The 56,390-nt window shown below is 40.3% G+C and carries 64 protein-coding genes (1 of these 64 running past the window's edge); 29 read left to right on the top strand and 35 right to left on the bottom strand.

What is annotated here, in order from left to right; genetic code table 11:
* Positions 1–89: the beginning of an outer membrane protein assembly factor BamC gene (gene bamC, locus HMPREF3279_RS06540; protein ID WP_070868606.1), read on the bottom strand. It extends 913 nt beyond the left edge of the window; the window shows 89 of its 1,002 coding nt (coding positions 1–89); it begins with the start codon at positions 87–89; the stop codon falls past the left edge of the window.
* A gap of 100 nt (positions 90–189) precedes the next feature.
* On the bottom strand, positions 190–1,086 hold the full coding sequence (gene dapA / locus HMPREF3279_RS06535; protein ID WP_070868605.1) for a 4-hydroxy-tetrahydrodipicolinate synthase: 897 nt from the start codon (positions 1,084–1,086) through the stop codon (positions 190–192).
* Positions 1,087–1,203: 117 nt separating this feature from the next.
* Between dapA and bcp the strand changes: the two genes are divergently transcribed.
* The 4 genes from bcp (at position 1,204) to HMPREF3279_RS06515 (ending at position 3,537) form a co-directional block, all read left to right on the top strand.
* Positions 1,204–1,671, top strand: a complete 468-nt coding sequence (gene bcp, locus HMPREF3279_RS06530) for a thioredoxin-dependent thiol peroxidase (RefSeq protein WP_049365294.1) — start codon at positions 1,204–1,206, stop codon at positions 1,669–1,671.
* Positions 1,672–1,847: 176 nt separating this feature from the next.
* Positions 1,848–2,300 carry a TonB-system energizer ExbB gene (gene exbB, locus HMPREF3279_RS06525; RefSeq protein WP_070868604.1) on the top strand — a complete coding sequence of 151 codons (453 nt, stop codon included), beginning with the start codon at positions 1,848–1,850 and terminating at the stop codon, positions 2,298–2,300.
* Between the two features lie 2 nt (positions 2,301–2,302).
* Positions 2,303–2,740 carry a TonB system transport protein ExbD gene (gene exbD, locus HMPREF3279_RS06520; RefSeq protein WP_049373578.1) on the top strand — a complete coding sequence of 146 codons (438 nt, stop codon included), beginning with the start codon at positions 2,303–2,305 and terminating at the stop codon, positions 2,738–2,740.
* Positions 2,737–3,537 (top strand): energy transducer TonB, encoded by an 801-nt coding sequence (locus HMPREF3279_RS06515; RefSeq protein ID WP_070868602.1) that lies wholly within the window; start codon positions 2,737–2,739, stop codon positions 3,535–3,537. Before exbD ends, HMPREF3279_RS06515 begins: the two co-directional genes overlap by 4 nt.
* 50 nt (positions 3,538–3,587) lie before the next feature.
* On the opposite strand, the gene fis is transcribed toward HMPREF3279_RS06515, so the two are convergent.
* The 11 genes from fis to menB all read right to left on the bottom strand — a co-directional run bounded on the left by fis (position 3,588) and on the right by menB (position 13,034).
* Entirely contained in the window at positions 3,588–3,887 is a 300-nt protein-coding gene (gene fis, locus HMPREF3279_RS06510; protein WP_005696908.1) for a DNA-binding transcriptional regulator Fis, read from the bottom strand.
* Complete coding sequence (gene dusB, locus HMPREF3279_RS06505; RefSeq protein WP_049368236.1) at positions 3,881–4,861, bottom strand: tRNA dihydrouridine synthase DusB; 981 nt, start codon at positions 4,859–4,861, stop codon at positions 3,881–3,883. Before dusB ends, fis begins: the two co-directional genes overlap by 7 nt.
* Positions 4,862–5,008: 147 nt before the next feature.
* Entirely contained in the window at positions 5,009–5,896 is an 888-nt protein-coding gene (gene prmA, locus HMPREF3279_RS06500; protein ID WP_070868600.1) for a 50S ribosomal protein L11 methyltransferase, read from the bottom strand.
* Positions 5,897–5,908: 12 nt separating this feature from the next.
* On the bottom strand, positions 5,909–6,784 hold the full coding sequence (locus HMPREF3279_RS06495; protein WP_070868598.1) for a DMT family transporter: 876 nt from the start codon (positions 6,782–6,784) through the stop codon (positions 5,909–5,911).
* 16 nt (positions 6,785–6,800) lie between these two features.
* Entirely contained in the window at positions 6,801–8,225 is a 1,425-nt protein-coding gene (panF, locus tag HMPREF3279_RS06490) for a sodium/pantothenate symporter (RefSeq protein ID WP_070868596.1), read from the bottom strand.
* Positions 8,225–8,479: a YhdT family protein gene (locus HMPREF3279_RS06485; RefSeq protein WP_070868594.1), complete on the bottom strand. Its 255-nt coding sequence runs from the start codon at positions 8,477–8,479 to the stop codon at positions 8,225–8,227. The genes panF and HMPREF3279_RS06485 overlap by 1 nt, the downstream gene beginning before the upstream one ends.
* A 93-nt stretch (positions 8,480–8,572) precedes the next feature.
* Positions 8,573–9,919, bottom strand: coding sequence for an acetyl-CoA carboxylase biotin carboxylase subunit (gene accC, locus HMPREF3279_RS06480; RefSeq protein ID WP_070868590.1), 1,347 nt, complete (start codon positions 9,917–9,919; stop codon positions 8,573–8,575).
* Between the two features lie 60 nt (positions 9,920–9,979).
* Positions 9,980–10,444, bottom strand: coding sequence for an acetyl-CoA carboxylase biotin carboxyl carrier protein (gene accB / locus HMPREF3279_RS06475; protein WP_005698314.1), 465 nt, complete (start codon positions 10,442–10,444; stop codon positions 9,980–9,982).
* Positions 10,445–10,604: 160 nt separating this feature from the next.
* Positions 10,605–11,057, bottom strand: coding sequence for a type II 3-dehydroquinate dehydratase (aroQ, locus tag HMPREF3279_RS06470; RefSeq protein WP_065285857.1), 453 nt, complete (start codon positions 11,055–11,057; stop codon positions 10,605–10,607).
* A gap of 60 nt (positions 11,058–11,117) precedes the next feature.
* A complete protein-coding gene (gene menC, locus HMPREF3279_RS06465) occupies positions 11,118–12,107 on the bottom strand; it encodes an o-succinylbenzoate synthase (RefSeq protein ID WP_070868587.1) in 990 nt (329 codons plus the stop codon).
* A gap of 69 nt (positions 12,108–12,176) precedes the next feature.
* Entirely contained in the window at positions 12,177–13,034 is an 858-nt protein-coding gene (gene menB / locus HMPREF3279_RS06460; protein ID WP_005698319.1) for a 1,4-dihydroxy-2-naphthoyl-CoA synthase, read from the bottom strand.
* A 182-nt stretch (positions 13,035–13,216) separates the two neighbouring features.
* On the opposite strand from menB, the gene HMPREF3279_RS06455 reads away from it, so the two are divergent.
* Together HMPREF3279_RS06455 and HMPREF3279_RS06450 are read left to right on the top strand one after the other, a co-directional pair.
* Positions 13,217–13,756 (top strand): DUF5358 domain-containing protein, encoded by a 540-nt coding sequence (locus tag HMPREF3279_RS06455; RefSeq protein WP_049384165.1) that lies wholly within the window; start codon positions 13,217–13,219, stop codon positions 13,754–13,756.
* 190 nt (positions 13,757–13,946) lie between these two features.
* Entirely contained in the window at positions 13,947–15,605 is a 1,659-nt protein-coding gene (locus HMPREF3279_RS06450; RefSeq protein ID WP_070868584.1) for a phospho-sugar mutase, read from the top strand.
* A gap of 60 nt (positions 15,606–15,665) precedes the next feature.
* Here the strand turns inward: HMPREF3279_RS06450 and murQ are convergent, their stop codons facing one another.
* The 4 genes from murQ to HMPREF3279_RS06430 form a co-directional block, all read right to left on the bottom strand.
* Entirely contained in the window at positions 15,666–16,574 is a 909-nt protein-coding gene (murQ, locus tag HMPREF3279_RS06445) for an N-acetylmuramic acid 6-phosphate etherase (RefSeq protein WP_070868581.1), read from the bottom strand.
* Between the two features lie 3 nt (positions 16,575–16,577).
* Complete coding sequence (locus HMPREF3279_RS06440; protein ID WP_070868579.1) at positions 16,578–17,696, bottom strand: anhydro-N-acetylmuramic acid kinase; 1,119 nt, start codon at positions 17,694–17,696, stop codon at positions 16,578–16,580.
* A gap of 123 nt (positions 17,697–17,819) precedes the next feature.
* A complete protein-coding gene (locus tag HMPREF3279_RS06435; protein WP_070868576.1) occupies positions 17,820–18,659 on the bottom strand; it encodes a CAF17-like 4Fe-4S cluster assembly/insertion protein YgfZ in 840 nt (279 codons plus the stop codon).
* A gap of 8 nt (positions 18,660–18,667) precedes the next feature.
* Positions 18,668–19,531 carry a YicC/YloC family endoribonuclease gene (locus tag HMPREF3279_RS06430; RefSeq protein WP_070868573.1) on the bottom strand — a complete coding sequence of 288 codons (864 nt, stop codon included), beginning with the start codon at positions 19,529–19,531 and terminating at the stop codon, positions 18,668–18,670.
* 176 nt (positions 19,532–19,707) lie between these two features.
* Between HMPREF3279_RS06430 and HMPREF3279_RS06425 the strand changes: the two genes are divergently transcribed.
* Positions 19,708–20,922 carry an aromatic amino acid transporter gene (locus HMPREF3279_RS06425; RefSeq protein WP_070868570.1) on the top strand — a complete coding sequence of 405 codons (1,215 nt, stop codon included), beginning with the start codon at positions 19,708–19,710 and terminating at the stop codon, positions 20,920–20,922.
* A 42-nt stretch (positions 20,923–20,964) separates the two neighbouring features.
* Here the strand turns inward: HMPREF3279_RS06425 and HMPREF3279_RS06420 are convergent, their stop codons facing one another.
* Both HMPREF3279_RS06420 and HMPREF3279_RS06415 read right to left on the bottom strand, forming a co-directional pair.
* Entirely contained in the window at positions 20,965–21,600 is a 636-nt protein-coding gene (locus HMPREF3279_RS06420) for a DUF421 domain-containing protein (protein WP_070591886.1), read from the bottom strand.
* Positions 21,600–22,055 (bottom strand): DUF3290 family protein, encoded by a 456-nt coding sequence (locus tag HMPREF3279_RS06415; protein WP_070591889.1) that lies wholly within the window; start codon positions 22,053–22,055, stop codon positions 21,600–21,602. The genes HMPREF3279_RS06420 and HMPREF3279_RS06415 overlap by 1 nt, the downstream gene beginning before the upstream one ends.
* A 147-nt stretch (positions 22,056–22,202) precedes the next feature.
* Here HMPREF3279_RS06415 and nudC point away from each other — a divergent pair, with 147 nt between their 5' ends.
* The 6 genes from nudC (at position 22,203) to glmS (ending at position 27,877) form a co-directional block, all read left to right on the top strand.
* Positions 22,203–22,994: an NAD(+) diphosphatase gene (gene nudC, locus HMPREF3279_RS06410; RefSeq protein WP_070868567.1), complete on the top strand. Its 792-nt coding sequence runs from the start codon at positions 22,203–22,205 to the stop codon at positions 22,992–22,994.
* 14 nt (positions 22,995–23,008) lie between these two features.
* Entirely contained in the window at positions 23,009–24,073 is a 1,065-nt protein-coding gene (hemE, locus tag HMPREF3279_RS06405; RefSeq protein WP_070868564.1) for a uroporphyrinogen decarboxylase, read from the top strand.
* 11 nt (positions 24,074–24,084) lie between these two features.
* A complete protein-coding gene (locus HMPREF3279_RS06400; RefSeq protein ID WP_070868561.1) occupies positions 24,085–24,675 on the top strand; it encodes a YjaG family protein in 591 nt (196 codons plus the stop codon).
* A gap of 137 nt (positions 24,676–24,812) precedes the next feature.
* Positions 24,813–25,085 (top strand): HU family DNA-binding protein, encoded by a 273-nt coding sequence (locus HMPREF3279_RS06395; protein ID WP_005696943.1) that lies wholly within the window; start codon positions 24,813–24,815, stop codon positions 25,083–25,085.
* A gap of 126 nt (positions 25,086–25,211) precedes the next feature.
* On the top strand, positions 25,212–25,994 hold the full coding sequence (locus HMPREF3279_RS06390; RefSeq protein ID WP_070868558.1) for a DeoR/GlpR family DNA-binding transcription regulator: 783 nt from the start codon (positions 25,212–25,214) through the stop codon (positions 25,992–25,994).
* 50 nt (positions 25,995–26,044) lie between these two features.
* Positions 26,045–27,877 (top strand): glutamine--fructose-6-phosphate transaminase (isomerizing), encoded by a 1,833-nt coding sequence (gene glmS / locus HMPREF3279_RS06385; protein ID WP_014064713.1) that lies wholly within the window; start codon positions 26,045–26,047, stop codon positions 27,875–27,877.
* 64 nt (positions 27,878–27,941) lie between these two features.
* Here glmS and lpxH read toward each other — a convergent pair whose 3' ends face one another.
* Positions 27,942–28,646: a UDP-2,3-diacylglucosamine diphosphatase gene (lpxH, locus tag HMPREF3279_RS06380; protein WP_070868555.1), complete on the bottom strand. Its 705-nt coding sequence runs from the start codon at positions 28,644–28,646 to the stop codon at positions 27,942–27,944.
* 87 nt (positions 28,647–28,733) lie between these two features.
* Here lpxH and HMPREF3279_RS06375 point away from each other — a divergent pair, with 87 nt between their 5' ends.
* The 7 genes from HMPREF3279_RS06375 (at position 28,734) to HMPREF3279_RS06345 (ending at position 35,137) form a co-directional block, all read left to right on the top strand.
* A complete protein-coding gene (locus HMPREF3279_RS06375; protein ID WP_070868552.1) occupies positions 28,734–29,456 on the top strand; it encodes a 1-acylglycerol-3-phosphate O-acyltransferase in 723 nt (240 codons plus the stop codon).
* Position 29,457: 1 nt separating this feature from the next.
* A complete protein-coding gene (locus HMPREF3279_RS06370) occupies positions 29,458–30,867 on the top strand; it encodes a multicopper oxidase domain-containing protein (protein ID WP_070868549.1) in 1,410 nt (469 codons plus the stop codon).
* 26 nt (positions 30,868–30,893) lie between these two features.
* Positions 30,894–31,379, top strand: a complete 486-nt coding sequence (locus HMPREF3279_RS06365) for a hypothetical protein (RefSeq protein WP_070868547.1) — start codon at positions 30,894–30,896, stop codon at positions 31,377–31,379.
* A gap of 179 nt (positions 31,380–31,558) precedes the next feature.
* Positions 31,559–32,536, top strand: coding sequence for an ABC transporter substrate-binding protein (locus HMPREF3279_RS06360; RefSeq protein ID WP_070868544.1), 978 nt, complete (start codon positions 31,559–31,561; stop codon positions 32,534–32,536).
* A 21-nt stretch (positions 32,537–32,557) separates the two neighbouring features.
* Positions 32,558–33,355, top strand: a complete 798-nt coding sequence (locus HMPREF3279_RS06355; RefSeq protein WP_070868541.1) for an ABC transporter permease — start codon at positions 32,558–32,560, stop codon at positions 33,353–33,355.
* Complete coding sequence (locus HMPREF3279_RS06350; RefSeq protein ID WP_180365031.1) at positions 33,355–34,047, top strand: ATP-binding cassette domain-containing protein; 693 nt, start codon at positions 33,355–33,357, stop codon at positions 34,045–34,047. Before HMPREF3279_RS06355 ends, HMPREF3279_RS06350 begins: the two co-directional genes overlap by 1 nt.
* Positions 34,040–35,137: an NnrS family protein gene (locus tag HMPREF3279_RS06345; protein WP_070868538.1), complete on the top strand. Its 1,098-nt coding sequence runs from the start codon at positions 34,040–34,042 to the stop codon at positions 35,135–35,137. The genes HMPREF3279_RS06350 and HMPREF3279_RS06345 overlap by 8 nt, the downstream gene beginning before the upstream one ends.
* 51 nt (positions 35,138–35,188) lie before the next feature.
* Here the strand turns inward: HMPREF3279_RS06345 and HMPREF3279_RS06340 are convergent, their stop codons facing one another.
* Entirely contained in the window at positions 35,189–35,572 is a 384-nt protein-coding gene (locus HMPREF3279_RS06340; protein WP_070868535.1) for a MerR family transcriptional regulator, read from the bottom strand.
* Between the two features lie 85 nt (positions 35,573–35,657).
* On the opposite strand from HMPREF3279_RS06340, the gene HMPREF3279_RS06335 reads away from it, so the two are divergent.
* On the top strand, positions 35,658–36,269 hold the full coding sequence (locus HMPREF3279_RS06335) for a cation diffusion facilitator family transporter (RefSeq protein ID WP_070868532.1): 612 nt from the start codon (positions 35,658–35,660) through the stop codon (positions 36,267–36,269).
* 54 nt (positions 36,270–36,323) lie between these two features.
* On the opposite strand, the gene folB is transcribed toward HMPREF3279_RS06335, so the two are convergent.
* Entirely contained in the window at positions 36,324–36,680 is a 357-nt protein-coding gene (folB, locus tag HMPREF3279_RS06330; RefSeq protein ID WP_049356175.1) for a dihydroneopterin aldolase, read from the bottom strand.
* 97 nt (positions 36,681–36,777) lie between these two features.
* Here folB and plsY point away from each other — a divergent pair, with 97 nt between their 5' ends.
* Positions 36,778–37,377: a glycerol-3-phosphate 1-O-acyltransferase PlsY gene (gene plsY / locus HMPREF3279_RS06325; protein WP_014064698.1), complete on the top strand. Its 600-nt coding sequence runs from the start codon at positions 36,778–36,780 to the stop codon at positions 37,375–37,377.
* A 49-nt stretch (positions 37,378–37,426) separates the two neighbouring features.
* Here the strand turns inward: plsY and rpoH are convergent, their stop codons facing one another.
* The 7 genes from rpoH to HMPREF3279_RS06290 form a co-directional block, all read right to left on the bottom strand.
* Positions 37,427–38,269 (bottom strand): RNA polymerase sigma factor RpoH, encoded by an 843-nt coding sequence (gene rpoH / locus HMPREF3279_RS06320; protein ID WP_070868530.1) that lies wholly within the window; start codon positions 38,267–38,269, stop codon positions 37,427–37,429.
* 145 nt (positions 38,270–38,414) lie between these two features.
* Positions 38,415–38,726, bottom strand: coding sequence for a DUF2322 family protein (locus HMPREF3279_RS06315; protein WP_070868527.1), 312 nt, complete (start codon positions 38,724–38,726; stop codon positions 38,415–38,417).
* A 19-nt stretch (positions 38,727–38,745) separates the two neighbouring features.
* Complete coding sequence (gene murB, locus HMPREF3279_RS06310; RefSeq protein WP_070868524.1) at positions 38,746–39,771, bottom strand: UDP-N-acetylmuramate dehydrogenase; 1,026 nt, start codon at positions 39,769–39,771, stop codon at positions 38,746–38,748.
* A gap of 9 nt (positions 39,772–39,780) precedes the next feature.
* The gene (narQ, locus tag HMPREF3279_RS06305; protein WP_070868521.1) at positions 39,781–41,484 is read right to left on the bottom strand and encodes a nitrate/nitrite two-component system sensor histidine kinase NarQ; all 1,704 of its coding nucleotides are present in this window, start codon (positions 41,482–41,484) and stop codon (positions 39,781–39,783) included.
* Between the two features lie 134 nt (positions 41,485–41,618).
* Positions 41,619–42,833 (bottom strand): MFS transporter, encoded by a 1,215-nt coding sequence (locus HMPREF3279_RS06300; RefSeq protein WP_070868518.1) that lies wholly within the window; start codon positions 42,831–42,833, stop codon positions 41,619–41,621.
* A 142-nt stretch (positions 42,834–42,975) separates the two neighbouring features.
* Positions 42,976–43,128, bottom strand: coding sequence for a DUF1232 domain-containing protein (locus tag HMPREF3279_RS06295; protein ID WP_005696968.1), 153 nt, complete (start codon positions 43,126–43,128; stop codon positions 42,976–42,978).
* Between the two features lie 35 nt (positions 43,129–43,163).
* Positions 43,164–43,424: a YfhL family 4Fe-4S dicluster ferredoxin gene (locus HMPREF3279_RS06290; protein WP_014064693.1), complete on the bottom strand. Its 261-nt coding sequence runs from the start codon at positions 43,422–43,424 to the stop codon at positions 43,164–43,166.
* 75 nt (positions 43,425–43,499) lie between these two features.
* On the opposite strand from HMPREF3279_RS06290, the gene HMPREF3279_RS06285 reads away from it, so the two are divergent.
* The 4 genes from HMPREF3279_RS06285 (at position 43,500) to HMPREF3279_RS06270 (ending at position 47,742) form a co-directional block, all read left to right on the top strand.
* On the top strand, positions 43,500–44,213 hold the full coding sequence (locus HMPREF3279_RS06285) for a ribonuclease T2 family protein (protein WP_070868515.1): 714 nt from the start codon (positions 43,500–43,502) through the stop codon (positions 44,211–44,213).
* A 98-nt stretch (positions 44,214–44,311) separates the two neighbouring features.
* Positions 44,312–45,472 carry a phosphoglycerate kinase gene (pgk, locus tag HMPREF3279_RS06280; RefSeq protein WP_070868513.1) on the top strand — a complete coding sequence of 387 codons (1,161 nt, stop codon included), beginning with the start codon at positions 44,312–44,314 and terminating at the stop codon, positions 45,470–45,472.
* A 92-nt stretch (positions 45,473–45,564) separates the two neighbouring features.
* Positions 45,565–46,644 carry a class II fructose-bisphosphate aldolase gene (gene fbaA / locus HMPREF3279_RS06275; protein ID WP_005699675.1) on the top strand — a complete coding sequence of 360 codons (1,080 nt, stop codon included), beginning with the start codon at positions 45,565–45,567 and terminating at the stop codon, positions 46,642–46,644.
* A 66-nt stretch (positions 46,645–46,710) separates the two neighbouring features.
* Positions 46,711–47,742 (top strand): glycosyltransferase family 9 protein, encoded by a 1,032-nt coding sequence (locus HMPREF3279_RS06270; protein WP_070868511.1) that lies wholly within the window; start codon positions 46,711–46,713, stop codon positions 47,740–47,742.
* Here the strand turns inward: HMPREF3279_RS06270 and HMPREF3279_RS06265 are convergent.
* Positions 47,692–48,357 carry a membrane protein YczE gene (locus HMPREF3279_RS06265; protein ID WP_070868508.1) on the bottom strand — a complete coding sequence of 222 codons (666 nt, stop codon included), beginning with the start codon at positions 48,355–48,357 and terminating at the stop codon, positions 47,692–47,694. The two genes, HMPREF3279_RS06270 and HMPREF3279_RS06265, sit on opposite strands and share 51 nt — an antisense overlap.
* A 190-nt stretch (positions 48,358–48,547) precedes the next feature.
* On the opposite strand from HMPREF3279_RS06265, the gene HMPREF3279_RS06260 reads away from it, so the two are divergent.
* Positions 48,548–50,089 (top strand): YjjI family glycine radical enzyme, encoded by a 1,542-nt coding sequence (locus HMPREF3279_RS06260; RefSeq protein WP_070868505.1) that lies wholly within the window; start codon positions 48,548–48,550, stop codon positions 50,087–50,089.
* 41 nt (positions 50,090–50,130) lie between these two features.
* Here the strand turns inward: HMPREF3279_RS06260 and recQ are convergent, their stop codons facing one another.
* Both recQ and cyaY read right to left on the bottom strand, forming a co-directional pair.
* Entirely contained in the window at positions 50,131–51,996 is a 1,866-nt protein-coding gene (gene recQ / locus HMPREF3279_RS06255; protein ID WP_070868503.1) for a DNA helicase RecQ, read from the bottom strand.
* Positions 51,996–52,301: an iron donor protein CyaY gene (gene cyaY, locus HMPREF3279_RS06250; RefSeq protein WP_070868500.1), complete on the bottom strand. Its 306-nt coding sequence runs from the start codon at positions 52,299–52,301 to the stop codon at positions 51,996–51,998. Before cyaY ends, recQ begins: the two co-directional genes overlap by 1 nt.
* Positions 52,302–52,396: 95 nt before the next feature.
* Between cyaY and HMPREF3279_RS10035 the strand changes: the two genes are divergently transcribed.
* Both HMPREF3279_RS10035 and lysA read left to right on the top strand, forming a co-directional pair.
* Complete coding sequence (locus tag HMPREF3279_RS10035; protein WP_083327177.1) at positions 52,397–52,528, top strand: LPS translocon maturation chaperone LptM; 132 nt, start codon at positions 52,397–52,399, stop codon at positions 52,526–52,528.
* A 20-nt stretch (positions 52,529–52,548) separates the two neighbouring features.
* Entirely contained in the window at positions 52,549–53,799 is a 1,251-nt protein-coding gene (lysA, locus tag HMPREF3279_RS06245) for a diaminopimelate decarboxylase (RefSeq protein WP_070868498.1), read from the top strand.
* Positions 53,800–53,847: 48 nt separating this feature from the next.
* On the opposite strand, the gene hemN is transcribed toward lysA, so the two are convergent.
* The 3 genes from hemN to yihI are packed head-to-tail and all read right to left on the bottom strand — an operon-like array spanning position 53,848 to position 56,221.
* Positions 53,848–55,215, bottom strand: coding sequence for an oxygen-independent coproporphyrinogen III oxidase (hemN, locus tag HMPREF3279_RS06240; RefSeq protein ID WP_070868495.1), 1,368 nt, complete (start codon positions 55,213–55,215; stop codon positions 53,848–53,850).
* The gene (locus tag HMPREF3279_RS06235; RefSeq protein WP_070868492.1) at positions 55,215–55,658 is read right to left on the bottom strand and encodes a DUF2489 domain-containing protein; all 444 of its coding nucleotides are present in this window, start codon (positions 55,656–55,658) and stop codon (positions 55,215–55,217) included. Before HMPREF3279_RS06235 ends, hemN begins: the two co-directional genes overlap by 1 nt.
* 5 nt (positions 55,659–55,663) lie before the next feature.
* On the bottom strand, positions 55,664–56,221 hold the full coding sequence (gene yihI / locus HMPREF3279_RS06230; RefSeq protein WP_070868488.1) for a Der GTPase-activating protein YihI: 558 nt from the start codon (positions 56,219–56,221) through the stop codon (positions 55,664–55,666).
* Positions 56,222–56,390: the final 169 nt, after the last annotated feature.

Genomic DNA, 56,390 nt, shown 5'->3' with positions numbered 1-56,390 from the left:
GTGTCATTAGCCGTCTGCATTTTTTCTACGCTGTTTGAACACGCCGATAACAATGCTGCTGCGACTAAACTCAGTACGATTTTTTTCATTCCTTAAATCCTTCAATAAAAATAATTAAAATAATGACCGCTCTTTGACAAATAAAAAAGTCGAAAGTTTAAAGGGCTGTAAAAACAACCCTTTAATTCATTAAATTAAGCCAGCAATTTTTAATGCTTCTTCCACTTTTACTTGCGCGCTTTCGCTTAACACAGTAAGTGGTAAACGTAAATGTGGAGTCTTAATTAAACCTAAACGATATGCTGCCCATTTAACTGGAATTGGGTTTGATTCAATAAATAAATCTTGATGTAAAGGCATTAAACGTGCATTAATTTCTTCCGCTTTCGCAAAATCGCCTGCTAAAGCATGGCGACACATCGCGGCCATATTTTTTGCAGCAAGGTTATTTGTCACAGAAATAACACCCTCTGCGCCTAATTTCATCGCTTCTAACCCTGTGGCATCATCTCCACTTAATACAATGAAATCTTTACCGGTTAATTCTTTAATCGCAGTAATGCGAGTTAAATCGCCTGTTGCTTCTTTAATCCCTACAATATTCTCAATTTGAGACAAACGTGCGACGGTTTCAGGTTTCATATCACTACCGGTACGACCTGGAACGTTATAAAGAAGTTGTGGTAAATCCGTGCATTCTGCAATCGCTTTAAAATGTTGGAACATGCCTTCTTGAGTTGGTTTATTGTAGTAAGGAACAACAGATAAACAACCTGCAACACCGCTATCACGTAATAATTTTGTCATCACAATGGCTTCACTCGTTGCATTAGCACCGGTGCCAGCAATGATTGGAATACGTCCTTTTGCTAACTCAACCGTCTTTTCAATCACTTTCACATTTTCTTCAATACTTAATGTGGCGGACTCTCCCGTTGTACCCACAGATACAATCGAATCTGTACCCGCATTGATATGAAACTCAATAAGTTTTTCTAATGTTTCAAAATCAATGTTTCCGTGGTTATCCATCGGGGTTACTAAAGCAACAATACTGCCTGAAAATAAGGGGGTTTGCGTAGTCATAAGGCACTCCATTTACATCTATTTTGCGTTTTAACAATAACATTTGAAAATATCTGGTTATAATCGCTAAAATAGCTTGAATTTACAAATCATTTTTTACATTTTTAAGGATTTTTTATGAAAACATTACAAGCGGGTGACTTAGCACCGCAATTCACCCTTTTAAATCAAGACAATCAGCCAATTTCGCTTAGCGACTTTAAAGGCAAAAAAGTACTTGTGTATTTTTATCCCAAAGCCTTAACACCAGGCTGTACAACTCAAGCCTGCGGTTTACGTGATGCTAAAAGTGAGTTAGAAAAATTAGGTGTGGTTATTTTAGGCATCAGCACAGATGCGCCCAAAAAACTGGCTCAATTTGTTGAGAAAAAGTCACTCAATTTCACCTTGCTTTCTGATGAAGATCACCAGGTTGCCGAGCAATTTGGTGTATGGGGAGAAAAGAAATTTATGGGACGCACCTATGACGGCATTCACCGTATTAGCTTCCTCATTGATGAACAAGGCAAAATTCAACACGTTTTTGATAAATTCAAAACAGGCGAACATCATCAGGTTGTCTTAGATTACCTGCAATCCCTTTAAATCCCCTCTCAAAACAACCGCACTTTCTATGATTTACCTCAAAGTGCGGTCAAAAAAATAGCCATTTTTCTAATTTATATTTACGCTCTATTTTCCATTTGATAGAATCACCAACCTAATTGAAATTCATTATCAATTCATTTTGTATTCTTTATTACACATAAAAGGACTATCAGATGCCAAAACTTTTTGAGTTTTTAGAACAATATAGTGATTACATTATTATCGGGCTTTTACTTCTTATGAGCGTAATTATGCTTGCAACTGTAATTGAGCGCTTTATCTTTTTAAGCCGTATCAATGTGGCTAAATATACCAATATCCATTCGCTTGAAATTGATTTAAATCGCAATATGACGATCATTTCAACAGTTGGTGCAAACGCACCTTATGTGGGCTTGTTAGGAACAGTAATTGGTATTTTGTTAACCTTCTATCAAATTGGTCAAGCTGGCGGTGATGTCGATGCTGGCGCAATCATGATGCACCTCTCTCTTGCATTAAAAGCAACCGCACTAGGTATTTTAGTCGCAATTCCATCTATGATGTTCTATAACGGCTTAGGTCGTAAAGTAGAAGTTAACTTATTGAAATGGAAAGTATTAAACGCTCAAAAAGATAAGGAATAATCGTGAAAAAATTTGATGAAATCAATATTATTCCTTTCATCGACATTATGTTGGTGCTATTAGCGATAGTGTTGATCACCGCATCCTTTATTTCTCAAGGAAAAATTCAAGTCAATGTGCCAAAAGCCAGTTCAACGGTTGCATTCAAATCAGATGAATTAGCCAAATTATTGACTGTGACGGCAGATAAACAACTTTATTTTAATGACAAACCTATCTCGCAAGAAGCACTTGAAAAAGAGATTGCAGGTTGGAATAAAGATCAGAAAGTGACATTAAAAATTGATGCAGAAGCCTCTTTCCAAGATTTTGTGACTATTACTGACATGTTATCGAAAAACGAAATTAAAAATGTCGCGATTGTTTCGATGAAAGATAAAGGCGCTTCGAGCAAAAATTCGCCAGCAGTGGGAGGCGTCGGAGTAGGGCATAAACAATGAACAGCCAACAAGCTAAACGATCACTATTAGGCTTGCTTATTTCTCTATTAATTCATGGTGCCATTGTAGGCGCATTGCTTTGGAACTGGCATAAGCCAAGTGAAGCCGCAAGTAATGCTACAGGTGAAATATCTACAACGATTTCGATGGAAATGATTCAAGGAATGCGAGTAGAAGAACAGGCTCCAGAGCCGGAACCTGAACCTCAACAGGCAGAACCGGAACCTGAAAAACAGGAAGTCGTTGCGGATCCAACGAAAAAACCAGAACCCGAGAAGAAAAAAGAACCTGAGAAAAAGCCAGAAAAACCAATAGAAAAACCGAAACCAAAACCGAAAGAGAAGCCAAAGGAAAAACCTAAAAATGAGGTAAAAGCAGAGAAAGCGGTAGAAATGCCGAAGAGCTTACCGATTGGCGATAAGAATATTAATTCAACGGCTACGGCAAATTCTAAAGCAACGACCACAGGTCAACCTGGTACAAATGGCGTTCAAGGTGGCTCAGGTACCAATACGGATGAACTAAATGCTTATCGTGCGGCTATTCGACGTGAAATTGAACGGCACAAACGCTATCCTGCTCGTGCGAAGATGATGCGTAAACAAGGTGTTGTGAGCGTGAGTTTTAGCGTAGGGGCAGATGGCTCCTTATCAGGAGAACGAGTAACGAATTCCTCTGGAGATGAAAGCTTAGACAACGCAGCACTGGAAGCGGTGAGAAGTGCGAGACCTGTTGGTCCAAAACCAGCTGGATTTACCTCTTCAGTCAGTGTACCAATTAGCTTCACCATTCAATAGATAAATAAAAAGGCGAACATCATGTTCGCCTTTTCTTTTGCTAATCTTAATTAGCCCATACCGTATTTTTTCAATTTCTTACGCAATGTACCACGGTTAATGCCGAGCATGTTTGCTGCACGGGTTTGGTTACCGCGGGTGTATTGCATAATCATATCTAACATCGGGTGTTCAACTTCCGCTAATACTAATTCGTAAAGATCATTCACATCTTGACCATCTAATTGTGATAAGTAATTGCGTAAAGCTTGTTTTACTGAATCACGTAATGGTTTGTTTGTTACTTGTGATTGAGAGTTTAAAACTGAAACGGTTAACGCTTCAGACGGACTACGTTGTTGTTCTAACATTTTTCTTTATCCAAAATTGAATTTAAAAAATCTTCCAGCACAATTAACTGCTCTTTCGGTTCATTAATTGCGTTAAAAGTCTGTCTAAAAACGGAATCGGGTTGAATTCCCTGTAAATACCAAGCCACGTGCTTACGGGCTATTCGATAGCCTTTTTGCTCACCATAGAACTGATGAAGCTCCTGAATATGACGCAAAATATGACCGCACTTTTCACGTAAACTTGGAGTTTGAATTATCGAATCATGTTCAACTAAAGCCTCGACGGCTTGAAAAAGCCATGGATTGCCTAGTGCGGCACGACCGATCATTATTGCATCAGCACCTGTATACTCAAGTACCTTTTTCGCTTTCGAGGCAGAATCAATATCACCATTCGCAATAACAGGAATTGAAATTGATTGTTTGACTGCTCGAATATTGTCGTATTCCGCTTCCCCTTCAAATAAGCATTCTTTCGTCCGCCCGTGAATGGTTAAAGCTTGAATACCAGATTGTTCTGCAATTTTGCCGATTTGCACACAGTTTCGGTTTGCCTTATCCCAACCTGTGCGAATTTTTAACGTCACAGGCACATCAACGGCATTCACCACTTCTTTTAAAATTTTTTCCACTAAATCAGGAAATTGGAGCAGTGCAGAGCCCGCTAATTTTCGATTTACTTTCTTTGCGGGACAGCCCATATTGATGTCGATAATTTCAGCACCATAGGCTACATTAATTGCTGCAGCTTGGGCCATTTCTAAAGGATCAGAACCTGCGATTTGCACCGCATTTAATCCCAACTCTTCACTATGTGCTAAACGAAGTTTCGATTTCTCTGTATGCCAAACTTGTGGATTAGTAGACATCATCTCTGAAAACGTTAATCCTGCACCATAATGGGCACATAAACGTCGAAAGGGCTGATCCGTGATACCTGCCATGGGTGCCAATAAAATACGATTTTTTAATTCGTAAGAACCAATTCGCATTTTATGTTATCCCCAATTACAAGTCCTATCTCCAGCAAGTCAGGCCACAATAGCAACCGACAAGGGGTGCTATATTACGCATTTTTCTTTTTTTTGCAAAGTGAATTTTGTTCAAAAAATGCACTTTTTTTAATTGACAAAAAGAAATTAAGCCGATTTTAATTTACCTGTAATACGGCACCATTCCTCTTTCACTGCAACAGGATCTAAATCAAATGATTGTGTATAAGCATCACATACCGATTGTGCTTGTGTTTCTAAAATGCCAGATAGTCCTAGATCCCCGCCCTCTTTCACTAATTGAGAAATAATCGGGTAAAGTTCTTTTAATGGACCCGCAAGAATATTCGCCACAACGACATCCGATTTTAAATCGGCAGGTTTATCATCGGATAAGAAAAGCTGAAGACGATCTGCCACACCATTTTGTTCTGCATTATTACGACTGGCAAGAATCGCTTGTGGATCGATATCAATACCAATCGCATTTTTTGCGCCTAATTTAAGGGCGGCAATAGCAAGAATCCCTGAACCGCAACCAAAATCGATGACGGTTTTGCCTGTTAAATCCAAACCATCTAACCACTCCAAACAAAGTGCGGTTGTCGGATGGGTCCCTGTCCCGAAAGCTAAACCAGGATCAAGCATTACATTAACCGCATTTTGATCCGGCACTTCACGCCAGCTTGGGCAAATCCATAAACGTTTGCCAAATTGCATTGGGTGGAAGTTATCCATCCATTCACGTTCCCAGTCTTTATCCTCGATTTGCTCGATTTTGTAAGCGGTATTTTCATCTAAATGATGCGCTTGTTTAAGCAAACTCACAATCTCATTCATATCGGTTTCTGCATCAAACAATGCAATCACATCGGTATTTCCCCACAGACGCGTTTCGCCTGGAAGTGGTTCAAAAATCGGCGTATCCTGGCTATCCATAAATGTCACCGAAACAGAGCCAATTTCTTCTAAAAAATCGCTAATTTTCTCAGCTTTTTCATTTGTACTATTTAAGCGAATTTGAATCCACGCCATCTTCTTTTCCTTTTAATTAATTTCTTTATGTAACCATTTCGGTAATAAACTTACGCCTAGGGCTGAAGCCACAATAATGATAATCCCAAGCGCTGAAACAAGTGAAACCTCTTCGTTAAGTAATAATACCGCTAAAAAGACACCGAAAATCGGCTCAAGTGCGGTCAAAATCCCCGAGATTTTTGCATCTACTGAATTTAAGCCTTTATTCCACAACCAAAAGGCAAACCAACTGCATGCTACGCCGAGATAAATCAAACCGAAGAAACCAAGCCAGTTAAAATGGATATCCCAGCTTTCCGTCAGTAATAAAGTAAATGGCAGCATGGTGATGGTCGCTAATACGATAGAAATCGATGTATAGGCTTGAGCAGAAACCGTTGCTACCACTTTTTTCGTCCAACGTAAACAACAAGCAAATACAATACTTGCCGCAACCACTAATGAGCAGCCCAATAAGCTAATTTCACTTGAGCCTTCATTGCCCTGCCCACCTAGAATTAAAATGGCCACGCCTAAAAAGGCAAAAGCGCCACACAACCAGTGATACCATTTCGCACGATCTTGAAAGGAAAAATGCCCAATAAAAATCACACATAACGGCTCTAATCCAATCATGGTTGTTGCGCTCGCCGCACTCGTATATTTTAAACCAATAAATTGCAGCAAAAAGGTCGCGGTATAATTAAAAAAACCTAACCACCAAAGCTGTTTTCGCATCGGTTTTGAAACACCTTTCCAACGACGAAAAAAAAGTGGCATCACAATAATCGCCGCCATTAATAAACGGGCTTGGATCATTAAAATAGTATCCATCATTGTGAAGGTGTATTTAGCGGCAACAAAGGCACTACTCCAAATAAACAATGCTAGGATCTGGTAAATCATAAAGTGCGGTCCATTTTTACTGTTTTTTTGCGCCGAATTGGTTACCCAAGATGAAAGCAATCAAACCAAATACAAGTGCAGGCACAATCGCATTAAAACCAAATAGTTTGATACCAAATTGAGTCAGCAGCACATAACTACTTAATCCCACCACCATTGAGCTTATTGCCCCTGCCGCATTTGCTTTATCCCAATAAATGCCTAATACAATCACCCAAAGGAATGCTGCTTCTAATCCCCCGAAAGCAAATAAATTCAACCAAATAATCATATCTGGTGGATTCAGTGCCGCGAGAATTAACAACGCAGATAAAATCAGTGTAATGACTGATGAAATACGGCTAATTCGTTTTTCATTCTTCGCGGCTTCAGGTTTGCTTGCAAGATATAAGTCTTTCACAAAAATTGAGGAGGATTGAATGAGTTGCGCATCAACTGTGGACATAATCGCCGACATCGGTGCAGCTAAGAAAATCCCTGCAACAATAGGAGGAAGCACTTCCAACATTAATGTTGGAATGACTTTATCTGACACCGTTAAATCTGGCACAACGGCACGTCCTAAAGCGCCTGCCAAGTGCATACCAAACATAATGACTGAAAGGACAATCGTACCAATTAGCATGCCTCGATGTAAGGCTTTACTATCTTTGAAAGCCATACAACGCACAGCTGTATGTGGTAAGCCAACCACACCGAAACAAACTAAAATCCAAAATGACGCCATAAATTGAAAATCTAGCATCTCATTCGGGCCGTAAGGACTCACTAAACTCGGATCAATTTCAGTTAATTTATTGACCGCACTTTCTACGCCACCGAGATGGTAAATAACGCCCACCAATAACACGATTGTGCCCAAGATCATTACCGTACCTTGAATTGTATCGGTTAATACGACCGCTCGGAAACCACCAATAAATGTATAAATGCCAACCGTTAAGGCAAAAATAAGTAACGCATGAGTATAAGGAATTCCTATCGTGGTTTCGAGCAATCTCGCCCCACCAATAAATTGCACAACCATGGCGGCAAAAAAGGCAAGCAATAATGCTAGACTGGAAATCCAAACGAGATATTTGTTTTTATAACGATAGAGAAATAAATCATTAATAGTGAGCGCATTAGTTTCGCGAGAGAGTAGTGCAAACTTTTTACCTAATGCACCTAAGGCTAACCAAACAGCCGGTACTTGGATCATGGCGAGTAATACCCAACCTAGCCCATATTTATAAGCTGCCCCTGGTCCACCAACAAAAGAACTGGCACTGGCATAAGTGGAAGCCGTTGTCATCGCAAGGACAAAGCCCGTCATGGAGCGATTTCCTACATAATATTCCGTAAGGAAATCACCTTTACTGCGTTTTACATAAGCAAATAATGCCGCGCCAAAGATGAAGACTAAATAGATAGCTAATGGGAGAATAATACCTAAATTCATTATTTATTCTCCTTTGACTCAACATCTAGCGGGATATCTAAAAAGACAATTTTGACAATCCAATACCCAATAACTACAAACAAAATAGGTAAATAAATGCAGGATAATTCAAACCACAACGGAAAACCTATCGGTCCGGGTGAATCTTTCGGGAGATAAGCACACACACACCACCCAATCACATAAAAAATAGCTAAACTTAATGCCCAGCGAGCTTCCTTAGCCGCTTGCTTATACCGTTGTGAAAGTTCCATTTTGAGTTCCTATTAAAAAATTTTACCGTCAGATAATTATTCAATGATAAACAAAAAGGCAGAAATATTCTGCCTTTACCTTAAAATTATGAATTAATCATACATCCCTAATTTCTTCTCTAAATAGTGGATATTCGCACCACCTTTTTGGAAGTTTTCATCTTCAAGAATGAGTTCATGAAGTGGGATATTTGTTTTGATACCATCAATGATCGTCTCTGATAATGCATTTTGCATACGACGGATTGCGACATCACGAGTATCACCGTATGTGATTAATTTTGCGATCATAGAATCGTAGTGTGGTGGAACGGTATAACCAGCATATACATGAGAATCCCAACGAACCCCTAAACCACCTGGTGAGTGCAAGTGTGCAACTTTACCTGGAGATGGTAAGAATGTTTTTGGATCTTCTGCATTGATACGACATTCCATCGCATGGCCTTTCACTTTGATATCTTCTTGTTTATAAGAAAGTGGTAAACCAGCTGCAATGCGCAATTGTTCTTTCACCAAATCTACACCGGTAATCATTTCTGTTACTGGATGCTCTACTTGAATACGGGTATTCATTTCAATGAAATAGAATTCACCATTTTCATACAAGAATTCAAACGTACCTGCACCGCGATAGCCAATTTCAACACAAGCCTTCGCACAGCGAGAACCGATGTCACGACGAACTTCTTCGGTAATACCTGGCGCAGGTGCTTCTTCTACGACTTTTTGGTGGCGACGCTGCATAGAACAATCACGCTCAGCAAGATAAATTGCATTACCGTGTGTATCCGCTAAAACTTGAATTTCAATATGGCGTGGATTTTCTAAATATTTTTCCATGTAAACCATATCATTGTTAAACGCGGCTTTTGCCTCTGCTTTTGTCATCGCAATGGATTCTTCAAGTGCATCTTCGCTACGAACAACTCGCATACCACGACCACCGCCGCCGCCAGATGCTTTGATAATAATTGGATAACCAATACGTTTTGCAATTTCTTTGTTTTTCGCGATATCGCTGCCTACAGGACCATCAGAACCCGGTACACAAGGCACGCCCGCTTTTTTCATTGCTTTAATTGCAGAAACTTTATCCCCCATCAAACGAATAACGTCTGCAGTTGGACCAATAAAGATAAAACCAGAACGCTCAACTTGCTCTGCAAAATCCGCGTTTTCAGAAAGGAAACCATAACCAGGGTGAATCGCATCCGCACCGGTTACTTCTGCTGCAGCAATAATCGCAGGAATATTTAAATAACTTTTTACAGATGGCGCAGGTCCGATACAAACTGTTTCATCTGCAAGTAATACGTGTTTTAAATCACGGTCAGCGGTAGAGTGAACCGCCACAGTTTTAATGCCTAATTCTTTACAGGCACGCAAAATACGCAGTGCAATTTCACCACGGTTAGCAATCACAACTTTTTCTAACATAACAATTTCCACTTGGGTGAAAAAATGGCGAGAAAGCTCGCCATTTCAGATTGATAGGGATTATTCGATAACGATCAATGGTTGATCAAATTCAACCGCTTCGCCATCATTTACTAAGATTGCTTTAACCACACCAGCTTTATCAGCTTCAATACGGTTCATCATTTTCATTGCTTCAACGATACAAAGCGCATCGCCTACTTTGACAGTTTGTCCCACTTCCACGAAAGCTTTCGCTTCTGGACTTGGGCTACGATAGAATGTACCCACCATTGGTGAACGTACTTGGTGACCAGACACTTCAGCGGCTGGTGCTTCCGCAGGTGCAGCCGCTGCAGGTGCTGGCGCAGCAGCAGGAGCCGCAACCGGTGCGACAGGGGCTGCTGCATATTGAATTGCAGCAGGTGCAACAGCTGGTGCCGCACGACTAATACGTACTGTACCTTCTTCTTCTTGCACTTCTAATTCAGTGATGCCCGATTCTTCTACTAATTCAATCAGTTTTTTGATTTTACGAATGTCCATACGTTCTTCCTAAAAATAATAATGAATTGTTAACCGCACTTTCAGAATTGATTTCCAAAGTGCGGTCATTTTGAAACATGTTTTTTGTGTCGGCAAGATTACCGCAAAATCATGAACTTTGCGATAAATTTCTGCGAAAATCTGTAAATTTTGTGAAATTTTATGCTTTTTTATTTAAAAAATCTAACGCAAATTGGAGAGCAAACTCATAGCCTTTTGCACCTAAGCCACAAATCACACCTTCAGCCACATCACTAAAGTAAGAATGATGACGGAATGGCTCGCGTTTATGTACATTAGACAAATGAATTTCGACAAAAGGAATTGACACTGCAAGCAACGCATCGCGCAATGCAACACTGGTATGCGTATAAGCTGCCGGGTTAATTAAAATAAAATCCACTTTCTGAAAACTTTGATGAATCTTATTAATTAACTTTTCTTCGCTATTTGCTTGGAAACACTCCAAATTCACACCATGCTGCTCAGCAAGTTTACCCACATTTTCTTCAATGGCAGATAATGAAAGTGAACCATAATGTTTTGGTTCCCTTGCGCCCAACATATTCAAGTTCGGGCCATTTAACAGCAAAATATTGAATTTTTTTGACATTTTCACATCCTTTAACTTGTGCGAATTATAGCGATTTTTTGTGTAATGGTGGTCGTATCTCTATACAATTTTGGTAATAAATTCTGAATTTAAATCAATTAGCGGTAAATCTGAGCCCGGCCACGCACGTAATACTTGATGTTGCATCAAATTCAAGGTATCCAATCCAGGTGTTACATTGGGGGTATATTGTGCTGCAATACGAGCGAGTTGCGTCAATCCAAGGCTACTTTCAATACTTGAGCTAATCACTGCTTTTATGCCCAAACTATGCGCTTGCGCAATCAGCTTTTGACAATCTTGTAGCGAACCAACCAATGTTGGTTTAATCACAATGGCACTTAAGTGCGGTTCATTTTCTACAAGAAAATCTGGCTCACGCACACTTTCATCCCAAGCAATATTAATGCCCGTTTGAGCTGCAAACTGACGACTTTCTTCACGGGTTTTACAAGGTTCTTCCAGAAATTGAATACGTGAACGATGTTGCGTTTTCACTTTCTCCGCAAATTTTAACGCCTTTTCCAAGGTCCATTGGCGATTCGCATCTAGACGTAATTGCAAATCAGGAATAGCTTCAAGAAACATATCCGTAATCAAGCCATCACGATTCGCTTCATACATACCGACCTTAATTTTAGCCACTTTGTCACCTGGCATTTGATTCAGTTCTGCATATAACTCATCAGGATCGCCATAGCACAACGGTGCCGTATGATAGTTACCTTCCTCATTTAAATAACGTTTCATCTCATCCATCGCCGCGCTAATACCAAAAGCAACGGAAGGATAACAACCATCAAGGGGGACTCTTGGCGCTTCGCAACTTGCATGACACCAATTCGTCAGCCATTCAATAGCTTGCTCTTGCGCTTGTTCGATAGTTTCTTCGCTAAACCCAGGTAAAGGTGCAATTTCCCCCCAGCCATCACGGCTGCAAGCAACACGTACAATCAAACCTTCACGACGTTTTAAAAAACGTCCACGTAAAATCAATTGGCTGTCGACTGGAATAGAATAACGATAAAGATTAAATGATTTGCTTTCCATCTTATTCTCCTTGATGACAAAAGTGCGGTTAAAAACACACAGATTTCTAACCGCACTTTTATGTTCAAATTAAGGATTACGTCTGAATTTGCTGAAATCTGGTGCGCGTTTTTCGTTAAACGCGTTACGACCTTCTTGACCTTCTTCAGTCATATAGAACAACATGGTTGCATTACCTGCGAGCTCTTGTAAACCTGATTGACCATCACAGTCTGCATTTAATGCGGCTTTTAAGCAACGTAATGCAATTGGGCTGTTACGTAACATTTCACGGCACCAACGCACAGTTTCTTTTTCTAAATCTGCATAAGGTACTACGGTATTCACTAAGCCCATATCTAATGCTTCTTGCGCATTATATTGGCGGCATAAGAACCAAATTTCGCGGGCTTTTTTCTGCCCCACTAAACGCGCCATATAGCTTGCGCCCCAACCACCATCAAATGAACCTACTTTAGGACCAGTTTGACCAAAAATCGCATTGTCTGCCGCAATAGTTAAATCACATAACATATGAAGTACGTGACCACCACCAATCGCATAACCTGCGACCATTGCCACCACTGGTTTTGGACAAGTACGAATATCACGTTGGAAATCCAATACATTTAAGTGATGTACACCGCTTTCATCTTTGTAACCGCCGTAGTCACCACGAATTTTTTGGTCACCACCAGAACAGAATGCTTTTTCGCCTTCACCGGTTAACACAATTACGCCGATTTTTTCATCGAAACGCGCGTTAGAAAATGCATGGATCATTTCTTTAACTGTTTGCGGACGAAATGCGTTACGCACTTCTGGACGGTTAATGGTGATTTTTGCAATACCATCAGTCGATTTGTGGAAACGGATATCAGTATAACCTTCGCTATGATCAACCCACTCAACTGGTGCATATAAAACATCATCTTTTGGATTTTGCATTGTTCTTTCCTTTATAAGTGTAAAAAGTGCGGTCATTATAGCGGAAGTTTTTTAGTTCGGGAAAGAAAATCACTTCTCAATTAGAGAATCACTTTACAATCAGATTGTTGTTGCTAAAATTTTGCCATTCTAGATGTTATAAGGAAATTTAAGTGAAAAAATTTATTTTTTTAAGCAGCATTATGTTATTGAATGCTTGTAGTTTATTCGGTTCATCACAATCAACTATTCCTGCTGAATTCGCACAAGCTGATTATCTCCTTTCAGATGAGAATGCGAAAGCATGGGCTACAGCGAGTAAACAAGCTGAACAATGTATCTATCCAAATTTAACTCGCATTCAGCAACAACATTTTGCCAAAGAAGATAGCTATATTCATTCCCAATATGTCTTTTTCTATCCGTTAGAAAAAATTATCGGTGAAGATTATGTAAAAATGATTCAAAAAGATGAAAAATCGATGAATTATGCGACCTATCAATTTAAGAAATTCCGCGCAGAACTTGGTGATGTTGATGCATTAGAGCCAAAAGCTTGCCAAATCTTACGTACTCAGGCAAAAGAAGACTTAGATGTGGTGAAAGGCCAGTATGTAAATGGCATGGTAGATGAAACGAAAAATGATGACGGCACATTGAAGAAAACGGGTGATGGTATTGCAACCAATCAAAACAAATTCTTCTTTGATATTATTAAATGGGGTTCTGCCCTTCTTCTCTAATTTTTATTATTTTATATAAATTTATATCACTCTCACGGCGTAAATATTTTTTACGCCGTTTTTATATCAAGAGAAAACGGTTGCGATCAAAAAAAGCTTAAATTTTCAGTAAAAAAGCAAAATAGTCATTTAAATTAAAGTCATTTTCAGCTAGTCTAACAAGAATTAGTTTTTACAAGGAGAAAACATCATGACAACGCTTTTTGATATTGCACAAAACTGGTTAAACCAAGATCCTGATGCAGAAACTCATGCAGAATTAACCGCACTTTTAACGGCGGCGAAAAACGGTGATGAAAAAGCAAAATCTGAATTACAAGCTCGCTTTAGTGGCCGTTTACAATTTGGTACGGCGGGACTTCGTGGACCATTACAAGCTGGCCCTATGGGGATGAACCGTGTATTAGTAGCACAAGCTGCGGGCGGTTTAGCGGACTATTTAAAAGATTACGACAAACAACCTTCTATCGTGATTGGTTATGATGGTCGTAAAAACTCTGATGTTTTCGCACGTGATACCGCTGAGATCATGGCAGGTGCAGGCGTGAAAGCTTATTTACTTCCACGTAAATTACCAACGCCAGTATTAGCTTACGCAATTCAATATTTTGATACCACAGCAGGTGTGATGGTGACAGCAAGCCACAACCCACCTGAAGATAACGGTTATAAAGTGTATTTGGGTAAAGCGAATGGCGGTGGCCAAATCGTTTCTCCGGCAGATAAAGATATCGCGGCATTAATCGACAAAGTGGCCGCAGGCAATGTAAAAGATTTACCACGTAGCCAAGATTATGTGGTGTTAGATGATGAAGTGGTTAACGCTTATATTGAAAAAACAGCATCTCTTGCTAAAGAACCAGAAGCAGACATAAACTACGTTTATACTGCAATGCACGGTGTAGGCTATGAAGTATTAAGTAAAACCTTAACCAAAGCCGGTCTTCCACAACCTCATATTGTGGCGGAACAAGTATGGCCAGACGGCACATTCCCAACAGTAAACTTCCCTAACCCGGAAGAAAAAGGTGCATTAGATTTAGCGATTAAAGTAGCAAAAGAACACAATGCAGAATTCATTATTGCTAATGACCCAGATGCAGACCGTTTAGCGGTAGCTGTTCCAGATGCACAAGGTAACTGGAAATCTTTACACGGCAACGTAGTAGGCTGTTTCTTAGGTTGGTATTTAGCAAAACAATATCATGCAAAAGGTGAAAAAGGCGTATTAGCGTGCTCTTTAGTATCTTCTCCAGCGCTTGCTGAAATTGCGAAAAAATACGGTTTCCAATCAGAAGAAACCTTAACCGGTTTCAAATACATCGGTAAAGTTCAAGGCTTATTATTCGGTTTTGAAGAAGCACTTGGCTACTTAGTTGACCCAGATAAAGTACGTGATAAAGATGGTATTTCTGCCGCGATCGTATTCTTAGATTTAGTGCGTCACTTGAAAGCTCAAGGCAAAACCTTAGCGGATTACGCCAATGACTTCACGCAAGAATTCGGTGCTTATGTAAGTGGTCAAATTTCTATTCGTGTAAGCGATTTATCTGAAATTGGTAAATTAATGGCCGCACTTCGTAACACGCCTCCAGCTGAAGTAGGTGGCGTTAAAGTGGCACAATTCATCGACCACACTAAAACAGATCGTCAAAGCGACATCCTTGTATTCGTATTAGAAAACGGTAGCCGCTTAATCGTTCGTCCATCTGGTACTGAGCCGAAAATCAAGTTCTATCTTGATGCTCGCGGTAAAGATCCAAAAGACGCAGATCACGTTTTAGCACAATTTGATGAAGGTGTTCGTCAAATCCTTCGTCAAGATGCTTACGGCAAACAAGATTGCTAATTGAGCAAACTATTAAATGATAAAAACGCTAGGTTTGATGCCTAGCGTTTTTATTTTTACTTATTTCAATGCAAGTTGTAACTTGCCGTGATGTTTTTCTAATAAAGCCTCTGCTTGGGCACGATCTAATCCACTCAGGATCATCATAATCGCTAATTTCGCATTTTGATCAGCCTGCTTTAATGTCTCTTCTGCGAGTGCCTTATCGCAATCCGTGGCTTGCATCACGATGCGAATGGCGCGGGCTTTCAGCTTTTCATTACTCGCCTGCACATCCACCATTAAGTTTTGATAGCATTTGCCCATTAAGATCATGGAAGCCGTAGTAAGCATATTCAGTACTAATTTTTGTGCTGTACCCGATTTTAAACGGCTCGAGCCAGTTAGCACTTCTGGTCCCACTACCGTATCAATAGCAATATCCACAATATTTGCCATCGCTGAATTCGGATTACTTGCAATTGAAACGGTCACTGAACCTAAACTTTTCGCATATTCCAATGCACCAATCACATAAGGTGTTCGTCCACTGGCGGCAATGCCCACCAATACGTCTTTTGAGGAAAATTGAATGGTTTGTAAATCAACCACGGCTTGTGCTTTACTGTCTTCCGCCCCTTCAATAGGATGACGTAATGCGCGCTCACCGCCTGCAATAATACCTTTTACCATTTCAGGTGATACACCAAATGTTGGTGGGCATTCAGAAGCATCGAGTACCCCCAATCGACCACTGGTTCCCGCGCCAATATAGACTAATCGACCACCTTGTTGAAATGCTGCAACAGTACGCTCAACCGCTTGGGCAATTTGAGGTAAACATTTTTCAATTGCCAAAGGCACTTGTTTATCTTCCTCATTCATTAACTGCACAATTTCCAATGCAGACAAACTATCCACATGCATGGAATTGGGATTCCGTTGTTCAGTAATTAAAGTTGAAAGGGTTTGTAATAAATTCTCTGCCATGGTTTATTCCTTTGGAAAAATTGCCCCTAAACTAACCGCACTTGTAGCGCCTGTTACACTCGGTAAATTAGCGGGCAAATTATGCATACGACGATAAGCCAACCAAGCAAAAGCTGCCGCTTCCACATAATCGATATCAAGATCTAATTCAGTCGTAAGCTGAATACGCCAACTTGGCAATGCTTGTTTTAAGCCATTCATAATCGCCTGATTTTTAGCGCCACCACCACAAACAAGTAATCGGCATGGTAATGTCGTCTGAATATTGTTAAGGGCTAAAACAATACTTTGCACGGTAAATTCAGCCAAGGTGGCTTGCACATCTTGTGGTAAAAGTGCGGTCGTTTTGCCTGCTATTTTTTGAATTTTATTCTCTAGCCAAGCCAAATTAAATAATTCACGCCCTGTGCTTTTCGGTGGTGGCAGTTGAAAGAAATCTTCATCTAATAATGCCGCTAACAAATCTGAATTCACTTGACCTGACTCCGCCCATTCACCATTTTTGTCATAAGCTTTTCTTTGATGCTTTTCGATCCATTGGTCGAGCAAGGTATTACCGGTTCCTGTATCAAAGCCAATGACAGGCTGTTCGGGTATCAATAAGGATACATTACTAATGCCGCCAATATTAAGCACCACTGTTGCCCAGTTAGGATCAAAAAATACCGCTTGGTGAAAGGCGGGTACTAAAGGCGCCCCTTGTCCACCGAATGCCATATCTTTACGGCGCAAATCACCAACGACCGTAATACCTGTTTTAGCGGCTAATAAATTCATATCACCGATTTGCATGGTAAACGGAAATTGACCTTTTGGGGAATGCCACACTGTTTGTCCATGACAGCCAATGGCTTCGATCTGTTCTGGTTTTAACTGGTATTTATGTAAAAAGGTATTTACGCAATCGGCATACAGTAAACCAAATTGATGGTCAAGTTCTCCCAGAGCCTGTAATGTAGTTGTGCCTGATTGAATAAGTGCGGTCACTTTTTCGCGTAAATTTGCCGACATCGGTGTAAAATCTGCCGCAATTAATTTGGTTTGATTAGATTGGATATCAATAAGGGCAATATCCACCCCGTCAAGGCTGGTGCCAGACATAATACCAAGATAATAAGTCATAGAGTTCAATTCGTGAGTTTTTCAGAATTATAGCGGATTTTAAAAAAATAAAAAAAGAGAGAACATTGTGGTTCTCTCTTTTCTTCTTATAAGCTTATAAGCCATCAATGACTAAATCGTTTTTTAACTATTGATGGAATAAGGTAACGGTTCAATTTTCAGAACGGTTCCATCTTCAGGTAAACGGAAACTTATCCCTTCTTCTAAATCGTTGTTCATCACCACTTGTAACCATAAAACGCCGTCAAAATTGACCGCACTTACGATCGTACCCGTTTTACGCCAAGCTGTTTCTAACTGCATTTCAATTTCGCTGCCGATTTTCGGTGTAACCGTTGTTTCACCCGAAAGCACATACATCGCTCGTTTATTGGCGCCACGATATTTGGCTCGCGCGACAGTTTCTTGCCCGATATAACAGCCTTTAGTAAAAGAAATTGCTTGTTCGATAGCTTGTAGATTTAATGCCTGCGGGATAAATTCATTTTGCGTTTCCGCACTCAAGCTTGGTAAGCCCGCTTGAATATCCGCAAAAAGCCATTGTTTTTCATCGCCATTGAAGGTGACATCTAACGGTGTCGGATTGATCAAAATTGCACGATTTTCATCAATATCTAATTCAATCTGCGCGTGAATTCGACCGCACTTTTCACCAATTAAGCCGACAATTTTCCAATCCAATACTTGAAATGTCACTTTTGAAAACACGGCATATTTTTTTAAATGATCGAGTGGCGCAAATAAATTTTTCGGCATTAAAATCAAAAACTGCTCTGCAGAAAGCTTAATTAAGCGGAACAACGAGTTCATTTTGCCTTTAGGATCACAATGCGCTGTAAGCGTTGAAGCGCCTGCCACCAAATGCACCACATCACAAGTTAATTGGCCTTGCAGATATTTCTCCGCATCCACGCCCGCCACTTCCACCAAATCATATTGGTTTAATGAAATAAATGTTGCCATGATTTTTCCTATTCAAGGTTTTGAATTTGCTCACGCATTTGTTCGATTAATACTTTTAATTCCACGGCAGAAGCGGTGATATCGGCATTAATGGATTTTGATGCCAACGTGTTAGATTCACGATTAAGCTCTTGCATCATAAAGTCCAGTTTACGACCTACTGCCCCACCTTTTTTCAGGATATTATTGGTTTCTTTCACGTGCATTTGCAGACGATCTAATTCTTCCGCCACGTCCACACGTTGCGCCAGTAAAATCATTTCTTGTTCAACACGTTGTGGATCAAGTTGAATCTTCGCTTCTTCAAAACGTTGCAATAAACGCTCACGCTGCCATTGTAAAACGGCCGGCATTTGTGACCGCACTTTTTCGGCTTCTACCGTAATACCATCTAGACGTTGCTGAATAATGGCTTGTAGTTTTTCGCCTTCACGGCCACGCATTGCAATAAATTCCACCAACAACTCATCAAAAGCTGTCAACAAATCTTGACTGATGGCATCTAGATCTTGCTCAGCCGCTTCTACCACGCCGGGATAACGCAATACATCTGCTAAATTGATTTCACCCTCGCCAGCTTGCGCCTTAATCCATTGTAAAGATTGGATAACTTGATTAGCTAATTCCTTATTTAAATTGAGCTCAGCCGCCGCTTGTTTTTTGCTATCAATACGCAATGAACATTCAATTTTACCGCGAGTAAGATTTTGACGAAGTTTCTCACGCAAAGCATTTTCCAAGCCACGGAATTGCTCTGGCAAGCGGAAAAAGTTTTCCAAATAACGTTGGTTAACCGAACGAATTTCCCAAACTGCATCGCCCCAATCTTTCTTGATTTCAAGGCGTGCAAAGGCTGTCATACTATAAATCATAAGCGCTCTCCTACTATTGTCTCTCGTCTTAATTGATTTGCCGGCTATTTTATCGGGAAAGTGCGGTCATTTCTACCGTACATTTTGTAGAAGAATTTTGTTTTCCCTACTTTACACACTGTAAAGATTAAAATACAATCATCGTAAATTTATCATTACAACCAAAGGGAAGTAAAATGAACAAGACTATGGGAAGTACCTTACTTGTTGCTGGAACCATGATTGGTGCGGGAATGTTGGCAATGCCACTCACCTCTGCGGGGATTGGCTTAACGGCGACTGTTTTCTTATTAATTGGCTTGTGGGCTGTGCTCACTTTCACTGCACTTTTATTCGTGGAACTGTATCAAACCGCTGACAGTGATGCAGGGATCGGCACACTTGCTGCACAATATTTTGGTAAAGCAGGGCGAATTATTTCCACCGCTGTTTTAATTGTCTTCTTATATGCCTTAATTGCCGCTTACGTAAGTGGTGGTGGTTCCTTATTAATGGATTTACTCCCAGCCATGGGCGATAAAGACACCATGAACAAAATCGCGGTGCTTGTATTCACCATTTTCTTCGGCAGTTTTATTGTCATCGGCACACACAGTGTGGACAAAATCAATCGCGTATTATTCTTTGTGATGATTGCTGCTTTTATCTTAGTGCTCGCATTAATGCTACCAAACATCAAATTTGATAACTTAATGGCGATGCCAATTGATAACGCTTTAATTATTTCTGCAAGCCCTGTATTTTTCACGGCATTTGGTTTCCACGGTTCCATTCCAAGTTTAAATAAATACTTAGACGGTAATGTGAAATCCTTACGCATTGCGATTTTAGTGGGTTCTGGCATCACATTATTTGCTTACTTTTTATGGCAGCTTTCGACGCACGGCTTACTCAGCCAAAATGAGTTTTTACAAATTTTACGTGAAGACGCCACGTTAAATGGCTTGGTGAAAGCAACCTTAGAAATCACCCAAAGCCCAATTATTGCGAATGCGGTAAAAATCTTCTCCACTTTAGCATTGGTCACTTCATTCTTAGGGGTGGCATTAGGTTTATTAGAATGTATCGAAGACTTACTCAAACAATCTTTTGATATTCATGCAGGGCGTATTTCATTAGGTTTAATGACCTTTATTCCCCCAGTGCTTTTCTCCCTTTTCTATCCGGAAGGTTTTATTCTCGCTCTGGGTTATGCTGGTCAAATGTTCGCGTTCTACGCAGTGGTTTTACCGGTAGCATTAGTTTGGAAAGCACGTGCGATTCATCCTAACTTGCCATACAGAGTGTGGGGCGGTAAAGCATTGTTAGTACTCGTCTTAGTCCTTGGAGTGATTATTACTTCAATTCCTTTTGCGATTAGAGCTGGTTACTTACCTTTCGTCGTGGGTTAAAATGAAACAAAAAAGACCGCACTTTTAAGGTGCGGTCTTTTTTTATTTGTTTTCATATAAATGTGTCACTAACTGACCATTCAAATATTCGCCAATATACACTTGCTCAACTGTTAGGTTCTGTTTTTCTAACTCGGCTTTAACCCATTCTTCATCACGATCAATAATGTCTAAAATATCATCATCTAATTGTCCATCAACAATTAATGGATAACGTAAGTTATCATCGCCGTATTGAATAATCGAGAGTTGCCCATTTTGTTCGAATACCGCACGTTTAACCGTTTTGATTTCATAGATACCGGCTGCACGTAACTTAAACATGAGGTCATGGGCAGCAATACCGTTTTTCATACATTCAGCGGTTTTGACCTTACCGTTTGAAATCACCCAAACAGGTTTACCATCAATCAAAGATTTAACTAATTTGTTATGATTTTTGATAAAACGGAGGGTAAAAACCAATAATGTCCAAAGCACGAGCACGAGAGAGAACTGGAATACCCCAATACTATCGCTATAAATCACACCACCAATAATGCCACCTAGCACATAGTTTTGTACCTGATCCATCGCGGAGGTCGGTGCAAGGTTACCTTTTCCCATTAAGTTAATTTGGAGTACCAGTCCAATAATACCCATGGCCAATTTCAAGCCTAATAATGTGTAGCCATCCATTATTTATCCTCCTTATCAATCACAGTAACATTCGGGTTTACTAAGTTAATTGGGGATAAGGTATACGCTGAAAAATCATTATTAAAATGGACTTCGAAATACTGATCCCGAATATTTAAAATCATGCCGTTCGTTAATGTACGGCTATTGGTACGAATATCTTCTTTCTGCAAATTTTGACTGTCTTTCACCGAATTTAAAAATGTCACCACGCGAGAGGTATCAGCTGTATAGACTTCACTTCGCTCATATTGGTTATATTGCACACCGAGCAAGAAAATGATTAATAAAAGGAAAATAATACTGAGATCACGATATTTGGTTTGTAACCGATGACGCAAATATAAGCTTGTCACCACAAGCAATGCACCTAACGAGACAAAAATGGCGATATATTTAAAATAACCTTGAAAAGACATCGCATTTTCTAAAAAAGCAAAAGAGAAAAAAGACATTTGTCATTCCTAATTTTAAAGAGAAAAACAGGTTGCTACTGTAGCACAACGAAAACTGACTAGCTATCTTTATCACAGAAATTAAATTCGTTTTTCCGAAAAATCCCTTTTATAATGACCGCACTTTTGAAACAAAAAGAGAAAAATATGAAAGCAATTCAGCCCGAAGATCAGGGATATTGGCTGCTCACCAAAGGATCGACACTTTATTGGCAGGAAAATGATCTGCCTTTCGGAACAGCAAAGGAACTCGGCCTCACAACGCAAAAAGCAATGTTGCTCGGGAAATGGAAATCACAACCTTTATGGCTTGTGGCAGAAAATGATCAAGATGAACGAGAATACCTTTCCTTACGGAGTTTGTTGTCATTACCGACTGAAGATTTTCATTTATTAAGCCGAGGCGTGGAAATCAATCATTTTTTGAAAACCCACCAATTCTGCGGAAAGTGCGGTCAAAAAGCGGAACAAACTCACGATGAGCTAGCGGTTCAATGCACAAGTTGTGGCTATCGTACTTACCCAGTCATTTGCCCTTCGATTATTGTCGCCGTTCGCCGTGGCACAGAGATTTTATTAGCCAACCATAAACGCCATTACACGCCTGGCAAAGCAGGTATTTACACCACGCTAGCCGGTTTTGTAGAAGTGGGTGAAACCTTCGAAGATGCCGTTCATCGTGAAGTGTTTGAAGAAACTGGTATTCGCGTGAAGAATATTCGCTATTTCGGTAGCCAACCTTGGGCATTCCCGAATTCACAAATGGTGGGCTTTTTAGCTGATTACGACAGCGGGGAAATTCAACTGCAAGAAACAGAACTGCATGATGCACAATGGTTTTCTAGCGCGGCCCCCTTGCCAGAATTACCGCCAACAGGTACTATCGCACTCAAATTAATTAATGCTACGCTTGAGCTTTGCAAAGCGGAACAAAAATAAATAAAGGAAAGCCCATGTCTGAATTAAAAAATGATCGTTATTTAAAAGCCTTATTACGTGAACCCGTGGATATGACACCCGTATGGATGATGCGCCAAGCGGGACGCTATTTGCCTGAATATAAAGCAACACGCGCTGAAGCGGGCGATTTTATGTCTCTTTGCCGTAATGCAGATTTAGCTTGTGAAGTTACCTTACAGCCACTTCGTCGCTATGCTTTAGATGCAGCCATTTTATTTTCAGATATTCTGACTATTCCTGATGCGATGGGGCTAGGCTTAAGTTTTGGTGCAGGTGAAGGTCCGAAATTTGCCCATCCAATTGAAAACAAAAGTGCGGTCGAAAATTTACCGATTCCTGACCCTGAAGGCGAACTTCAATATGTGATGAATGCTGTTCGCACAATTCGTCGCGAACTAAAAGGCGAAGTGCCACTGATTGGTTTCTCTGGTAGCCCGTGGACACTGGCGACTTATATGGTTGAAGGTGGTAGCAGCAAAACCTTCAATAAAATCAAAAAAATGATGTATGCCGAACCGCAAACCCTACACCTTTTATTAGACAAGGTGGCGGATTCCGTGATCTTATACTTAAATGCTCAAATCAAAGCTGGCGCACAAGCAGTCATGGTGTTTGATACCTGGGGCGGTGTGTTAGGTCATCGTGAATATTTAGACTTCTCTCTGCAATATATGCATAAAATCGTTGATGGTTTAATTCGTGAACACGATGGTCGTAAAGTACCGGTAACCTTATTTACTAAAGGCGGCGGGTTATGGTTAGAAGCCATGGCTAATACAGGCTGTGATGCGCTCGGATTAGACTGGACAGTGAATTTAGCGGATGCGAAAGCACGCGTAGGCCATAAAGTGGCACTACAAGGCAATATGGATCCAAGTGTGTTATATGCACCTGCAGAGCGTATTGAGCAAGAAGTGCAGTCAATTTTAGCTGATTTTGGCCAAGGTAGCGGACACGTGTTTAATTTAGGTCATGGTATTCACCAAGATGTGCCGGAAAGTGCGCCAAAAATCTTCGTGGATGCGATTCATGAGTTCTCTAAAGCCTATCATAAATAAGCGAGAAAAAAATGCGAAATCCGATTCACAAGCGTCTCGAAAATCTCGAAAGCTGGCAACATCTGACCTTTATGGCTTGCTTATGCGAGCGTATGGCACCTAACTTTGCCCTATTCTGCCAAATGACGGAACAAAAGCCTGCAGACAAAACCTATCACAACATTTTAAACTTAGTGTGGGAATTTCTAACGGTTAAAGAGGCAAAGATTAATTTCGAGAACCAATTAGAGAAACTTGAAGAAATTATTCCTGATGTGAATGATTATGACTTCTTTGGTGTGGTACCTGCTCTCGATGCTTGTGAAGCGCTAGGTGAATTGTTGCATGCGATTATCGCGGGCGAGACACTTGAAAAAGCAATTCAAATCAGCCAAATTTCATTAGGCACCGTTTGTTCTTTGTTAGAAACACAAGAAGATCGTGATCTTTCTGAGACTGAGCTGAAAAGCCGTAAAGAAATTGAAGAAGAACTTGACCTTCAATGGCAAATCTATCGCTTACTCAAAGACTGCGAAAAACGCGATGTAGACTTGATTTTATCCCTCCGAAACGAGATAAAGCAGGAGGGAATCTCCAATATTGGTATAAAAATTGAGCAATAACGTGAGATTTGTCACAATTTTTGCAAATCGGGCTTTTATTTCCCCCCAAGTTCGATTAGACTTGCCCAAGCCGTAGCAGTTAAAAGCTACGCTTATTTGAATAGAGTCAATTTTAATTTAACAGAAGGTACAAATTTATGAACAAAACAGATTTAATCGATGCAATTGCAAGTGCAGCTGAATTAAACAAAAAACAAGCTAAAGCTGCATTAGAAGCTACTTTAGCCGCTATCACTGGTAGCCTTAAAAAAGGTGAACCTGTTCAATTAATCGGTTTCGGTACATTCAAAGTAAACAAACGTGCAGCACGTACTGGCCGTAACCCACAAACTGGTGCAGAAATCAAAATCGCAGCATCTAAAGTTCCAGCATTCGTATCTGGTAAAGCATTAAAAGACGCAATCAAATAATTAGTCTTAAAACGAATTTTAATTGAACCCTGCTTTGTCAGGGTTTTTTGTTGCCTAAATTTTAGCTTTACAATCATTATTTTGCCGATATAATTCCGAACCGAAACTTATTATGGAATATAAATAATGAAACGAAATATTCAACACCGAAATACCCAACAACGCAGACATGCCATTATGCAGCTACTGCAAGAACAAGGTGAAGTCAGTGTAGAACAGCTTGTACAATTATTTGACACTTCTGAAGTGACGATTCGAAAAGATCTCACTGCATTAGAAAGTAATGGTTTCCTTCTTCGTAAATACGGTGGTGCCATTTTAATGCCACAAGAAATCATCGAAGAAGAACAAGATAATGAACTTTCGCAACGAAAGTTAGTCTTAGCAAAGGCAGCTGCAGAACGTATTCGTGATCACAATCGCATTATTGTGGATAGTGGTAGTACAACCGCTGCATTGATTAAACAACTTAATCGCAAGCAAGGCTTGGTTGTGATGACGAATTCGCTTTCGGTGGCCACCGCATTACGTTCACTCGAAAATGAACCGACACTCTTAATGACGGGAGGCACTTGGGACACACGCTCTGAATCCTTCCAGGGCAATATTGCCGAACAAGTGCTACGTTCTTATGATTTTGACCAATTATTTATTGGTGCCGATGGCATTGATTTAGAACGTGGTACAACGACATTTAATGAGTTGGTTCGCTTAAGCCAAGTGATGGCTGAAGTATCTCGCGAAGTGATCGTGATGGTGGAATCACAAAAAATTGGCAGAAAAATGCCAAATGTGGAATTAACCTGGCAGCAAATTGATGTGCTGATTACTGATAACAAATTATCTCAGGCTGATAAAGACGCCATAATGGCGCAAGGCGTAGAAGTAATTTGTGTAGATGTGGCATAAAGTGCGGTCAGAAAAATAAGACTTTTAATTTTAGTAAATAAGGAAAAACTATGTGTGGTATTGTTGGTGCGGTAGCACAACGTGATGTAGCAGAAATTTTAATTAATGGTTTACACCGCTTAGAGTATCGTGGTTATGACTCTGCAGGTGTTGCTGTTGTGGATCCAAACCATGAATTACACCGAGTGCGCTGCTTAGGTAAAGTAAAAGCCCTTGATGAAGCCGTTGCAGTAAAACCATTAATCGGTGGTACAGGGATTGCGCACACACGTTGGGCAACTCATGGTGAACCTTCTGAAGCCAATGCTCACCCGCATACTTCAGGTAACTTTGCTGTTGTCCATAACGGTATCATCGAAAATCACGAAGAATTACGTGAATTACTTAAATCACGTGGTTATGTGTTTAATTCTCAAACTGATACCGAAGTAATTGCTCACCTTGTTAATTGGGAAATGCGTACAGCCTCAAATCTTCTTGAAGCTGTCCAAAAAACCGTAAAACAACTTACTGGTGCATACGGCATGGTTGTACTAGATCGTGAGCATCCAGAACATTTAGTGGCAGCGCGTTCAGGCAGCCCGTTAGTGATTGGTTTAGGAATTGGTGAAAACTTCCTTGCATCTGACCAACTTGCGCTATTAAGCGTAACTCGTCGTTTCATCTATTTAGAGGAAGGCGATATTGCAGAAATCACACGTCGTACCGTGGATATTTACGATGCAAATGGTCAAAAAGTAGAACGTGAAGTGCACGAGTCTAACCTTGAAAATGATGCAGCAGAAAAAGGCAAATTCCGCCATTTCATGCAAAAAGAAATCTATGAGCAACCAAATGCATTAATCAACACCATGGAAGGTCGTATCCTTCATAACAACGTGATTGTGGATGCTATTGGTAATGGCGCAGCTGAAATTTTAGAAAAAGTTGAACACATTCAAATTGTGGCTTGTGGTACCTCTTATAATGCAGGGATGACTGCTCGTTACTGGTTTGAAGCACTTGCTGGCGTAAGCTGTGATGTTGAAATCGCATCTGAATTCCGCTATCGCAAATTCGTGACTCGTCCGAATAGCTTGTTAGTGACTATCTCTCAATCTGGTGAAACAGCGGATACTCTTGCCGCACTTCGTCTTGCAAAAGAAAAAGGTTACATGGCAGCCTTAACGATCTGTAACGTATCAAGTTCATCTTTAGTACGTGAATCTGATCTTGCCTTCATGACACGTGCAGGCGTTGAAGTCGGTGTGGCATCAACCAAAGCCTTTACCACTCAGTTGGCCGCATTATTAATGTTAGTCACTGCCATTGGTAAAGTAAAAGGCAATATCTCAAACGAACAAGAAGTGGAAATTGTAAAAGCGTTACAATCACTTCCGGCTGAAGTTGAAAAAGCCCTTGCATTTGATAAAGACATCGAAGCATTAGCAGAAGACTTCGCAGAGAAAAACCATGCGCTTTTCTTAGGTCGTGGCGAGTTCTACCCTATCGCAATGGAAGCTTCATTGAAATTAAAAGAAATTTCTTATATCCATGCTGAAGCTTATGCGGCAGGTGAATTAAAACACGGTCCATTAGCCTTAATCGATGCAGACATGCCGGTTATCGTGGTCGCACCAAACAATGAATTACTTGAAAAAGTGAAATCAAACATTGAAGAGGTACGTGCTCGTGGTGGGCAACTTTATGTGTTCGCTGATAAAGAAGCAGGCTTCACACCAAGCGAAGGCATGAAAATTATCACGATGCCAAAAGTGAATGAAATTATTGCGCCAATTTTCTACACCGTTCCTATGCAATTATTGTCATACCATGTGGCATTAATTAAAGGAACTGACGTGGATCAACCTCGTAACTTAGCGAAATCGGTAACCGTAGAATAAAGTGCGGTTGAAAATCAGCACGTTTTAATACAAAAAAGCACAGGTTTAATCCTGTGCTTTTTGTTTAAATAAACCGATAACCGTTTTCTGTTACTTCCAGAATTGAAGCATAATCTTTTCGCCAATCGCCTAACACAATTCGCGTGTACCCTTTTTCCTGATGAATGGCTTCTCGATGCGTATGACCGTGAATTAATCGATTTACGCCAAATTCTTTTACGGTTTGTGCCGTAAACGCTAAATTCACATCCATGATATCCAGTGACTTATATTGCTTATCTTGTTTACTCTTCGCGCGAATTTTCTCTGCAATTTTTAACCGCACTTTTAATGGCAAGCATAAAAACAATCTTTGTCGCCATTTTTGATGCACCTTCCGGCGAAATTGTTGATATTTCACATCATCAATACATAAGGTATCACCATGACAAATTAAGGTTTTCACACCATAAAGATCAACACAATGATAGTCAGGCAATAACGTTAAACCACAATCTTGTGCAAATTTTTTCCCTACCAAGAAATCTCGATTACCATGAATGAAATAACAAGCTATGCCCTTTTCTGTTAGGTTTTTTATCAACTGTTTTACTTGTGAGATTAAAGGTGACGTTTCATCGTCACCAATCCAAAAATCAAAAAGATCCCCCAAAATATAAACCGCTTGCGATTCTTGTGCTTGGTTTTGCATAAAATCACAAAAAAGTGCGGTTAATTCCGGATGCGTTTCGCTTAAATGAAGATCTGCAATAAAATAAATGGGTTTCATAACTATTCCGTCATTTTTTTCATTAGATTAGCACACATTTTTGTGTAATTTGCTATACTTTCCAAAAATTTTAATTAGGTATTTTCTATGTTAAAAATCGCCAGAATTCTCATCGTTGCACTTTGTTGTATTTTAATTTGTGTGCTCGGTACGATCTATTCCTTTATTCGTTTCAAAAACCCAAGCAATGTGGGCGTTATGGCTCGCTGGTTTGGTCGTTTATACCCTTTATTTGGCTTAAAAGTAGAACACCGTTTTCCACAAAATAAAGAGAATATGCCGCGTTGTATTTATATCGGTAACCACCAAAATAATTTCGATATGATGACCATCTCTTACATGGTATTACCTCGTACGGTAAGTGTGGGTAAAAAAAGCCTAATTTGGATTCCTTTCTTCGGTATTTTATATTGGGTAACCGGCAATATTTTCTTGGATCGTGAAAATCGTTCTAAAGCACACAGCACCATGACTGAACTTGCTCGCCGTATCAATAAAGACAATCTGTCAATTTGGATGTTCCCTGAAGGTACACGTAGCCGTGGTCGTGGTTTATTGCCATTCAAAACCGGTGCATTCCATGCTGCAATTGCGGCTGGCGTACCAATCGTGCCAGTAGTATGTTCGACGACTCACAACAAAATTGATTTAAATCGTTGGGATAATGGTAAGGTGATTTGTGAAATGATGGATCCAATTGATGTGTCATCCTACACAAAAGACAATGTTCGCGAACTTGCTACTTACTGTCACGATTTGATGGAAAAACGCATCGCTGAACTCGATGCTGAAATTGCACAAGGAAAATAATATGTTGCGTCTTTCTCGTCGCCAATTATTAAAAACTACCGCAATTTCAACCGCACTTGCTGCCACACCTCAATCGGTATTAGCGGCATCCCGTGAAAAATTAACCATTCAACCGTTGATGGAAACGAAACGTGGTCGCCCCATTATTCTTAATATGGAAGAAACCGGCTATAAGCTAGATGGTTCCCATAGCGTCAGTGTGTGGGGCTTTAACGGCAATTACCTTGGACCCACTATTCGCATCAAATCGGGTTCCTTTGCAAAACTCAATTATCACAACAATTTGCCACAAAGCATTGCCCTCTCCATTCAAGGATTACAAGCCAGTGGCGAATTATTTGGTGGTGCTGCAAAAGTCTTAAAGAAAGGGGAATCTTGGGCACCGATTATCCCAATAGAGCAACCTGCCGCAACTTGCTGGTATCGATCTGCCACCCTGGCAAACTCGGCTTATCAAACCTATCGAGGCATTGTCGGGATGTGGTTGATTGAAGATGATCAAAGCCTAAAATCACAACTTCCTCATAAATATGGCGTGGACGATATTCCATTAATCTTACAAGACATGGAATTTAACGGCGACGGATTACAATTATTTAAGCAAAATCAACCGCACTTTGTCGGTAATCGTCTTCTTGTGAATGGACAAGAAGCGCCTTATCTTGACGTCCCTCGCGGTTGGATACGTTTACGCTTACTCAATGCCTCATTGGCAAGAGCCTATGATCTACGTTTAGATAACGAACAAGAGATGTTACTCGTTGCGAGAGATCTAGGCTTTTTACCACAAGGTAAAGCGATCAATTCTCTTATTCTTGCACCAGGTGAGCGTGCTGAAGTGCTCGTTAATTTAAGTGAAGGAGAAGGCGTATCACTCATCTCTGGCGCCAAACGTGGCTTCTTCGACAAAATCAAAAATGTGTTCAGTTCAGGTAATGATTTTGCCGATAACACCGTTTTAGAACTTCGCCCACAAGGTGAGATCTCCGCATTCAGTAAAAAGATGAATGAATCATTCAATACTGATGCTTCCGAGATGCTCGAAAGTAAAATAGCCCAAGAACGTACCTTTGAATTGGATGTCACAAATGGCTTAATCAATAAACAACGCTTTGACCCGCGTCGTATTGATGTTTCAGCTAAAGTCGGCACCGTCGAACGTTGGATCATCAACAGCTCGCTACCAGTAGGTTTCACCATTCAAGGCGCTAAATTTGTGATTGAAAGCCAAGATGACGCCAACGTTGATGTGTCGGAACTAGCCTGGAAAGACACGGTTTGGGTGAAAAAGAAAGTACAAATTTTAGTAAAATTTGAACAACCTTCGTCAAATACTCATCCATTCTTATTTGGCTCATCCAATTTAATGCTGGCAGATATGGGCTGCCTTGGTATAATGATCGTTCAATAAAATAATGATATAAAAAGGAATCTAACATGAAAAAAATCTCAACATTCGCTTTAATTGCGACCCTATTTTCAACAGCCACATTTGCTGCATCACCAGAATCAAAAGACACAGCTAAAGATACGGCAAATGAGCCCACTATTTATCTCTCTGTGTTTGATAGAACTCAAGAGCCATCACCTGATTTAAATAAAAAAGAAACCTCTCGTTCCAGTAAAGCTGAGAAGGTATGTTGGCTCGCAACAGGTCATTTTGGTAAAAAAGCAACGGTAAGTGAAACCTTTAAAGCTCAAGCCCAAAGTGAATTCGCCAGTTCGATTGAAAATGCGAAAGTGGTGTCATCACCAAATAAAAAACTCCATACCATCACTTATACCAGACCAACATTAGAAAATGGCAAATACATGATGAACTGCTGGACATTCGACCGTAGAGATCCGATCGGCAAATATGTGCTGACTGTCAAAATCGGTAAACACGAATTTGAAAAACAAGTTTTCTACGTAACTGAGTAAAAAAACACTCAAAAAACGACCGCACTTATATGTGTGCTGTTTTAAGACTAAGGCAAAGACCGTCTGGAATTCAATTTTCAGACGGTCTTTCTTTACTTTAGTCATCTCCAGTAAGATAATTAATGAAAACTATTATCAAAATATAGGCGTTAGACTTGTTTCATCATAAGGAGATAGCTATGGCACTGAATAGACGTGATTTTTTAAGAATGAGCGCAGCACTTACGGCAGCGGGCATGTCGCCTTCTCTCTTTGCTGCAACAAAAGAACAATTTACCATTTATGGTGCACCAGCGATGCCAAGTGTGACCATTGCGGTGGCGGCAGCACAAGGTAAATTAGCCAAACAAGCAGATGTGTCGTTAGAGATTTGGCGTTCGCCTGATCAACTTCGTGCGGGCGTGGCAAGTGGGCAATTTAAAGTGATGATGAGCCCAAGTAATGTGGGCGTGAATTTACGTAATCAAGGGCAACAAGTTGGCATGGTAAATATTCTCACCAATGGTATTACGCAGTTGATGTGTAAAAGTACGCCTATCACGTCACCACAAGAATTGGTCGGTAAAAAAATCCTTGTGCCATTTAAAAACGATATGCCTGACATCGTATTGCAGGCCTTATTGAAAAAATTGAATATTGATATTAATAAAGTGGATATCACTTATGCCGCCACACCAACGGAAGCGATTGGTTTATTCTTACTGAAAGATTTCCATGCCGCCATTCTGCCAGAACCGATGGCGAGCGCCGTCGTACAGAAAGCTAAAATTGTCGGTACGGAGATTGTCCGAGGCTTTGATTTAGTGAAAGAATGGGGACAAGCGTTTAACACCAAACCACTTATTCCAATGGCAGGCATTATTGCCAATGAAGAATACTTCCACACACACAAGGCAGAGTTTGATCTGTTCCATCAAGATTTAAGTGATGCGTTAAACTGGATTATGGCGAACCGCAAAAGTGCGGCTGAAATTGGCGCTAATTATCTGCCGGCACCAGAAGCCGCTATTGAAATGGGCTTAGACGGTGCGCGCTTAACGGTAACCAAAGCCAGTGAACTGAAAAATGAAATCATGCAATTCTATGAAACCTTGATGGCGTTCAATCCAAAGCTTTTAGGTGGTAAATTGCCAGATGACAAATTCTTCTTGGCTTAATTTGAAACAGAATCACAACACATGATTAAAACTGACAAAATCCGTAAACCACAACCTGTCCTGTTTTACATCATCGACTATCTCTGGAGCGGTTTTACCGGCTTGAGTGTGGCGATGATGGTAGTTGCCTTGTGGGCTTGGGGCAGTGCGATATTTGGTGAATTTATGCTGCCTGCTCCCGCGGATGTTTTTCAAAAAGCCCTTGAGCTGCTTGACCATTTCCAACAAAACGAAATCAGCATTTCGTTATGGCGTTCCGTGGTGGGCATTACCATTGCATTAGTCGCAGGCTTAGCTGCAGGGCTGATTGCTGGCAGCTTTAAAACCGCTATGGCATTGCTCAAACCCGTCATTACGATTTTATTAGCCATGCCGCCAATTATTTGGGTCGTGATGGCATTATTTTGGTTTGGCTTTGGCAATCCTAGCGTGCTATTTACCATTATCGTATTAGTCGCCCCGCTGACCTTTGCCAGTGCCGCCATGGGCATGGCAAGTGTCAACAAACAACATGAAGAATTGTTTGATGCGTACAAACTCGGTTTGTGGAAAAAAATCCGCTATTTGTATGTTCCCCATCTCACGGGCTATGTGATTTCCAGCATTGGCGTCGCGGTTGCGATGGGCGTGAAAGTCGTGATTATGGCTGAGCTTTTGGGTGCCAATGAGGGTGTAGGTGCAAAAATTGCCGATGCCAGAGCCATGTTAGATACGTCAACAGTGATGGCTTATGTGCTGTTGGTGATTGTGTTTGTTTCCCTCTTTGAATATTTGATTACCAAGCCATTGGAAATCCTATTTATGCCGTGGAGAAGATAATGCTGAGTTTAAAGAATGTGCGTTTTGAAATTCTCCGCGATCCCATCGTGCGCGATTTCAGTATGGATTTACAATCGGGTGAAGTGAAAACTTTATTCGGTCCAAGCGGTTGTGGCAAAACCACTGTGTTACGTTTAGTTTCAGGTTTGGAAACGCCAAAATCGGGTGAAATCAAGAATACATTTCGTAAAACGGGCTTTCTGTTTCAAGAAAATCGTCTATTAGAAAATCTCACGGCTATGCAGAATATCGCCATTTTTATGGATGACCCAAATGAACATGAAATCATTGCGCTGGCAGGAAAAATCGGACTTTCTTCGGGTGATTTGAATAAATACCCGACCGAATTATCGGGCGGTATGGCAAAACGCGTGGCATTTTTGCGTCTATTGCTATGTGGCTGTGATTTAGCCTTATTGGACGAACCTTTTGTTGGTTTGGATCGCGATTTACGTGGTATTTTAGCCGCTATGCTTGTAGAGAAAATTGAGCAACAAGGTATGGCTTGCATTTTAGTGACACATGATCGTTTTGAAGCAGCTCGATTAAGCCGAGAGATTATGCAGCTTTCTCCAAAAGGGATGGATGTGCAAAATGTGATTACCTTGACAACGCCATTATCCGAACGTAATTCAGCCTTTGAAGAAACTGTAGTCGCACGCGAATTTCAAGGAATCCATTACTATGAATAATTTCTTTACCCATCCGATGCGACCGTTTTTTGTTGGAGCTGCCATTCTAGCGATTGTTGGTGCCTTGAGCTTTTTCATCAACCCCGATGATCTCATCCTACACCGCAAAATTTTCTTAGAATTTATGCTACCAGCCGCATACGGCGGTTTTCTGACGGCTTCCATGCTCGAATGGACAAATTACAAAGGCAATTTAAAACCTATTGCAACGATTTTAGCGGTGCTCTTGCTTGCAGGATTGGTATTATTGCCATTTTCCCCACAAACTGCCTCGTTTTTAGTGGCAGCTTATTGGCTCGCGTTGTTACTCTTTTGTGCTTGGCTGTTTTGGTTGGATCGCAATACCGACAATTTTACTTTACTGATGTTACTTGCGGCATTTATGGTTTGTCAGACGGCTTACGCCATGACTGATAGCCTAAAATTATTGCGGGCACAGGTGCATTTGAATATGGCGGCGGTGATGTTTGTATCGATTCGGGTCAGCATTCTATTAGGCGCCGAGGCACTGAAAGAAAGTACATTAAAAGATCCCGTATTTATCCCGAATGTCGTGTATAAGAATATCGCAATTACATTCTTGCTGATCCATACCGCTGCAGAATTATGGTTACCAGCGCAAACAGCCGCTTTTACTGCCTTTGCCGTTGGCTTTATCTTGCTTGCTAAGTTACGCGAATTACATCATCACGAATTGCTACGCAAACATTACGTGCGCACTTATTATTTCCTTCAACTGTTCGCCGCAATTGGCTATTTGTGGATGGGCATCAATAAATTAATTGATGAACCGACTGCCGATCCGTTACACATGGTGACACTCAGCGGGATTCTCGGCAGTATGATGATGATTTGGCTCACCGCGGGATTATGGCATAGTGGCTTTACAAAACTGGATTACCCAAAACTCTGTCGCCTTGCTGTGCTTTGTCTTTTCACGGCGGCACTTTCCCGAGCTTGTTTAATGTATGTGGACGAGCTATTTTTTATCACGGTTCCGGCTATTTTAATTGCCATTGTGTTTGTGCTTTATCTCGCAACCTTTGTGCCGATATTCCGAAACAACGCGTTTACGGATGATCCAGAATAGTGACCAATCCGCACATCAACGTGCGGATTTTTGATCTTTTTTAGACCGCACTTAATAGGCTTTTAATTGAGCCATTGCTTTACAATCTGAGGCTTGATGATCATCTTCGGTAATTAAACTTTGTAGGAAATGTTTAATTTCAGTCAGCTCGGCAATTTTTTCTTCGACTGAAACCAAATGTTTCGCCAACATGCTATCCACTTCGCAATGTTGAGATTGCTGCGTTTTCATCTCATTAAAAAATTTAATTTCGGCCAAACTAAAATCTAACGCTCGGCAGGTTTTAATAAATTTTAATTGCTTCAAACTGGCTTCATCATAATCTCGATAACCATTTGCCAGACGTTTAGGCTCTGGCATTAACCCCATTTTTTCATAATACCGAATCGTTTCTAAATGAATACCGCTTTGTTTGCTGAGTTCATGAATCTTCATCTTTCTAAAATTAAGCCTTGACCTTGTAGTTGCTACGGACTTTATACTTTATCCCAAGTTAATCAAAGACACAATGAGGAGCATTATGTCCGAACATCATTCTCATGAACATCATGACCATTCATCTCATGAGCATATTCCACAAGATAAAAAAATCTTAGCTCTCAGTTTTGCCATCATTACGGGCTTTATGGTTGTCGAATTTGTTGGTGGCTATTGGTTTAACAGTTTGGCGCTCATGGCTGATGCGGGACACATGGCAAATGATAGCTTATCGTTATTTTTAGCCTTGTTAGCATTGTTTTTATCCGCTCAAAAACAACGATATATTGCTCTACTTAATAGTGGCTCATTGATTGTTGTGGCATTGATGATTTTAGTTGAAGCCATTCAACGCTGGCAAAATCCTATCGAGATGATGGCATTACCGATGCTTGGGGTGGCCTCTCTCGGATTATTGGTGAATCTTTTCGTTGCAAAGATCATGTTGAACAGCGATCATGATAATCTCAATATCAAAGCGGCGTATCTCCATGTATTGACCGATTTATTCGGTTCCATTATTGCGATTCTTTCGGGTCTCTGTGCCTATTTTCTGGGATGGTTATGGGTTGACCCATTGGCAAGTATGATATTAAGCATGCTAGTATTAAAAAGTGGGATTGGCACATTCCGTTTGGCACTTAAAAACATCTAAAAAATGAACCGCACTTTGTTTTGAGATTAACAAAGTGCGGTCAATTTTCAGTGATTATTTCAACTCACCTCGTTCTACAATAATTCCGACATTACTTGCTTGAGCAACCGCTTTGGGTTTGCTTAATTTGAGGCGTAACCATGAAATACCAAAACGTTGTTGTAATTGTTCTGCTACTTCATAAGCCACGCGCTCAATCAATAAAAATGGCTTAGCTTGAACATAATCTAAAATAAATTGGCTCACTTCGGCATAATTGAGGCAGTATTGCACATCATCCGTTTCTGCGGCTTTTTGACAATCCCATGCCATTTCCAAATCAAAAACGAGCTTTTGTTTAATTTGTTGTTCCCAGTCATACACGCCAATTTGTGCGAAGACGACTAATTCTTCAATAAAAATACGATCCATCTCTCATTCCTGTAAAAATATAATGGGCTTATGCTACCAAGTTTGGTTAAAATAACGAACAAGTTTTTCAAATACAATCAAGATTGTGGAGCACAAAATGAGTCTATTTGCCCTTTTTTATATGATTTTTGCTTATTTACTGGGTTCGATTTCCAGTGCAATTTTGATTTGTAAGGTAGCAGGTTTGCCTGACCCACGAAAAAATGGATCTCATAACCCAGGTGCGACCAATGTATTGCGTATTGGCGGACGTTGGGCGGCGCTCGCAGTATTAATTTGCGATATTTTAAAAGGAATGTTACCGGTTTGGGCGGGATATTATTTAGGCCTCACACAATTTGAATTAGGCATGGTTGCATTAGGGGCTTGCTTGGGGCACATCTTCCCTATTTTCTTTCAGTTTAAAGGTGGGAAAGGTGTGGCGACCGCATTTGGTGCCATTGCGCCCATCTCTTGGGGCGTTGCCGGTTCAACGTTAGGTACGTGGTTGTTAGTCTTCTTAATTAGCCGTTATTCCTCATTAAGTGCGGTCATTACAGCACTTCTCGTACCATTTTATGTTTGGTGGCTTAAACCGGAATTTACCTTCCCCGTTGCCTTAGTTTGCTGCTTGCTGATTTATCGCCACCACGACAACATTCAGCGCTTATGGCGAGGCCAAGAAGATAAGATGTGGGGAAAATCTAAAAAGAAATAAACAAAAAAACCTGTCGATAATCGACAGGTTTTCTTTTTATCAAAACGGCTTAGAAATCAACCGCACTTTTAAGTTTTTTCAATGCGTTGGCTTCAAGCTGACGAATACGTTCTGCAGACACATTATATTTTGCTGCGAGATCGTGAAGGGTTGCTTTCTCATCATCTAACCAACGTGCTTTGATAATCTCTTGGCTACGTTCATCAAGGTTAGCTAATGCTGCACCTAATTTTTCTGTGGCTTGTTCTTCAAAGTTTTCACTTTCAAGTTCTGCCGCAAAGTTTGAGCTTTTATCTTCTAAATATAAAGAAGGTACATAAGCCTCGTCATCATCGTCTGTTGGCAAATCAAAGCCGACATCAGCCCCTGTCATACGGGATTCCATTTCGATGACATCTTCTTTTGACACACCAAGCTCATTCGCCACCATATCCACTTCATTTTCATTGAACCAACCTAAACGTTGTTTAGTTTTACGTAGGTTAAAGAACAATTTACGTTGTGCTTTCGTGGTAGCGACTTTTACAATACGCCAGTTGCGAAGGACATATTCATGGATTTCAGCTTTGATCCAATGCACCGCAAAAGATACAAGGCGAACACCCACTTCCGGATTAAAACGTTTTACCGCTTTCATTAATCCGATATTACCTTCTTGAATTAAATCTGCTTGTGGTAATCCATAACCAGAATAACCACGTGCAACATGAATAACAAAACGTAAGTGTGATAAAACTAATTTTTTCGCTGCTTCAATATCACCGTCATAATACAAACGTTCTGCTAAGCTTTTTTCTTCCTCTGCAGTCAGCATCGGATATTCGTTTGCTGCTCGAATATAAGCTTCGATGCTACCTTGAGGTACTAACATCATTTGAGTTTCTTTATTCATTCTTCTCCTCACAGCATGCGGAGCTAGGCCCCGACTCATTACTTATTTGTTATTGTATAACAACTGTTGTCATTATACCTCAATTTGTTTTATTTGACAGTTTTTAACGATTAAAAGTTCAGATTAATCACTAAAAATTTTCAAATTATTTTAATGGCACAAGCGAATAAACCACATTCTCTGCCACAACTTTAAACAATAAATCAATATTCGGGTGTTTGCCTGGATTTTGTTTCGCATCTTCTACATGTTCTGCAAACCATTCAATGCCTTGTTGTGCAGAAGTGCGGTCTAATTTCCCGTTAAATTTTTCTGCTAACGCATTATAAAGACGAAGCGAACCAAGTTTGCCTGGTGCAGCAGGAATATGATGGACCACGGTTTCACCGTTTAATACGTCTAAACCTGTTAGATGATCAATGGTGGGTAAAGTCTCTAAAATGTCTTTAAAATTCATGATTGCTTTCCTCTATAAATTAACTAATGGCTTGCTCTGAATTTACTTCGCCATTTGCACCCATAAAGCGTACCTCTGGCTGTAAATACACACCAAATTTATCTGCCACGGTTTGACGGATATGATGTGCTAACTTAACCACATCCTGCCCAGTGGCATTGCCTTTATTAACCAGCACTAAAGCCTGCTGTCGATGAACGGCTGCACCACCAATTTGAAATCCTTTTAAATGGCATTGATCGATTAACCAACCCGCTGCCAGTTTAACTGAACCATCTGGTTGTGGAAAGTGCGGTAGATTTTCGACCTGTTTTTGGATTTTCGCAAATTGTGCTGCACTCACCACAGGATTTTTGAAGAAACTGCCCGCATTACCAAACTCTTTAGGATCGGGCAATTTACTGCGGCGAATATGGCACACTTCATCAAACACTTGTTTTGCCGTTACAGTTTGAGGATCAAAATTCACTAATGAGCCATATTTTAAAATCGGTTGCCAATTTTTGGCTAATTTCAAGCCAACCGCCGTAATCACATAGCCTTGTGCATAGCGATGTTTGAAAATACTTTCACGATAACCAAATTCACATTCATTCGCCTGTAAGCGGAATTGTTCGCCCGTGTTAAGATTCAACACATCCACATAATCACATACATCTTTAAATTCTACGCCATACGCACCAATATTTTGAATCGGTGCTGAGCCGGCACAACCTGGAATGAGTGCGAGATTTTCTAAACCATTAATTCCCTGTGAAAGCGACCATTCGACTAACTGATGCCAATTTTCACCGCCATTGACATGTAAATAATGGTAATCGCTATCTTCTGTATGTTGAATACCCGATAAACGGTTAACAATTACAACACCTTGGAAATCTTCTAAAAACAGCATATTGCTGCCTTGGCCTAAAAATAAGACAGGTAGATTTTCAGCTTGTGCTTTTTGCCAAGCTTGTTGGATTTGTTTAATCGATGTGGCTTCAATAATTTCACGCGCATTTGCCGGAATATTGAAGGTATGAAATGGCTGTAAACTTTGCATGAACTTTCCTTAAAACAACGTGTGAGGAAGCGTGATTTTCACAATAGTACCACCTTGCTCCCCTTTTGAAATACTGAACTGAGCATTTAATTGTCGACTGCGCTCAGTCATAATATTTAAACCATAATGTCCGTCTGGCTCGTCTAACGTCGGAATCCCTACGCCATTATCTTGTACGAGGATTTCGTATTCGCCCTCAGCATTAATATGGGCTTTTACTTCTATACGTGTACCTTTAGAGTGCTTAATCGCATTTAACGTTGCTTCACGTACAATTTGCAGAACGTGCACTAACTCTTGCGGATTTAAACTTTGTGAGGGCAAACTACATTCCACGCTCATTTGCATCTTCGTTTGTGAACGCAAACTTTCGATAACTTGCTCCAAGGCAACCTGTAAATTGGCTTCTTGCACCGTTAAACGGAAAGTCGCCAATAATTCTCGTAATTGAGAATACCCATCTGATAAAGCTTGTTCAAATTCACCAATGATGGCAATGCTTTTCTCTTTTGATTCCTCGTCTTCTTTCTTCAAATTATGCTTTAACAGCGTTAATTGAATTTGTAAGAAAGACAGCACTTGCGCCAACGAGTCATGTAATTCCCTAGCAATAATTGACCGCTCTTCCATCAGCAAAAGTTGCTCTTGCTGGCGTTGCGTTTTGTGTGAATACAACGCTTTTGCCACCATTTGTCCTAGGTTTTTCATCATTCGCGGATCGGGACAAGGTAAACCGGCTTGCCATGAGAGCACTGCTAAGTTTTCATTTTCAATGGAAAGTTCTTCGACTTGAAGTGATTGTTTAGGATCTTTTTGACCAAAAGAAATTTCCCAATGTTCTGATCCGAAAATTTCTAACTCAATGTAGCGTAAATGTTCGCTGACACGAATATGATTAAGCACTTGGCTGAGAATTTTATCATTAATCTTCGTGGGCGTAAGTAACTGTGAACTTTGATACAATGTGGTTAAAGAGCGGTTCGTTTGACGCAACTTTTGGGTTTTCTCATTAACGGCATCTTCTAAACGTGAGTAAAGTCGCCCTAACTCCGAGGACATTTGCGTAAACACTTTCGCTAAAATACCAAGCTCATTATTACTTTCTGTATCAAGTTGGATATGTTTAAACTGCCCCATTTGCACTTGCATACTGGCTTTGGTCATGAGTTCTAGAGGTTTCACCACTTCGCGCTTCATATACCAAATCACATACGATACCATCGCAAGAATCAATAGCATGGAAACACACAATACCGAAACTGCAATAATCCATTTTAGTTCAGCAAAGCGTTGTAATTCCAACACGAAATCATCGACATCTTGTACATAACTTTTTAGTTCGGCATGATATTTTTCGATTTGGTGGCTACGCGCAAAATCGGACATCACTGCCCAGCGCTTTAGGATTTCTTGATAAGACTCTCTCACACCTGAAGGGGCAAAAAGCTGATTTTGCACTGTCAGCAAAGCATCGGCATTAAGACTGCGTTGGTAACGCACTAAGTTCTGTTCGACCGTATCCAGCGAACGTTCCATTTCCGTTAATAGCCGATAACTTTGCATACGCAAAGAACCGGAAATATTAATGGCTTCCGCATCCGACTTATTACTCGCCATCACGATCAAACTCAACGAGCTAATAATGCCCATGAAGATAATGACCACAAATAAATATTTAGCAATACGGGTGGAAACTGAACGTTTAGCGTACACGATAATTCTTCAAAATTGGAAAAAGTGACCATAGTTTAGCACAAAGTGCGGTTGAAATTGGCTGATTTTTCACAAATAAAAAACATCGGCTTTGACACCGATGTTTTCAAAAACTTGAATTTTTTTGACCGCACTTAGCTCAATTCTTTGCCTTTTAATTCTGGCACTAAGAAGACCGTCGCTACCATGTCGATCACATAAATCACTGCTAAGAAAGCAATCGCAATACTGAATGAGTACGCAGATACAATCGCCCCGACAACAACCGGTCCAAAACCACCTACGGCACGACCTAAGTTAAACAACACATTTTGTGCCGTTGCACGCGCTTCTGTTGGATAGGCTTCTGCCATTAATGCCCCATAACCGCCCATCATGCCATTGACAAACATCCCTAAGAATGCGCCAGCCACCAACATCGCAGTTGGATCAGTTAATTGAGAGTAAGTGATGATGCTGATCACCGCACCAAGTTGGAATAATAAGAAACTTGGTTTACGTCCGATTTTATCGGCTAAGCGACCAAAAATCCAAATCCCTGCCATCATGCCGCATACAGTAACGGCAGTCCATAAACCCGATTTCGTTAAACTAAAGCCAAGTTGTTTAGATAAGAAGTTTGGCATCCAAATCATAATGCCGTAGTAACCGAAGTTTTGTACAGACGTTAAAACCACTATGCCAAGGCTCACTTTTGTGGTTGCGCTATCTTTCACTAAAAGTTTAAAAGATTCCAGCTTTGATATTTTTTGTGCTGAAAGTTCGGTCTGTTTTTGTGAGAAAATTTCAGGTTCATGTAAGCGAACTCGTAAATACCAAGCCACAAATGCCGGGAAGATACCGACAACGAACATACCGCGCCAGCCGATATGTGAAAGCAATACTGGGGTGAGTAACGCAGCCGCTAACACCCCCACTTGCCAACCTAATGCCACATAAGACGCTGCTTTTGCACGGTGTTTTGCAGGCCAAGCTTCAATGGCTAATGCCATACCGATACCAAATTCACCGCCTAAACCGATACCCGCGATGGTGCGATAAATTAATAAATCCCAATAGCCTTGTGCGATTGCACATAAACCGGTAAATACGGCGAAGAGGACGATTGTCCAAGTCAGTACGCGTACACGTCCATAACGATCGCTTAATGCACCAAATACAATACCGCCCACCACAGCACCAATAAGTGTCCAGGTAACTAATGAGCCAGATTGTGCGGGAGTTAAATTAAGATCTGCCGAAATGGCACTAAGCATAAATCCAAGAATAAGAAGATCGAATCCATCCATCGCGTAGCCGACAGCTGATCCAATCAAGGCTTTCCAGCTATATTGATTGACGTTTGTCATGATTGAGGTCCCTTTTGCTACTCACGGGTAGCGTTTAAAGTGAAATAATGAGGAAAGAAATTTTCCGACGCGTAGTTTAGAGAAATTGACGGAATTTTGCAAGAATAAGAAAAGCAAAGTGCGGTTGATTTTATTCAAGTTTTTATTTTTTCAATAAAATTCGAATCAATAAGGCAATGGCTGCCGCATCATCCACTAAACCTAAAGGACCAAGCACCGCTTCAGGCAAAATATCAATGGGACTGAACAAATAAATCAGAATGATGGCGATTTTAATTAACTTTGTTTTATTCATAGTCATTGGACGAAAAGAAAAAGATCAGGTAAATTCTACAACTTATCCGAATGGTGAATCATCACAAAACGTTCCCAAAGCTGCTCTTCGCTTTCTTGATGCTCAGGATCTGGCTTGATGCAGTTGGTAATCGGGCAAACTTTTTGGCAGGTTGGCGTGTCATAATGACCAACACATTCCGTACAAAGCACAGGATCGATCACATAGATCTCCTCGCCGATTGAAATTGCTTCATTCGGGCATTCGGGGAGACACATATCGCAGTTTGTGCATTTGTTTGTGATCAGTAACGCCATACTATTCCTTTATATGAGAAAGCGGCGAATTATAGCCGACAAAAGCAAAATTGACAAAATTTAAACAGGATTTTTATGAAAAAACAGGTTTCCACTCTTTCCCTTATTGCCCTTGCCGCATTTAGTATTTGGCAATATTTCACTGAACACAAAAAAGACACAAAACCCGTCCCAACAACCACACAACAACAAAGTCAAAGTGCGGTCAAAAACACCAAAGATTTTGGGAATTATGATGTCATCATGCGTGATGATGCCATTGGACAAAATAAAAATGCCCCTGTTGATTACTATATGTTGGCCTTATCTTGGTCGCCGGCATTCTGTGAAAAACAACGTGCGCAATATGGCAATAATTTACCCGATTCAGCGCAATATCAATGTAGTACAAAAAATCAATTTGGCTGGGTAGTGCATGGCTTATGGCCTCAAAATGCGAATGCACGCTCTGTTACAGATCACCCTCGTTTTTGTAAGGGTGATTTAGCGCCGCTTCCAATTGAAACGCTCGAGCCTTACCTTTCAATCTCGCCAGGCGCAAAATTATTGCAAGGCGAATGGGAAAAACACGGTAGCTGCGCGTTTGATTCAGCAGAAGCTTATTTCAAACAAGAGAAAGCATTATTTGAATCGCTTTCCTTGCCAAACGAACAATTAAGCCGTAAAGAATTATTTCAATGGATGAAGCAACATAATCCGCAATTAAAAGGCGCTTATTTAGGGGCGAGCCATAATGAACTATTCATTTGTTACAATCGCCAGTGGGAAGTAATCGATTGCCAAAAATAAGCATAATTCGCTTTTTTATTTGATCTACATCGTTACAACCTAGTCAGAACTAGGTATAATATTCAAGTTTAATTTTAACTAACCCAAGAGGAAAGATTATGTCAGTAATCAAAATGACCGACTTAGATTTAAAAGGTAAACGTGTATTTATTCGCGCAGACTTAAACGTACCGGTAAAAGATGGCAAAGTGACATCTGATGCGCGTATTCGTGCGACTATCCCGACGTTAAAACTGGCTTTAGAGAAAGGCGCAAAAGTGATGGTTACCTCTCACTTAGGTCGTCCAACTGAAGGTGAATTCAAACCTGAAGATTCTTTACAACCGGTTGTTGATTACTTAAAAGACGCAGGTTTCAATGTGCGTTTAGTGCAAGACTACTTAAACGGTGTGGATGTTAAAGAAGGCGAAATCGTTGTTTTAGAAAACGTACGTGTAAACAAAGGTGAGAAGAAAAACGATCCTGAATTAGGTAAAAAATATGCCGCACTTTGCGATGTATTCGTGATGGATGCATTCGGTACCGCTCACCGTGCGCAAGCATCAACTTACGGTGTAGCAGAGTTTGCACCGATTGCTTGTGCAGGTCCATTATTAGCGGCTGAGTTAGATGCATTAGGTAAAGCATTAAAAGAACCTGCTCGTCCAATGGTTGCGATCGTAGGCGGTTCAAAAGTTTCCACTAAATTAGAAGTATTAAACTCTCTTTCAAAAATTGCTGACCAAATTATCGTGGGGGGGGGTATTGCGAATACTTTCATCGCAGCAGCAGGCCACAATGTGGGTAAATCTTTATATGAAGCAGATTTAATCCCTGTAGCAAAAGAATTAGCAGCAAGCACTGACATTCCAGTACCAGTTGATGTACGTGTAGGTACTGAATTCTCTGAAACTGCACCTGCAACAGAAAAATCAGTGACCGAAGTGAAAGATGATGAATCTATCTTCGATATCGGTGACAAATCTGCAGAACAATTAGCAGAAATCATCAAAAATGCAAAAACTGTTTTATGGAATGGTCCAGTTGGCGTGTTTGAGTTCCCTAACTTCCGTAAAGGGACTGAAATCATTTCTCACGCGATTGCAAACAGCAATGCATTCTCTATCGCTGGTGGTGGTGATACTTTAGCAGCTATCGATTTATTCGGTATTGCAGATAAAATCTCTTATATCTCTACCGGTGGCGGTGCATTCTTAGAATTCGTTGAAGGTAAAGTATTACCTGCAGTAGAAATTCTTGAAAAACGTGCGAACGGTTAATTAAATGGCTTCTATCCCCTCTGCACAGAGGGGATAAATATTGATTCTTCAAACGGAGGGATTTGTCCTCCAAAACAAAAGGAAACACAACTATGGCTAAATTATTAGATATCGTAAAACCTGGCGTAGTAACAGGTGAAGATGTTCAAAAAATCTTTGCTTATGCCAAAGCAAACAACTTCGCGATCCCAGCAGTAAACTGCGTGGGCTCTGACTCCGTAAACGCTGTATTGGAAACTGCTGCACGTGTGAAAGCGCCAGTAATTATCCAATTCTCAAACGGTGGTGCAGCTTTCTACGCAGGTAAAGGTATCAAACCAACAAGCGGCGCACGTCCAGACGTTTTAGGTGCAATCGCAGGTGCGAAACACGTTCATACTTTAGCCAAAGAATACGGCGTGCCAGTTATTCTTCACACTGACCACGCAGCGAAAAAATTACTTCCATGGATCGATGGCTTACTTGAAGCAGGTGAAAAACACTTTGCAGAAACTGGTCGTCCATTATTCTCTTCTCACATGCTTGATTTATCTGAAGAGCCGATGGAAGAAAACATGGCAATCTGCCGTGAATACCTTGCACGTATGGATAAATTAGGTATGACCCTTGAAATCGAAATCGGTATTACCGGTGGTGAAGAAGACGGCGTGGATAACTCAGATGTAGATGAATCTCGTTTATATACCCAACCTTCTGATGTGCTTTATGTTTACGACCAATTAAACCCTGTAAGCCCTAATTTTACCGTTGCAGCAGCATTCGGTAACGTACACGGTGTTTACAAACCAGGTAACGTAAAATTAAAACCATCTATTTTAGGTGCGTCACAAGAGTTCGTTGCAAAAGAACGCAATCTTCCTGCTAAACCAATCAATTTCGTCTTCCACGGTGGTTCAGGTTCTAGCCGCGAAGAAATCCGCGAAGCAATTAGCTATGGTGCAATCAAAATGAATATCGATACGGATACTCAATGGGCTGCATGGAATGGTATCTTAAACTTCTATAAAGCAAATGAAGCTTATCTTCAAGGTCAATTGGGTAACCCTGAGGGTCCTGATGCACCAAACAAAAAATACTATGACCCACGTGTTTGGTTACGTAAAATGGAAGAATCAATGTCTAAACGCTTAGAGCAATCTTTCGAAGACTTAAACTGCGTTGATGTTTTATAATCCATAAAAATAGACTAAAATAAGACCGCACTTTCTAGTGCGGTTTTTTATTTAACTAGAGAAAATATGAAAAAGATTTTAGTCATTCGTAACGATAAACTGGGTGATTTTGTTCAGGCGTTTCCGGCTTTTGCGATGTTGAAAGCCTCAAATCCCGAGCTAAAACTGACCGCACTTGTGCCGGCTTATACCGCACCACTTGCACAAATTTGCCCTTATTTAGATGATGTCATTATTGATAGTGCTAAAAACGATAAAGCGGACTTCAATCGTCTTATTAAAGAGATCAAAGAGCAGCAATTTGATGGCATGATTAGCTTCTTTTCCAATACCCATAACGGTAAATTAGCCTGGAAAAGTGGGATTCCTTATCGTCTTGCGCCCGCAACAAAATGGGTACAAATCCTTTATAACCATCGTTTAACACAACGCCGTTCACGTTCAGAAAAATCTGAAGCAGAATACAATCAAGATCTGGCTCGGGCGTTCTTAAAGAAACACAACATGCCGATTGTGGAACCCAAACCACCTTACCTTTCACTTCCTGAAAGTGCGGTTAAAAAACAACGTGTTTTTCTTCAAGAACAATTCGGTTTATCGGCGGATAAAAAATGGGTCTTTGTGCATAGTGGAACAGGTGGTTCAGCAACAAGCCTTTCTCTGACACAGTATGCTCAATTGATACAAGGTTTATTAAACGAATTTGACTGTCAGATTATCTTAACGGCAGGACCTGATGAAAGTGAAAAAGCCCATGAGTTAGCGGCAAAAATCTATCACCCAAATGTAGTTGTGTACGATAAGAATAAAGGATTAGTGGATTTTGCACACTCACTGGCTTGTGCGGATTTATTCATTGCGGGCTCTACTGGACCATTGCATTTAAGCAGTGCATTCAATGTACCAACGATCGGATTCTATCCAAATAGTCGCTCATCTCAGCCTCGTCGTTGGAAACCAATTAACGATGCAGATAAACACCTTGCTTTCTGCCCACCAAAAGGGAAAGACGAAATGAACTTAGGCTTAATATCTATTGATGATGCCCTAGTGGAAATTATCCCCTTCGTGCGGAAGATGTGGCAAACGAGCAATTGAGTTTAAGCACAACTGTACAATCCAACCTATTGTGGCGGCAAAAACAACGGTACCTATTCCGACTGTGCCGCCAAGAATATAACCCAACACACAAACCGACACCTCAAGGCTTGTTCTTACAATCCCTACTTTTAAATGAAAGCGTTGACAAAGTCCTACCATTAACCCATCTCGAGGCCCTGCACCCTGATGGCAGGTTAAATATAATGCTGTTCCTAGTCCATAAAGCAAAAGCCCTATTCCTCCGAATAAGATTCGGCTCAAAAGTGCGGTTGGTTCTGGCATAATTTTCACGGTTAAACCCAGAAAAAAAGCAATCACGATAATATTCAGAATGGTGCCAAGCCCAAATCTTAACTTAAGGGGAATCCAAGCTAACATCACCAAACAGCTAATCCCAAATGATGCCCAACCAATACTAACATCAGCTTGTAATGCCACACCTTGAGAAAGTACGGTCCAAGGTGAGGAACCCAAATTAGCGAGCACAATTAAGCCATCTCCAACGCCCAGTATTGCCAATGCAAATAAGAGCATCGACATCGTTTTACCTTCGACTGACCATAGCGATTTTGCGGCCCAACTGGTGTGAGGAATCACCCGTGCTTTTTTCATATTATTCCCATTTATATTTAACGCTTACATCATAATGGGAAACCCCATAAAACCAAAACATTTTAACGTCATATGATATAACCGAATTGACTGATAAATATCATAAATGTGATGTAGATCACATTGTCAAAATTGTCATCATCCAGTCACTGACTTAAAATAGGTTACCCTTTTAAATTAGGACATTATTATGCTTGCATCTCTTCAAGATATTTTGGATACCGTAAAATCCAATACACTCACCTATCAACAAAAACTCATGTGTTTAGGCAATATCGCCGAGCGATTATTTGATCCTCGTGAATTATTAGGCTACACAGATGAAGAATGGCAATTCCTTCAAAATCAAATGATCTGTGATTTAAACGAAGGCTATGCGATTTATCGCCCCCGCTACATTTTGCCGGATTACAATGTGTATATTAAAAAAGGCTGTGAATTTCTTGAATTACCCGCACCAAAAAATCTTGATGAAGCATTAGATGGCTTATTGATTTTATATTCCCACGTGCCCTCCATTACCACATTCCCAGTTTACATTGGTCGTTTAGACGTGCTACTTGATCCGTTTATTACCGATGAGGAACAAGACTACATCAAAATTAAACGTTTCTTAAATCATGTAGACAAAACTGTGCCGGATTCATTTTGCCACGCCAATATTGGTCCTTATGACACAAAAGCAGGGCGTTTGATTTTAAAAGCGGTAATTGAACTGGAAGCACCAACACCAAATATGACCATTCGTTACGATAAGAGCAAAACAAGTCGTGAATTTGCAGAATTAGCGGCAAAAGCGTGCTTATTAGTTTCTAAACCGTCTTTTGCCAATGATGCGTACTACATTTCTGACTTAGGCGAACAATATGGCATTGCAAGCTGCTATAACGCTCTCCCTGAATGCGGTGGGGCTTATACCCTCACTCGCTTGCGCTTAGGGACTATCGCTCGCGCCTGTAAAACTGTGGATGAAATGGTCAACAAACTTTTACCTCGTGTAGCAAAATGTGCACTTTCCACCATGGACAAACGCCATAAATTTGTAGTGGAAGAAAGTAACTTCTTCAATACCTCATTCCTCGAAAAAGAAGGGTTTATCAAACGCACTAATTTTACGGGGATGTTTGCCATTGTAGGACTTGCAGATGCGGCAAATCATTTATTGCAACAAGAAGGATTAAATGAAACCTTTGGTAAAAGCCAACGCGGTGATGAAATTGCGACCTTGATTATGGATAAATTAAAAGAAGTCACGGATAACCATGAAGGCGTATATGCTGAACGCACGGGCAACCGTTATTTATTGCATGCGCAAGTGGGTGCAAGTAATCATGAAGAAGATAAACGTAATGCGCCTGCGCATCGTATCCGTGTGGGTGAAGAACCAACATTATTAGCTCATTTAAAACAATCGGCACCATTCCATAAATACTTCCCATCAGGTACCGGTGATTTGTTTGCCTTTGACCAAACCTATGTGGATCATTTAGATGCCGTCGTTGATATTATCGATGGTTCATTTGCACAAGGTTACCGCTATATCACCACTTACCTTAAAAACACCGATTTGATTCGTGTAACGGGCTATTTGGTAAAGAAAAGCGAAGTGGAAAAATACCGCAAAGGAGAAGTAGCATTACGTGATACGACTTGGTATGGTTCAGGTACCGATGATTGCGCACAAGTGTTTGATCGTCAATTACGCGATGAACAAGATGTAAGTGCAAGCTAGAAAAAAGTGCGGTCGAAAAATTCTCTGTTTTTTGACCGCACTTATTCTTTTTCTGCCTTTTCTAAAATTGCTTTATGCTCTCGAATCAATGCCATAAACGGCTGCCCAAAGCGTTCTAATTTGATCGCCCCTACACCATTAATTTGTAACATTTCAATATTACTTGTTGGCATATATTGCGCCATTTCTTGCAACGTCGCATCGTTAAAGACAATATACGGTGGAATATTTTCCTTATCCGCGAGTTGCTTCCGTAGGAAACGCAAACGAGCAAATAGATCTTTATCGTAATTTACCACTGTATTTTTATGGGATGTATGCACAATTTTATTAATGGATGAAATGCGCGGCATCGCTAATTCAAGCGGCACTTCGCCTTTTAAAACTGGGCGTGCACTTTCTGTGAGCTGAAGCGTGGCACTATTAAACTCACCGATCACTTGTTGAATAAAACCAAGATGGATAAGCTGGCGAATCACGGATTGCCAATGTTCTTTGCTTTTATCTTTGCCAATGCCATAAACACTTAACTTATCATGTTGGCGCTCTACAATTTTTTGATTATGCATCCCACGCAATACCGCAATCACATATTGCACGCCGAAACACTGCCCCACACGATAAATTGTTGACATCACTTTTTGCGCATCAATTAAGCCATCATATTTCTTTGGCGGGTCAAGACAAATATCGCAATTTTGACAAGGCGTTTGACGATATTCACCAAAATAATTGAGTAACACTAAACGGCGGCAAGTTTGACTTTCTGCAAATTCACCAATGGCCTCCAATTTATGTTGTTCAATTTGACGTTGTGGTGTTTCTGGCTTTTCAAGCAAAATTTTCTGTAACCAAGCATAATCAGCCGGTTCGTAGAAAAGTACCGCCTCCGCAGGTAAATCATCTCGACCCGCGCGACCGGTTTCTTGATAATATGATTCAATGCTTCTCGGCAAATCAAAATGGGCAACGAAACGTACGTTAGATTTATTAATGCCCATTCCAAACGCAATCGTCGCAACCACAACTTGTACATTATCTCGTTGAAAATCTTGCTGGACGCGTTCACGCAGTGCAGTTTCCATTCCTGCATGATATGCCGCAGCCGACACGCCTTTATTTCGCAAAGTTTCGGCTATACGTTCCACCTTCGAACGACTATTGCAATACACAATGCCACTTTTGCCTTTTTGAGCTAACACAAAACGGGTGAGCTGCTCCATCGGCTTAAACTTTTCTTCCAACGTATAACGAATATTCGGACGGTCAAAACTGCCAATGTATTTATGAGGATTGTCTAATTTAAGATGAGTGAGAATATCCTGTCTTGTCGCGTAATCCGCTGTAGCCGTTAATGCCATAATCGGCGCATTTGGAAACGCCGCTTTTAAGCCGCCAAGTTGGGTATATTCAGGGCGGAAATCATGTCCCCATTGTGAAATACAATGGGCTTCATCAATGGCGATAAAGGAAATTTGAGCATAAGAAATCAGCTGAAAAAAGCTGTTTGTCATCACTTTTTCAGGCGAAACATATAATAATTTTAATTGTCCTGAAATCAGCTTATTTTCAACTTGCTGTTGTTGTTCTGGCGTCTGACTAGAGTTTAGAAAATCGGCTTCAATACCGTTTGCTTGGAGTTGATCCACCTGATCTTTCATTAAAGAAATCAAAGGCGAAATCACTAATGTGAGACCAGGAAAACAAAGTGCTGGAATTTGATAACACAAGGATTTGCCATTTCCTGTGGCCATCACCACTAAGGCATCTTGACCGCTTAATGCAGCATGAATCACTTCTTCCTGCCCTTTGCGGAAAGATTGGTAACCAAAAACAGACCGCAACATATTAAGTGCGGTCGTTTTTAAGTCTGTTTTTTGCGGGGCATGTTCCGCGAGTTCGGCCATTAGAATGTTACCGTTTCTCCGTGAGCAGCAACCGCCTCGGTTAAAGAATCCCAAAAGCGTTTACCATCATTTGCCACCCAATCATTGTTTTTATAGGCAAAATGAAATCCACCCAAGCGGCTTGCAAGCCAAAGCTCAAGGAGCGGCTCTTGCTTATTGATGACAATTTGTGAACGATCATCAAATGTAATGGTAAATACCGAACCTTGCGTTTCGCAATCCACATCACAATCTTGATTCTCTAACGTTTCTTCAATTTTTTGCCAAACCTGTTCAATATTTTGGTGAAATTCTGCAACATTCATAAAATTTTCCGATTAAATCTGATAGAATGCTGTGAATTATAAAGCCTTTCGCCTCGTTGGCAAAGGCAGATTTTACTTATTAGAGAGATTGAAAAATGAAAAAATTACTTTCTATTTTATTACTCAGTGCATTCTGTACTTTAGCGACAGGTTGTGGTGTAAAAGGACCATTATATTTTCCTGAAAAAGAACAGCCTCAAAACACACAAAAACACAATAAAAACTGACTGCACTTAAAGGATTCGTCATGGATTTTTTCCAATATAAAAACGAGCAACTTTATGTTGAAGATTTGCCCGTCAAACAACTTGCTGAAGAATTCGACACACCGCTTTATATTTATTCTCGTGCCACACTTGAACGCCATTGGCATGCCTTTGATTCTGCCTTAGGAAAGCATCCACACTTAATTTGTTATGCCGTTAAAGCCAATTCTAATATTGGAATATTGAATGTAATGGCAAAATTAGGTTCTGGTTTCGATATCGTTTCACAAGGCGAATTAGAACGCGTATTGGCAGCAGGTGGGGACGCATCAAAAGTTGTCTTTTCCGGTGTAGCAAAATCTCGTGCAGAAATTATGCGAGCGTTAGAAGTAGGCATTCGTTGTTTTAATGTGGAATCTGTTGCGGAATTACACCATATCAACCAAATTGCGGGGGAAATGGGTAAAGTAGCCCCTATTTCTTTACGCGTGAATCCCGATGTTGATGCACATACCCACCCTTACATTTCCACTGGATTGAAAGAAAATAAATTTGGTGTGAGCGTAGATGAAGCACGTGAGGTATATAAATTAGCAGCAACCTTACCTCATGTGAAAATTACGGGTATGGATTGCCATATTGGCTCTCAGCTTACTGAATTACAACCTTTCTTAGATGCAACTGATCGCCTCATTCGTTTAATGGAACAATTAAAAGAAGATGGCATCACGTTAAAACATTTAGATCTCGGCGGTGGTTTAGGCGTAACTTATACTGATGAAACGCCACCTCACCCAAGTGACTATGCAACTGCGTTACTGAATAAATTAAAAGAGTATGAAGATCTCGAAATTATTTTAGAACCAGGTCGAGCGATCGCGGCGAATGCGGGGATTTTAGTGGCGAAAGTTCAATACTTAAAAAGTAATGAAAGCCGAAACTTTGCGATTACTGATACAGGCATGAACGATATGATTCGTCCAGCACTCTATGAAGCTTATATGAATATAATTGAAATTGACCGCACTTTAGGGCGTGAAAAAGCCATTTATGATGTTGTTGGCCCGGTATGTGAAACCTCTGATTTCTTAGGTAAACAGCGCGAGCTCGCCATTGCTGAAGGGGATTATATTGCTCAACGCTCTGCCGGCGCCTATGGTGCAAGTATGTCTTCAAACTATAATTCTCGTTCACGTACGGCAGAAGTATTAGTAGATGGAGACGAAGCTCATTTAATTCGTCGAAGAGAAAGTCTCAGCGAATTATGGGCATTAGAAAGTATTGCAAAATAAATAAAAAGAAAAACGGTCAAGATATAAGTCTTGACCGTTTTTGTATAACTAAATAATTCGAGAGAATTGTTGTCGTTTTGCCGCTGCTCTTGAATAGGTATCAAAACATAAGCAAATATTACGGATTAATAAGCGACCTTTAGGCGAAACTTGTAAGCCTGTTGCTGTTTCAGAAATTAATCCATCTTCAAGTAATGGCTGTAATAACTGTAAGTCTTCAACAAAGTGCTTTTTGAAATCAATATTATATTGTTTTTCAATTGGTGCAAAATCAAGCTTAAAATTACAAATCAATTGCTTAATCACATCACGGCGTAAGCAATCTTCTTCTGTCATCGCTAAACCTTTATGTAAAGCGATACCTGAATTTTCTACATCATGATAATAATGTTTTAATTCTTTTTGGTTTTGAGCATATGTATCACCTAATAAACTAATGGCTGATACACCTAAGCCGAGCAAATCACATTCTTCCTGAGTGGTATAGCCTTGGAAATTTCGGTGTAAGACACCTTTCTCTTGGGCAATCGCTAATTCATCATCTGGTTTAGCAAAGTGATCCATACCAATAAACTTATAGCCTGCATTACCTAAGGTTTCGATAGTTTTCTGTAAGATTTCTAACTTGGTTTCCGGCAGCGGTAATTGATCTTCTTTAATTTTGGCCTGCCCCGCAAATCGACTTGGTAAATGAGCATAGTTAAAGATACTTAAACGATCTGGATTTAATTCAATCACTTTATGTAATGTGAACATAAAACTTTCCACATTTTGAAGTGGCAATCCATAAATTAAATCAAGGTTAGTCGATTGGAAACCTAACTCACGAGCACGAACAAGTAACGCATTCACAAACTCTTCATCTTGTTCACGATTTACCGCTTTTTGAACCGCTTTATTGAAATCTTGTACACCCATGCTAATTCGGTTAAAACCAATATTGCGTAAATGATCAAGCATGTCTAGCTCAATTTCGCGTGGGTCCATTTCAATACTAACTTCTGCATTATCCGCAATCGTAAAATGATCTTTAAGCATCTTCATCAAACGAGCTGATTGCTCTTCTGTCAAATAAGTCGGTGTACCGCCGCCCCAATGCACTTGAGTCGCAACACGATTTTTGAATAATTCTGAACGCGCTTTGATTTCTTTTTCAAGATAATCAAGATAAATATCCGCCTTATGTTGATGACGAGTAATTACCTTATTACAGCCACAAAAGTAACAAAGTTTGTGACAAAACGGAATGTGTACGTAAAGGGAAAGTGGTCTTTCCGGATAACGATTAGCCGCTGCAATAAAATCTTCGTTTGTGTAACTTTCATTAAATTCTAATGCAGTTGGATAAGATGTATAACGAGGTCCTGATTGGTTATATTTTTGAATTAACGCAAGATCCCAAATAATTTCAGACATTAAGCTTCCCCAAATTTCTCTACGTCATTTAAAAACTGACGTAACTCCAACATAATTTCTTCTTCAAATTTTGCTTCTGCACTTTCTCGCTCAAGATCGAGTTTCATTCTTTCTTTTTTTAACAATGCTTTCCGAGCTTCATGCGTAGGCATTTCTTTTACAATATTATAAAGTGCATACATCGCTTGATATGGCTGCAAAGATTGCCCAAAAGGGAGTAAAAGCATTGATAAACGAATCACCCCTTCTGAATGGTTGCAATCTCCATTTTGCATCGCTTTAGCGATAATTACCATACTCTCTTTTAGGCGTTTTGTACGCGCTATTTTAGCCTGTTTAATGAGAGTATTTTGATGGCGTAACTTCCTAAGTAATTTGAAAGCATAAAATGATACGCCAGCAATAATTCCCAAAGCAATAATACTTAAAATGATCGGCCACATGACAATTATCTGAATTGGTTGATATCAATTTTCTCGAAGGTTCGATAGAGATCATCCTCTGTCTCATCTTCATCTTGAATACCTAATTCTTCCATTAACTGAGCAATACGATCTAAGCATTCATCCACAAATTGTTGATCAGCTTTACTAATCGTTTTGCCTTCATCTAAGGCATCCAATAATTCATTTAGAATTTCATTATTTTCTAAACGTTCTAACTCAACTTCAGGCGCAAGTTTTTTCGGTTCTTTTACTGCTGGAATTGTCATCCCTTTCTCAGGCTTATTCACAAATTCAACAATCAGTGGAACCTTTTTACGACTGCCAATACGCGGATCTTTTTGTTCAACGACTTGGTTATTTTTATTTTGCTCAGCGTTACTATGACGAGAACCGGATGCTAAACCTTTATGTTTACGTTTTTTCTTATCTTCTCTTGCCTTAGCATCTAATTCATAACGTGTTAATTTCTTACCTGATAGCTTCGGTGTTTCAGGTTTCTTGTCCGATTTACGAATTGGCATAATATCGCTAATTTTACGACTTTTCTTTTTACGAGCCATTTGTGTTATTTATCCTATAAAAAATTTTGGTGATTGTACCATTCCACCTATATTTTCTCATTAAAAGATTTAAACATCTTTAATAAAACTATTTTGATTTTGACCGCACTTTTACTTTATTAAAATCAAATCTAAAAACAAAAACCCCAAGCTCTTCAGCTCGGGGTTC

The sequence above is a fragment of the Haemophilus sp. HMSC71H05 genome (assembly GCF_001838635.1).
Classification (GTDB): Bacteria; Pseudomonadota; Gammaproteobacteria; order Enterobacterales; family Pasteurellaceae; genus Haemophilus_D; species Haemophilus_D parainfluenzae_R.
Note: the sequence above shows the minus strand (reverse complement) of the source record. Positions and strands in the feature narration are given on the sequence as shown.

Bases quoted from the DNA above. Each gene is read 5' to 3' on its own strand.
- dapA (WP_070868605.1), bottom strand. From the start codon at position 1,086: ATGACTACGCAAACCCCCTTATTTTCAGGCAGTATTGTTGCTTTAGTA.
- bcp (WP_049365294.1), top strand. From the start codon at position 1,204: ATGAAAACATTACAAGCGGGTGACTTAGCACCGCAATTCACCCTTTTA.
- exbB (WP_070868604.1), top strand. From the start codon at position 1,848: ATGCCAAAACTTTTTGAGTTTTTAGAACAATATAGTGATTACATTATT.
- HMPREF3279_RS06515 (WP_070868602.1), top strand. From the start codon at position 2,737: ATGAACAGCCAACAAGCTAAACGATCACTATTAGGCTTGCTTATTTCT.
- fis (WP_005696908.1), bottom strand. From the start codon at position 3,887: ATGTTAGAACAACAACGTAGTCCGTCTGAAGCGTTAACCGTTTCAGTT.
- dusB (WP_049368236.1), bottom strand. From the start codon at position 4,861: ATGCGAATTGGTTCTTACGAATTAAAAAATCGTATTTTATTGGCACCC.
- prmA (WP_070868600.1), bottom strand. From the start codon at position 5,896: ATGGCGTGGATTCAAATTCGCTTAAATAGTACAAATGAAAAAGCTGAG.
- HMPREF3279_RS06495 (WP_070868598.1), bottom strand. From the start codon at position 6,784: ATGATTTACCAGATCCTAGCATTGTTTATTTGGAGTAGTGCCTTTGTT.
- panF (WP_070868596.1), bottom strand. From the start codon at position 8,225: ATGAATTTAGGTATTATTCTCCCATTAGCTATCTATTTAGTCTTCATC.
- HMPREF3279_RS06485 (WP_070868594.1), bottom strand. From the start codon at position 8,479: ATGGAACTTTCACAACGGTATAAGCAAGCGGCTAAGGAAGCTCGCTGG.
- accC (WP_070868590.1), bottom strand. From the start codon at position 9,919: ATGTTAGAAAAAGTTGTGATTGCTAACCGTGGTGAAATTGCACTGCGT.
- accB (WP_005698314.1), bottom strand. From the start codon at position 10,444: ATGGACATTCGTAAAATCAAAAAACTGATTGAATTAGTAGAAGAATCG.
- aroQ (WP_065285857.1), bottom strand. From the start codon at position 11,057: ATGTCAAAAAAATTCAATATTTTGCTGTTAAATGGCCCGAACTTGAAT.
- menC (WP_070868587.1), bottom strand. From the start codon at position 12,107: ATGGAAAGCAAATCATTTAATCTTTATCGTTATTCTATTCCAGTCGAC.
- menB (WP_005698319.1), bottom strand. From the start codon at position 13,034: ATGCAAAATCCAAAAGATGATGTTTTATATGCACCAGTTGAGTGGGTT.
- HMPREF3279_RS06455 (WP_049384165.1), top strand. From the start codon at position 13,217: ATGTTATTGAATGCTTGTAGTTTATTCGGTTCATCACAATCAACTATT.
- HMPREF3279_RS06450 (WP_070868584.1), top strand. From the start codon at position 13,947: ATGACAACGCTTTTTGATATTGCACAAAACTGGTTAAACCAAGATCCT.
- murQ (WP_070868581.1), bottom strand. From the start codon at position 16,574: ATGGCAGAGAATTTATTACAAACCCTTTCAACTTTAATTACTGAACAA.
- HMPREF3279_RS06440 (WP_070868579.1), bottom strand. From the start codon at position 17,696: ATGACTTATTATCTTGGTATTATGTCTGGCACCAGCCTTGACGGGGTG.
- HMPREF3279_RS06435 (WP_070868576.1), bottom strand. From the start codon at position 18,659: ATGGCAACATTTATTTCATTAAACCAATATGATTTGGTGGAAGTGGCG.
- HMPREF3279_RS06430 (WP_070868573.1), bottom strand. From the start codon at position 19,531: ATGATTTATAGTATGACAGCCTTTGCACGCCTTGAAATCAAGAAAGAT.
- HMPREF3279_RS06425 (WP_070868570.1), top strand. From the start codon at position 19,708: ATGAACAAGACTATGGGAAGTACCTTACTTGTTGCTGGAACCATGATT.
- HMPREF3279_RS06420 (WP_070591886.1), bottom strand. From the start codon at position 21,600: ATGGATGGCTACACATTATTAGGCTTGAAATTGGCCATGGGTATTATT.
- HMPREF3279_RS06415 (WP_070591889.1), bottom strand. From the start codon at position 22,055: ATGTCTTTTTTCTCTTTTGCTTTTTTAGAAAATGCGATGTCTTTTCAA.
- nudC (WP_070868567.1), top strand. From the start codon at position 22,203: ATGAAAGCAATTCAGCCCGAAGATCAGGGATATTGGCTGCTCACCAAA.
- hemE (WP_070868564.1), top strand. From the start codon at position 23,009: ATGTCTGAATTAAAAAATGATCGTTATTTAAAAGCCTTATTACGTGAA.
- HMPREF3279_RS06400 (WP_070868561.1), top strand. From the start codon at position 24,085: ATGCGAAATCCGATTCACAAGCGTCTCGAAAATCTCGAAAGCTGGCAA.
- HMPREF3279_RS06395 (WP_005696943.1), top strand. From the start codon at position 24,813: ATGAACAAAACAGATTTAATCGATGCAATTGCAAGTGCAGCTGAATTA.
- HMPREF3279_RS06390 (WP_070868558.1), top strand. From the start codon at position 25,212: ATGAAACGAAATATTCAACACCGAAATACCCAACAACGCAGACATGCC.
- glmS (WP_014064713.1), top strand. From the start codon at position 26,045: ATGTGTGGTATTGTTGGTGCGGTAGCACAACGTGATGTAGCAGAAATT.
- lpxH (WP_070868555.1), bottom strand. From the start codon at position 28,646: ATGAAACCCATTTATTTTATTGCAGATCTTCATTTAAGCGAAACGCAT.
- HMPREF3279_RS06375 (WP_070868552.1), top strand. From the start codon at position 28,734: ATGTTAAAAATCGCCAGAATTCTCATCGTTGCACTTTGTTGTATTTTA.
- HMPREF3279_RS06370 (WP_070868549.1), top strand. From the start codon at position 29,458: ATGTTGCGTCTTTCTCGTCGCCAATTATTAAAAACTACCGCAATTTCA.
- HMPREF3279_RS06365 (WP_070868547.1), top strand. From the start codon at position 30,894: ATGAAAAAAATCTCAACATTCGCTTTAATTGCGACCCTATTTTCAACA.
- HMPREF3279_RS06360 (WP_070868544.1), top strand. From the start codon at position 31,559: ATGGCACTGAATAGACGTGATTTTTTAAGAATGAGCGCAGCACTTACG.
- HMPREF3279_RS06355 (WP_070868541.1), top strand. From the start codon at position 32,558: ATGATTAAAACTGACAAAATCCGTAAACCACAACCTGTCCTGTTTTAC.
- HMPREF3279_RS06350 (WP_180365031.1), top strand. From the start codon at position 33,355: ATGCTGAGTTTAAAGAATGTGCGTTTTGAAATTCTCCGCGATCCCATC.
- HMPREF3279_RS06345 (WP_070868538.1), top strand. From the start codon at position 34,040: ATGAATAATTTCTTTACCCATCCGATGCGACCGTTTTTTGTTGGAGCT.
- HMPREF3279_RS06340 (WP_070868535.1), bottom strand. From the start codon at position 35,572: ATGAAGATTCATGAACTCAGCAAACAAAGCGGTATTCATTTAGAAACG.
- HMPREF3279_RS06335 (WP_070868532.1), top strand. From the start codon at position 35,658: ATGTCCGAACATCATTCTCATGAACATCATGACCATTCATCTCATGAG.
- folB (WP_049356175.1), bottom strand. From the start codon at position 36,680: ATGGATCGTATTTTTATTGAAGAATTAGTCGTCTTCGCACAAATTGGC.
- plsY (WP_014064698.1), top strand. From the start codon at position 36,778: ATGAGTCTATTTGCCCTTTTTTATATGATTTTTGCTTATTTACTGGGT.
- rpoH (WP_070868530.1), bottom strand. From the start codon at position 38,269: ATGAATAAAGAAACTCAAATGATGTTAGTACCTCAAGGTAGCATCGAA.
- HMPREF3279_RS06315 (WP_070868527.1), bottom strand. From the start codon at position 38,726: ATGAATTTTAAAGACATTTTAGAGACTTTACCCACCATTGATCATCTA.
- murB (WP_070868524.1), bottom strand. From the start codon at position 39,771: ATGCAAAGTTTACAGCCATTTCATACCTTCAATATTCCGGCAAATGCG.
- HMPREF3279_RS06300 (WP_070868518.1), bottom strand. From the start codon at position 42,833: ATGACAAACGTCAATCAATATAGCTGGAAAGCCTTGATTGGATCAGCT.
- HMPREF3279_RS06295 (WP_005696968.1), bottom strand. From the start codon at position 43,128: ATGAATAAAACAAAGTTAATTAAAATCGCCATCATTCTGATTTATTTG.
- HMPREF3279_RS06290 (WP_014064693.1), bottom strand. From the start codon at position 43,424: ATGGCGTTACTGATCACAAACAAATGCACAAACTGCGATATGTGTCTC.
- HMPREF3279_RS06285 (WP_070868515.1), top strand. From the start codon at position 43,500: ATGAAAAAACAGGTTTCCACTCTTTCCCTTATTGCCCTTGCCGCATTT.
- pgk (WP_070868513.1), top strand. From the start codon at position 44,312: ATGTCAGTAATCAAAATGACCGACTTAGATTTAAAAGGTAAACGTGTA.
- fbaA (WP_005699675.1), top strand. From the start codon at position 45,565: ATGGCTAAATTATTAGATATCGTAAAACCTGGCGTAGTAACAGGTGAA.
- HMPREF3279_RS06270 (WP_070868511.1), top strand. From the start codon at position 46,711: ATGAAAAAGATTTTAGTCATTCGTAACGATAAACTGGGTGATTTTGTT.
- HMPREF3279_RS06265 (WP_070868508.1), bottom strand. From the start codon at position 48,357: ATGAAAAAAGCACGGGTGATTCCTCACACCAGTTGGGCCGCAAAATCG.
- HMPREF3279_RS06260 (WP_070868505.1), top strand. From the start codon at position 48,548: ATGCTTGCATCTCTTCAAGATATTTTGGATACCGTAAAATCCAATACA.
- recQ (WP_070868503.1), bottom strand. From the start codon at position 51,996: ATGGCCGAACTCGCGGAACATGCCCCGCAAAAAACAGACTTAAAAACG.
- cyaY (WP_070868500.1), bottom strand. From the start codon at position 52,301: ATGAATGTTGCAGAATTTCACCAAAATATTGAACAGGTTTGGCAAAAA.
- HMPREF3279_RS10035 (WP_083327177.1), top strand. From the start codon at position 52,397: ATGAAAAAATTACTTTCTATTTTATTACTCAGTGCATTCTGTACTTTA.
- lysA (WP_070868498.1), top strand. From the start codon at position 52,549: ATGGATTTTTTCCAATATAAAAACGAGCAACTTTATGTTGAAGATTTG.
- hemN (WP_070868495.1), bottom strand. From the start codon at position 55,215: ATGTCTGAAATTATTTGGGATCTTGCGTTAATTCAAAAATATAACCAA.
- HMPREF3279_RS06235 (WP_070868492.1), bottom strand. From the start codon at position 55,658: ATGTGGCCGATCATTTTAAGTATTATTGCTTTGGGAATTATTGCTGGC.
- yihI (WP_070868488.1), bottom strand. From the start codon at position 56,221: ATGGCTCGTAAAAAGAAAAGTCGTAAAATTAGCGATATTATGCCAATT.